This is a genomic window from Burkholderia sp. CpTa8-5, assembly GCF_017815045.1.
GTDB lineage: Bacteria > Pseudomonadota > Gammaproteobacteria > Burkholderiales > Burkholderiaceae > Burkholderia > Burkholderia sola.
On sequence record NZ_JAGIQD010000023.1, the window covers coordinates 57,012 to 101,666 of the forward strand.

The 44,655-nt window shown below is 67.5% G+C and carries 45 protein-coding genes and 1 pseudogene (1 of these 46 cut by a window edge); 13 read left to right on the forward strand and 33 right to left on the reverse strand.

Annotated elements, in window-relative coordinates; all coding sequences use genetic code 11:
* Positions 1 to 1,373, forward strand: partial view of a DNA mismatch repair protein MutS gene (gene mutS, locus J8I35_RS27085; protein ID WP_124631415.1) — the 3' portion only. 1,285 nt of this gene lie to the left of the window's left edge; 1,373 of the gene's 2,658 nt are visible here — the last part of the coding sequence; its start codon lies beyond the left edge, outside the window; its stop codon occupies positions 1,371 to 1,373.
* Positions 1,354 to 2,625 carry a hypothetical protein gene (locus J8I35_RS27090; RefSeq protein ID WP_089488586.1) on the forward strand — a complete coding sequence of 424 codons (1,272 nt, stop codon included), beginning with the start codon at positions 1,354 to 1,356 and terminating at the stop codon, positions 2,623 to 2,625. The genes mutS and J8I35_RS27090 overlap by 20 nt, the downstream gene beginning before the upstream one ends.
* On the opposite strand, the gene J8I35_RS27095 is transcribed toward J8I35_RS27090, so the two are convergent.
* A complete protein-coding gene (locus tag J8I35_RS27095; protein WP_011694320.1) occupies positions 2,605 to 3,147 on the reverse strand; it encodes a peptidylprolyl isomerase in 543 nt (180 codons plus the stop codon). The genes J8I35_RS27090 and J8I35_RS27095 overlap by 21 nt on opposite strands.
* Positions 3,148 to 3,179: 32 nt before the next feature.
* On the opposite strand from J8I35_RS27095, the gene J8I35_RS27100 reads away from it, so the two are divergent.
* Positions 3,180 to 4,400 (forward strand): cupin domain-containing protein, encoded by a 1,221-nt coding sequence (locus J8I35_RS27100; protein ID WP_050012981.1) that lies wholly within the window; start codon positions 3,180 to 3,182, stop codon positions 4,398 to 4,400.
* A 56-nt stretch (positions 4,401 to 4,456) separates the two neighbouring features.
* A pseudogene (locus tag J8I35_RS35000) lies at positions 4,457 to 4,703 on the forward strand (hypothetical protein).
* 20 nt (positions 4,704 to 4,723) lie between these two features.
* On the opposite strand, the gene J8I35_RS27105 reads toward J8I35_RS35000, so the two are convergent.
* From J8I35_RS27105 to J8I35_RS27155, 11 genes are all read right to left on the reverse strand, one after another.
* Positions 4,724 to 4,888, reverse strand: a complete 165-nt coding sequence (locus J8I35_RS27105) for a hypothetical protein (RefSeq protein ID WP_162838119.1) — start codon at positions 4,886 to 4,888, stop codon at positions 4,724 to 4,726.
* A gap of 121 nt (positions 4,889 to 5,009) precedes the next feature.
* Complete coding sequence (locus J8I35_RS27110) at positions 5,010 to 5,786, reverse strand: MBL fold metallo-hydrolase (protein ID WP_209927817.1); 777 nt, start codon at positions 5,784 to 5,786, stop codon at positions 5,010 to 5,012.
* A gap of 4 nt (positions 5,787 to 5,790) precedes the next feature.
* Positions 5,791 to 6,936 carry an outer membrane protein assembly factor BamC gene (gene bamC / locus J8I35_RS27115; protein ID WP_050012983.1) on the reverse strand — a complete coding sequence of 382 codons (1,146 nt, stop codon included), beginning with the start codon at positions 6,934 to 6,936 and terminating at the stop codon, positions 5,791 to 5,793.
* Positions 6,937 to 7,047: 111 nt separating this feature from the next.
* Positions 7,048 to 7,953, reverse strand: coding sequence for a 4-hydroxy-tetrahydrodipicolinate synthase (gene dapA / locus J8I35_RS27120; protein ID WP_050012984.1), 906 nt, complete (start codon positions 7,951 to 7,953; stop codon positions 7,048 to 7,050).
* A 46-nt stretch (positions 7,954 to 7,999) separates the two neighbouring features.
* Positions 8,000 to 8,602: a class I SAM-dependent methyltransferase gene (locus J8I35_RS27125; protein ID WP_209927821.1), complete on the reverse strand. Its 603-nt coding sequence runs from the start codon at positions 8,600 to 8,602 to the stop codon at positions 8,000 to 8,002.
* 8 nt (positions 8,603 to 8,610) lie between these two features.
* Positions 8,611 to 9,813 carry a tryptophan--tRNA ligase gene (locus J8I35_RS27130; RefSeq protein ID WP_050012986.1) on the reverse strand — a complete coding sequence of 401 codons (1,203 nt, stop codon included), beginning with the start codon at positions 9,811 to 9,813 and terminating at the stop codon, positions 8,611 to 8,613.
* An 8-nt stretch (positions 9,814 to 9,821) separates the two neighbouring features.
* The gene (locus J8I35_RS27135; RefSeq protein WP_011549479.1) at positions 9,822 to 10,484 is read right to left on the reverse strand and encodes a site-2 protease family protein; all 663 of its coding nucleotides are present in this window, start codon (positions 10,482 to 10,484) and stop codon (positions 9,822 to 9,824) included.
* A 47-nt stretch (positions 10,485 to 10,531) separates the two neighbouring features.
* Complete coding sequence (locus tag J8I35_RS27140; RefSeq protein ID WP_050012987.1) at positions 10,532 to 11,164, reverse strand: L-threonylcarbamoyladenylate synthase; 633 nt, start codon at positions 11,162 to 11,164, stop codon at positions 10,532 to 10,534.
* 72 nt (positions 11,165 to 11,236) lie between these two features.
* A complete protein-coding gene (locus J8I35_RS27145; RefSeq protein WP_034178618.1) occupies positions 11,237 to 12,067 on the reverse strand; it encodes a 3',5'-nucleoside bisphosphate phosphatase in 831 nt (276 codons plus the stop codon).
* A gap of 82 nt (positions 12,068 to 12,149) precedes the next feature.
* Entirely contained in the window at positions 12,150 to 13,040 is an 891-nt protein-coding gene (locus tag J8I35_RS27150; protein ID WP_124680001.1) for an alpha/beta fold hydrolase, read from the reverse strand.
* A gap of 175 nt (positions 13,041 to 13,215) precedes the next feature.
* Entirely contained in the window at positions 13,216 to 14,076 is an 861-nt protein-coding gene (locus J8I35_RS27155) for a ferritin-like domain-containing protein (RefSeq protein WP_209927822.1), read from the reverse strand.
* Between the two features lie 142 nt (positions 14,077 to 14,218).
* On the opposite strand from J8I35_RS27155, the gene J8I35_RS27160 reads away from it, so the two are divergent.
* The 3 genes from J8I35_RS27160 to J8I35_RS27170 all read left to right on the forward strand — a co-directional run bounded on the left by J8I35_RS27160 (position 14,219) and on the right by J8I35_RS27170 (position 16,230).
* Positions 14,219 to 14,743, forward strand: a complete 525-nt coding sequence (locus tag J8I35_RS27160; RefSeq protein WP_089488588.1) for a gamma carbonic anhydrase family protein — start codon at positions 14,219 to 14,221, stop codon at positions 14,741 to 14,743.
* 25 nt (positions 14,744 to 14,768) lie between these two features.
* Positions 14,769 to 15,719: an Hsp33 family molecular chaperone HslO gene (gene hslO / locus J8I35_RS27165; RefSeq protein ID WP_050012991.1), complete on the forward strand. Its 951-nt coding sequence runs from the start codon at positions 14,769 to 14,771 to the stop codon at positions 15,717 to 15,719.
* Positions 15,720 to 15,867: 148 nt separating this feature from the next.
* Positions 15,868 to 16,230, forward strand: a complete 363-nt coding sequence (locus J8I35_RS27170; RefSeq protein ID WP_089488589.1) for a hypothetical protein — start codon at positions 15,868 to 15,870, stop codon at positions 16,228 to 16,230.
* 89 nt (positions 16,231 to 16,319) lie between these two features.
* Here the strand turns inward: J8I35_RS27170 and ftsB are convergent, their stop codons facing one another.
* The 9 genes from ftsB to J8I35_RS27215 form a co-directional block, all read right to left on the reverse strand.
* Positions 16,320 to 16,745 carry a cell division protein FtsB gene (ftsB, locus tag J8I35_RS27175; RefSeq protein ID WP_011549473.1) on the reverse strand — a complete coding sequence of 142 codons (426 nt, stop codon included), beginning with the start codon at positions 16,743 to 16,745 and terminating at the stop codon, positions 16,320 to 16,322.
* Between the two features lie 81 nt (positions 16,746 to 16,826).
* Positions 16,827 to 18,110, reverse strand: a complete 1,284-nt coding sequence (gene eno / locus J8I35_RS27180) for a phosphopyruvate hydratase (protein WP_006478406.1) — start codon at positions 18,108 to 18,110, stop codon at positions 16,827 to 16,829.
* 106 nt (positions 18,111 to 18,216) lie between these two features.
* On the reverse strand, positions 18,217 to 19,071 hold the full coding sequence (gene kdsA / locus J8I35_RS27185) for a 3-deoxy-8-phosphooctulonate synthase (RefSeq protein WP_050012993.1): 855 nt from the start codon (positions 19,069 to 19,071) through the stop codon (positions 18,217 to 18,219).
* Entirely contained in the window at positions 19,068 to 20,726 is a 1,659-nt protein-coding gene (locus J8I35_RS27190; protein WP_209927824.1) for a CTP synthase, read from the reverse strand. The genes kdsA and J8I35_RS27190 overlap by 4 nt, the downstream gene beginning before the upstream one ends.
* A 190-nt stretch (positions 20,727 to 20,916) precedes the next feature.
* Positions 20,917 to 21,762, reverse strand: coding sequence for an alpha/beta hydrolase (locus J8I35_RS27195; protein WP_050012995.1), 846 nt, complete (start codon positions 21,760 to 21,762; stop codon positions 20,917 to 20,919).
* Positions 21,763 to 21,956: 194 nt separating this feature from the next.
* The gene (locus J8I35_RS27200; protein WP_209927826.1) at positions 21,957 to 24,443 is read right to left on the reverse strand and encodes a DNA internalization-related competence protein ComEC/Rec2; all 2,487 of its coding nucleotides are present in this window, start codon (positions 24,441 to 24,443) and stop codon (positions 21,957 to 21,959) included.
* A gap of 55 nt (positions 24,444 to 24,498) precedes the next feature.
* On the reverse strand, positions 24,499 to 25,287 hold the full coding sequence (locus tag J8I35_RS27205) for a TatD family hydrolase (RefSeq protein ID WP_089488592.1): 789 nt from the start codon (positions 25,285 to 25,287) through the stop codon (positions 24,499 to 24,501).
* A 66-nt stretch (positions 25,288 to 25,353) separates the two neighbouring features.
* Positions 25,354 to 26,115 carry a lipoprotein-releasing ABC transporter ATP-binding protein LolD gene (gene lolD / locus J8I35_RS27210; RefSeq protein ID WP_175806125.1) on the reverse strand — a complete coding sequence of 254 codons (762 nt, stop codon included), beginning with the start codon at positions 26,113 to 26,115 and terminating at the stop codon, positions 25,354 to 25,356.
* The gene (locus tag J8I35_RS27215) at positions 26,108 to 27,361 is read right to left on the reverse strand and encodes a lipoprotein-releasing ABC transporter permease subunit (RefSeq protein ID WP_006478398.1); all 1,254 of its coding nucleotides are present in this window, start codon (positions 27,359 to 27,361) and stop codon (positions 26,108 to 26,110) included. Before J8I35_RS27215 ends, lolD begins: the two co-directional genes overlap by 8 nt.
* Positions 27,362 to 27,523: 162 nt before the next feature.
* Here J8I35_RS27215 and J8I35_RS27220 point away from each other — a divergent pair, with 162 nt between their 5' ends.
* The 5 genes from J8I35_RS27220 (at position 27,524) to J8I35_RS27240 (ending at position 34,209) form a co-directional block, all read left to right on the forward strand.
* Positions 27,524 to 28,588, forward strand: a complete 1,065-nt coding sequence (locus tag J8I35_RS27220; RefSeq protein ID WP_245170444.1) for a regulator — start codon at positions 27,524 to 27,526, stop codon at positions 28,586 to 28,588.
* Between the two features lie 13 nt (positions 28,589 to 28,601).
* Positions 28,602 to 30,299 (forward strand): single-stranded-DNA-specific exonuclease RecJ, encoded by a 1,698-nt coding sequence (gene recJ / locus J8I35_RS27225; protein WP_050012999.1) that lies wholly within the window; start codon positions 28,602 to 28,604, stop codon positions 30,297 to 30,299.
* 129 nt (positions 30,300 to 30,428) lie between these two features.
* A protein-coding gene (prfB, locus tag J8I35_RS27230; protein ID WP_102961735.1) for a peptide chain release factor 2 occupies positions 30,429 to 31,533 on the forward strand; the annotation gives its coding sequence in 2 pieces (ribosomal slippage) (positions 30,429 to 30,509 and positions 30,511 to 31,533; 1,104 coding nt in all).
* 73 nt (positions 31,534 to 31,606) lie between these two features.
* Positions 31,607 to 33,133: a lysine--tRNA ligase gene (lysS, locus tag J8I35_RS27235; protein ID WP_050013000.1), complete on the forward strand. Its 1,527-nt coding sequence runs from the start codon at positions 31,607 to 31,609 to the stop codon at positions 33,131 to 33,133.
* Between the two features lie 347 nt (positions 33,134 to 33,480).
* A complete protein-coding gene (locus tag J8I35_RS27240) occupies positions 33,481 to 34,209 on the forward strand; it encodes a glycine zipper 2TM domain-containing protein (protein WP_124556715.1) in 729 nt (242 codons plus the stop codon).
* A 153-nt stretch (positions 34,210 to 34,362) separates the two neighbouring features.
* On the opposite strand, the gene iscX is transcribed toward J8I35_RS27240, so the two are convergent.
* From iscX to J8I35_RS27300, 12 genes are all read right to left on the reverse strand, one after another.
* Entirely contained in the window at positions 34,363 to 34,572 is a 210-nt protein-coding gene (gene iscX / locus J8I35_RS27245) for a Fe-S cluster assembly protein IscX (RefSeq protein WP_006478393.1), read from the reverse strand.
* Positions 34,573 to 34,591: 19 nt separating this feature from the next.
* Positions 34,592 to 34,933 carry an ISC system 2Fe-2S type ferredoxin gene (gene fdx, locus J8I35_RS27250; RefSeq protein ID WP_006478392.1) on the reverse strand — a complete coding sequence of 114 codons (342 nt, stop codon included), beginning with the start codon at positions 34,931 to 34,933 and terminating at the stop codon, positions 34,592 to 34,594.
* An 87-nt stretch (positions 34,934 to 35,020) separates the two neighbouring features.
* A complete protein-coding gene (gene hscA / locus J8I35_RS27255; RefSeq protein ID WP_050013002.1) occupies positions 35,021 to 36,889 on the reverse strand; it encodes a Fe-S protein assembly chaperone HscA in 1,869 nt (622 codons plus the stop codon).
* A 54-nt stretch (positions 36,890 to 36,943) separates the two neighbouring features.
* On the reverse strand, positions 36,944 to 37,471 hold the full coding sequence (hscB, locus tag J8I35_RS27260) for a Fe-S protein assembly co-chaperone HscB (protein WP_011549462.1): 528 nt from the start codon (positions 37,469 to 37,471) through the stop codon (positions 36,944 to 36,946).
* A 96-nt stretch (positions 37,472 to 37,567) separates the two neighbouring features.
* The gene (iscA, locus tag J8I35_RS27265; RefSeq protein ID WP_011885413.1) at positions 37,568 to 37,891 is read right to left on the reverse strand and encodes an iron-sulfur cluster assembly protein IscA; all 324 of its coding nucleotides are present in this window, start codon (positions 37,889 to 37,891) and stop codon (positions 37,568 to 37,570) included.
* Positions 37,892 to 37,956: 65 nt separating this feature from the next.
* Positions 37,957 to 38,364, reverse strand: coding sequence for a Fe-S cluster assembly scaffold IscU (gene iscU / locus J8I35_RS27270; RefSeq protein WP_006478389.1), 408 nt, complete (start codon positions 38,362 to 38,364; stop codon positions 37,957 to 37,959).
* A gap of 67 nt (positions 38,365 to 38,431) precedes the next feature.
* Positions 38,432 to 39,655, reverse strand: coding sequence for an IscS subfamily cysteine desulfurase (locus tag J8I35_RS27275; protein ID WP_069621823.1), 1,224 nt, complete (start codon positions 39,653 to 39,655; stop codon positions 38,432 to 38,434).
* A 65-nt stretch (positions 39,656 to 39,720) separates the two neighbouring features.
* Entirely contained in the window at positions 39,721 to 40,260 is a 540-nt protein-coding gene (gene iscR, locus J8I35_RS27280) for a Fe-S cluster assembly transcriptional regulator IscR (protein WP_006401955.1), read from the reverse strand.
* 114 nt (positions 40,261 to 40,374) lie between these two features.
* Positions 40,375 to 40,857, reverse strand: coding sequence for a low molecular weight protein-tyrosine-phosphatase (locus J8I35_RS27285; protein ID WP_050013004.1), 483 nt, complete (start codon positions 40,855 to 40,857; stop codon positions 40,375 to 40,377).
* A 101-nt stretch (positions 40,858 to 40,958) separates the two neighbouring features.
* Positions 40,959 to 41,186: a hypothetical protein gene (locus tag J8I35_RS27290; RefSeq protein ID WP_050013005.1), complete on the reverse strand. Its 228-nt coding sequence runs from the start codon at positions 41,184 to 41,186 to the stop codon at positions 40,959 to 40,961.
* Between the two features lie 128 nt (positions 41,187 to 41,314).
* Positions 41,315 to 42,727 carry a lactate utilization protein B gene (locus J8I35_RS27295; RefSeq protein WP_050013006.1) on the reverse strand — a complete coding sequence of 471 codons (1,413 nt, stop codon included), beginning with the start codon at positions 42,725 to 42,727 and terminating at the stop codon, positions 41,315 to 41,317.
* A 35-nt stretch (positions 42,728 to 42,762) separates the two neighbouring features.
* The gene (locus J8I35_RS27300) at positions 42,763 to 43,485 is read right to left on the reverse strand and encodes a (Fe-S)-binding protein (protein ID WP_209927831.1); all 723 of its coding nucleotides are present in this window, start codon (positions 43,483 to 43,485) and stop codon (positions 42,763 to 42,765) included.
* A 183-nt stretch (positions 43,486 to 43,668) separates the two neighbouring features.
* Between J8I35_RS27300 and J8I35_RS27305 the strand changes: the two genes are divergently transcribed.
* Positions 43,669 to 44,478, forward strand: a complete 810-nt coding sequence (locus J8I35_RS27305; RefSeq protein WP_050013008.1) for an IclR family transcriptional regulator — start codon at positions 43,669 to 43,671, stop codon at positions 44,476 to 44,478.
* Positions 44,479 to 44,655 lie beyond the last annotated feature (177 nt).

The following is a 44,655-nucleotide window of genomic DNA, read 5'->3' on the forward strand; positions in this document are numbered from 1 at the left end:
CCGCGATGGTGCGCGACGGCGGCGTGATCGCGCGCGGCTACGATGCCGAGCTCGACGAGTTGCGAGACATTTCGGAGAACTGCGGGCAGTTCCTGATCGATCTCGAAGCGCGCGAGCGCGCGCGCACCGGCATCGCGAACCTGCGCGTCGAATACAACAAGGTGCACGGGTTCTACATCGAGGTCACGCGCGGCCAGACCGACAAGGTGCCCGACGATTACCGCCGCCGCCAGACGCTGAAGAACGCCGAGCGCTACATCACGCCGGAACTGAAGACCTTCGAGGACAAGGCGCTGTCCGCGCAGGAACGCGCATTGGCGCGCGAGCGCGCGCTGTACGACTCGGTGCTGCAGGCGCTGCTGCCGTTCATCCCCGAATGCCAGCGCGTCGCGTCGGCCCTCGCCGAGCTCGACCTGCTGGCGGCCTTCGCCGAACGCGCACGCGCGCTCGACTGGGTCGCGCCGACCTTCACCGACGAGATCGGCATCGAAATCGAGCAGGGTCGCCATCCGGTCGTCGAAGCGCAGGTCGAGCAGTTCATCGCGAACGACTGCCGGTTCGGCGCCGAGCGCAAGCTGCTGCTGATCACCGGCCCGAACATGGGCGGTAAGTCGACGTTCATGCGACAGACCGCGCTGATTGCGCTGATGGCGTACGTCGGCAGCTACGTGCCGGCGAAGTCGGCGTGCTTCGGCCCGATCGACCGGATCTTCACGCGCATCGGCGCGGCCGACGATCTCGCGGGCGGCCGTTCGACCTTCATGGTCGAGATGACCGAAGCCGCGGCGATCCTCAACGACGCGACGCCGCAAAGCCTCGTGCTGATGGACGAGATCGGCCGCGGCACGTCGACCTTCGACGGCCTCGCGCTCGCGTGGGCCATCGCGCGCCACCTGCTCGCGCACAACGCGTGCTACACGCTGTTCGCGACGCACTACTTCGAACTGACGCAACTGCCGGCCGAATTCCCGCAAGCGGCCAACGTCCACCTGTCGGCCGTCGAGCACGGCCACGGGATCGTGTTCCTGCACGCGGTCAACGAAGGCCCGGCGAACCAGAGCTACGGCCTACAGGTCGCGCAGCTCGCGGGCGTTCCGGCGCCGGTGATCCGCGCCGCGCGCAAGCACCTCGCGTATCTCGAACAGCAGTCGGCATCCCAGCACACGCCGCAACTCGATCTTTTCAGCGCGCCGCCGGCGGCCGTAGACGATCTCGAATGCGCGGACGCGCCGGCGCTGCCCGACACGCCGCATCCGGCGCTCGAAAAACTGCGCGACATCGATCCCGACGATCTCAAGCCGCGCGAGGCGCTCGACCTGCTGTACGAACTGCGTACGCTGGTCCGGTCGCACGATGCCGACGGGCACGCGTAAGCGCGTTGCGCGCGGCCTGCCGGCCCGCGCCGCCGCCGCGCTGGTCGCGGCGGTCCTTGCGCTGGCGCAGGCCGCTGCGCTGGCCGCGCCGCCCAAGCGCAGCGCGGCGCCCTACTCGTTCGCGGTCGTGTCGGGCGTCATCAACGTCCCGGCGGACGAACCGGCCGCACAGCGGCTGCTCGATGCGATCGCACGCGAGCGCAACCTCGCGTTCGTCGTCTACGCAGGCGATCTCAAAGGCTCGAAGGAAGCATGCCGCGACACGCTGTATGCGCAGCGCGGCGCGATCCTGGATTCGGCGCGCGTGCCGCTCGTGTTCATTCCCGGCCACGACGACTGGATCGCGTGCAGCACCGCGGCCGGCGGCGGCTACGACCCGGTCGAGCGGCTCGATTTCCTGCGGCAGACGCTGCTCGCCGACGCGGCGCTGCCCGATCCCGGCGCGCTGCAGATTACGCGGGAGAGCGAAGTCGCACGGTTCCGGCCGTATCGCGAAAACGCACGCTGGATGCGCGACGACATCGTCTACGTCGCACTCAATGCGCCGGCGCCGAACAACCATTATTTGACGGCGGGCGGGCGCAACGGCGAATTCGAGGATCGCATCGTCGCGAACGGCTTCTGGATCGACCACGCGGCCGAATATGCGAAGCGGCGCGAAGCACGCGCGATGGTCGTGATTTTCGAAGGCGATCCGCAGTTCGAACGCTATGAACGCTCGGAGCGCTTCGCGTGGCTGCGTTTCAACCGGCCGCGCGTGCGCGACGGCTTCCGTGAGCTGAAACGAACGCTGGTGAAGGCGGCGGCGACGTTCCGCGGCCCGATCCTGGTGATGCACGCGAGCGGCGAACCGCTGGCGAACGGCTTTCTGATCGACCGTCCGCTGCATGGCGACGACGGTGAGCTGGTAGGAAACGTGACGCGCGTCGCGATCGGACCGCGCCATCCGGCGAATCAGTGGGTGAAGGTCAGCGTCTCGCCGGCGCGGCAGACGATCTTCAACGTGAGCCTGCAGGAGGTGCCGAAGAACCTGCCGGTGCCGCCCACGCTGCCGCTCGCGCCGCGCGACGACGTGCCGCTGCCGCAGATGCCGGAAATTCCCGCGCTGCCGGCGCTGCCCGACGCGTCGTCGGTCGCGCCGCCGCTGCAGGGCGACGGCGCCGCACCGGGCGGCGCGTCGTGGCCGGCACCATCCCCCGCATCGGGGCCGGCGCCGGGCCTGCCGGCAAGCTCAGTGCAGCGTACGCCCTGACGGCGCTTCGCCGTCTTCGTCGTCATCCTCGTCGACGATCTCGAGCCCTTCCGCGCCATGCGCGTGCTCGTGCTCGATTTCGTCTTCGGTGGCTTCGCGAACGTCCTTCACGGTCAGCGCGAAACGCAGCGCCATGCCCGCCAGCGGGTGATTGCCGTCGAGCACGACCTTGTCTTCGGCGATATCGGTGACCGTATAGATCAGCGAGTCGGCTTCCTCGTCACCGTCTTCCGGCGTGCCTTCGAACTGCATGCCCACTTCGAGCGGCTCGGGAAAACGGTCGCGCGGCTCGATCTTCACGAGTTCGGGATCGTAGTCGCCGAACGCATCTTCCGGCTCGAGCTGGATCTGCGCCTGGTAGCCCGCCTCGTGGCCGTCGAGCTGTTCCTCGATCTTGGGGAACGTGCCATCATAGCCGCCGTGCAGATAGACCATCGGCTCGTCGCTTTCCTCGATCAGATTGCCCTGTGCGTCCGACAGCTTGTAGGTGACCGACACGACGGTATTTTTTGCGATTTTCATCCAATTCTCCCAAATACAAAACTCATTATACGATGCGCAACCGGTCTCAAGCCGAACCGCGGGATGCCGCTGCCGCCCCGCTCGGCGCGCCGCCTTCCGATCTTCCCACGCCGCTGCTCGGCGGCCTGACGCCGGCGCAATTCATGCGCGGCTACTGGCAAAAGAAGCCGCTGCTGATCCGCCAGGCGATCCCCGGCGTCGCGTCGCCGGTCACGCGCGATGCATTGTTCGAACTCGCCGCCGACTATGACGCCGAATCGCGATTGATCACCCATTTTCGTAACAAGTGGCAACTGTCGCACGGTCCGTTCGAGCCCGACTCGCTGCCTGCCGTCACGCGCAAATCCTGGACCTTGCTCGTGCAGGGGCTCGACCTGCACGTCGACGCGGCCCGTGCGCTGCTCGACCGCTTCCGCTTCATCCCCGACGCGCGGCTGGACGACCTGATGATCTCGTATGCGACGGACGGCGGCGGCGTCGGCCCGCACTTCGATTCGTACGACGTCTTCCTGCTGCAGGTCGAAGGCCGGCGCCGCTGGCGGGTCGGCGCGCAGAAGGACCTGTCGCTGCAGCCGGACGTGCCGCTGAAGATCCTCGAGAACTTCGAGCCGAGCGACGAATGGGTGCTGGAACCCGGCGATATGCTGTACCTGCCGCCGCACATCGCGCACGACGGCGTCGCCGAAGGCGAGTGCATGACCTGCTCGATCGGCTTTCGGGCCCCGTCCGCCGGCGAGCTGGGCGCCCAGTTCCTGTATTACCTCGCGGAGCGCGGCGGCCTGCGCGACGCGGGCGGCGACGACCTCTACCGCGATCCGAAGCAGCCGGCCGTCGACGCGCCCGCGCAGTTGCCGCCGGCGATGGTCGACCGTGTCGCCGAGATCGTCGACGCGATCCGCTGGCGCAAGCGCGACGTCGCCGAATTCCTCGGCTGCTACCTGAGCGAGCCCAAATCGAACGTCGTTTTCGACCCGCCCGAGCGTCCGCTGTCCGAGGCCGCGTTCGTTACGCAGGCATCACGCCGTGGCGTGCGTCTCGACAGAAGGGCCGCATTGATGTATAACGCGCGCTCGTACTTCATTAATGGCGAGGAAGGTCCGCTCGAGCAAGCCGAGGAATGGCTGCCCGAACTGGCCAATCAACGCCAGATGGAGGCGAAACGGTTTGTAACACTATCCCGGGGTCCCTCGATGACAGCCTTGTTGCACGAGTGGTATCGTGCGGGCTGGATACGGGTCGGAAGCCGGAATTAGTGTGAGTCGCCCCGTATGCCCATGCAGATCAAATTCTGTATGGGAAAGACAACGTATTGACCCCGCATTTGTCGACGGTCGATAGGAAAGTGCATATAATTTCCGCCCAAGCCGTAGGGAAGATTCACGCTCTAAGAAGTGCATCTCCACCAGCGGCCCAGGTCGGTGTTGGAGCACATTACCGGTATTGTTTCGCGCTGTTGCTTACCTTTAACCATAAAAGGACGTGATCATGAAGAAATCCCTCCTCGTAGCTTCCCTGTTGGCTGCTGTTGCACTGGCTGCTTGCAACAAGAGCGCTGATCAAGCTGCTTCGTCGGCTGCTAGCGACGCATCGGCTGCTGCTTCGTCGGCTGCTTCGGCAGTTGCTGGTGCTGCGAGCGACGCTTCGGCTGCTGCTTCGTCGGCTTCGGCTGCTGCGAGCGACGCTGCTGCTGCAGTGGCGTCGGCTGCTTCGGCAGCGACGGCTGCTCCGGCTTCGGGCGCAAGCCAGTAAGCCTTCAGCATCAGCTGAAAAAAACCGGCCCGAGGGCCGGTTTTTTTACGTCTGCCGCTTTCGAATCGAGCGCCCGGCAGCCGCTTCGGGCCGCCGCAGCGGCCCTGCCCCGCTCATCCGAGCATCAGCCAGTCGAAGCCCGCGTCCTGCGAGGCCACGACCACGTCCTCCCCGTCCGTCCCGAGTACGCCGCCAAACGCCTGGCGGGCCAGTTCCGGCAGGTTGTTCTGCTGGCTCAGATGGGCCGCGACCAGATGCTGGAGACGGCTGCGTTCGAGCGACGCGAGGATGTCGGCCGCCGCGTCGTTGCTCAGGTGGCCGTGGTTGCCGCCGATCCGCGCCTTCAGCGACTGCGGATAGCGGCTCGCGGCCAGCATCGCGGTATCGTGGTTGGATTCAAGCACCAGCGCGTCACAGCCGCTCAGGACGGCCGTGATGTGCGGCGTAGCCATCCCGACGTCCGTCAGCACGCCGAGCCGGCGGTTTCCGTCCATGAACACGAACTGGAGCGGTTCCCGCGCATCGTGCGGGACCGTATAGGGCATCACGGCCAGATCGCGTATCGCGGCCGTCTCGTCGCCCCACAACACGTGGAGATCGATATCGGCCTCGTCCGCGCCGACCGCGCGCGCGGTGCCCCAGCTCATGTAGAGCGGCAGCGACGCGCGGCGCGCGAGCGTCAGCGCACTGCCGACGTGGTCGCTGTGTTCGTGGGTAATGAGGATCGCATCGAGATCGGCGATGCAGAGATTCAGTCGGCCGAGCCGGCGCTCGACCTCCTTGGCGGAAAAGCCGCAGTCGAGCAGCACGCGGGTGGTCGTCGTGCCGCTCGAGGCCTCGACGACCAGCGCGTTGCCTTCGCTGCCGCTTCCGAGGCTGGCGAATCGCACGCGCTCAGTTCAGTTGCGCGTGCAGCAGCGAAATGATCCGCTGCGCGTCCGACGAGTTGTCGACTTGGCCGTTCGCGCCGATCACCGCCACCTGCGTGCCGCTGGCGCCTGCCGCGCGCACGTTGATCAGGTATTCCTTGCCGGGCTTGGCTGCCGACGGGCCGCCGTAGAACAGCTTGCCGAACAGGCCGTCACGCTTGAGCTCTTCCATCGAATTCGCATAGCGTACGGTATAGACGCCCTTCTCGCGGTCGCGATTGTCGACCGTGAAGTTGGTCCGGTCGAGCGCCAGGCCCACGCGCAGCCACGCGCGATCGAACGACTCGGCCAGTTGCAGCGTCGCCGCGCCGCCGCTCGTGTCGCTGACCTGCGCCGGCGCCGTCGCCGGGCGCGCATCGGTCAGCAACTGCTTCGCCTGCGCGTCGGTCAGGCCGAACTTCTGCATCAGCTTCGACAGGAACACGGCTTCGAGCACCGGGTTGCGCGGACGCTCCTCCCAGCGCGACGACGTGCCGCCCTGCGGGCCGACCATCATTTCTTCCATCGCGCTATGCGTGATCGAGATGTCGGTGTTGCCGTCCGACGTCCGGTTCACAAGCGTGCGGAAGCGGTCGCGCGTGCCCGACGAGTACGCGAAATCGATGACCCGGCCGATCGTGCGGCGGAACCAGTCGTCCGGAATGTTCGCGCGGTTCTCGGCCCAGTCGGTGGCCATGATGCCCGTCGACGGCGCATCGGTCTTCAGCGAGAAGCCGTTCTCCTGCCAGAACTCCTTCAGGATCGGCCACAGCTGCTCGGGCGTGCGGCCGTCGACGACGAGCCAGCGGCGATCGCCGTCGCGCTCGATGTGCATGCCGAGCGGATCCTGCGCGCTCGGGATGCCGTCGGTCGCGTTGCCCGCTTGCGTCGTGGCCCGCGGCGGCAGCGTGCCGAGTCCTGCGTTGGTCGGTGGCGCGACGAACTGCTGCGTCGTCTGCACCGGCTTCAGGTCGCTCGGCACCGCGAGCGGCGGCGCCGAGCCGGTGTTCTTGTAGTTGACCCGGTCGGGGGCCAGGTAGTCGTTCAGCGTATCGCAGCCAGCGAGCGCGCCCAGCGCCAGCGCCACCACCGACAACTGGATGGCGCGAGAGGAAATGGCGAAACGTTTCATGAAATCCTTCGTCTTGCTAGAACGCTCGTCAGGAGCGGCGCCGGACGGAGCCGGCCGGTGCGGGTTGATCAGGGGTCGAGCCGGCGGCCGCAGGACGCGGCCGCGTCGGCATCAGGCGAGAACGCCGGCCTCGACGAGGGCCGAACGCACGGCATCGTGGCAGCGCTCGTCGAGCGCCGTGAGCGGCAGCCGGATGCCGCCCTGCATCTTGCCCATTGCCTGCAGCGCCCACTTCACCGGGATCGGGTTCGCTTCGATGAACAGATTCTTGTGCAGCGACAGCAGCTTCATGTGCAGTTCGCGCGCCGTTGCGACGTCGCCGGCCAACGCCGCGCGGCACAGCTCGCTCATCGCGCGCGGCGCGACGTTCGCGGTCACCGAGATGTTGCCGTGGCCGCCGAGCAGCATCAGCGCGATCGCGGTCGGATCGTCGCCGCTGTAGATCGCGAAATGCTTCGGCGCGGCCTTGATCAGGTGCGCGGCGCGATCGATGTTGCCGGTCGCTTCCTTCACGCCGATGATGCCCGGCACCTGCGCGAGGCGCAGCGTCGTCTCGTGCGCCATGTCCGCGACCGTGCGGCCCGGCACGTTGTACAGGATCACCGGCAGGTCGACCGCTTCGGCGATCGTCCGGAAGTGGCGGTACATGCCTTCCTGCGTCGGCTTGTTGTAGTACGGCACGACCTGCAGCGTCGCGTCCGCACCGACGGCCTTCGCGTGCTTCGTCAGCTCGATCGCCTCGGCGGTCGAATTGCCGCCGGCGCCCGCGATGATCGGGATGCGTTTCGCCGCATGCTCGACCGCCGTGCGGATCATCAGGATGTGCTCTTCGACGCTGAGCGTTGCCGACTCGCCGCTCGTACCGACGACGACCAGCGCATCGGTGCCTTCCGCGATGTGCCAGTCGACCAGTTTGCGAAACGCCGGCAGATCGAGACTGCCGTCTTCGAGCATCGGGGTGACGATCGCGGGGATGCTGCCGCGGATTTGAATGCCGTCTTGGGTGCCGTTAGCCATGAAACGCGATTGAGTATGTACCGGTAAACATTGAGATTGTAGCGGATTAGCCGGGCAGTTCGTAACGTGGAATTCCCGCCCCCGCCTTCGGGGTCGCGCCCTCGCGCACTGCGCTAAGACGCTGGACGAATGCCTCGCGCGGCGCGGCGATGAAACCGTCCTCGTACGCGACCACCCGCAGGCGGCCGTGCACGGCGTCCAGCAACTCGCCCGGGGCGAGCAGGAACGCGGGGTTGGACGGTTTTCCGACCGTTTCGTTTCCTTGCGCGAAGGTTTCGTAGATCAGCACGCCGCCCGGCGCCACCGCATCGAGCAGATGGGGCCAGAGCGGACGATGCAGGTAGTTCGTGATGATCACGGCCGCGTACTGCTCGCCGGCCGGCAGCGGCCACGGCGCGCCCTCGAGATCGGCCTCTCGGGCATCAACACCGGGAATCGCGCGCAATGCGGCCAGCGCGGCCGGATCGCGATCGAGCGCGACGACCGGATGCCCGCGCGACGCGAACCCGCGCGCATGGCGGCCGCCGCCCGCGGCGACGTCGAGCACCGCGCCGCCGGCCGGCACGAGCCGCGCCCATTGCGCGACCCAGCGCGACGGCTCGGCCTGGCCGACGTGGCCGCCCGCAGCGGCGATGACGGATTCGCTCATGCGCCGGATCAGTTGTACGACAGGCCCATCGCGTCGCGCACGTCGCGCATCGTTTCCGTCGCGTACTTGCGCGCCTTGTCGCAACCGTCCGCGACGATCGCACGCAGCAGCGACGGATCGTCCATGTACTTCTGCGCGCGCTCGAGCATCGGCTGCTGTTCGCGCAGGATGCCTTCGACGACCGGCTGCTTGCAGTCGAGGCAGCCGATACCCGCCGAACGGCAGCCCTTCTGCACCCACTCGTGCGTCGCTTCGTCCGTGTAGACCTGGTGAAGCTGCCACACCGGGCACTTGTCGGGATCGCCCGGATCGGTGCGGCGCACGCGGGCGGGATCGGTCGGCATCGTGCGGACCTTCTTCGTGATCGTGTCGGCGTCTTCACGCAGGCCGATCGTGTTGCCGTACGACTTGGACATCTTCTGCCCGTCGAGGCCCGGCATCCGCGACGCTTCGGTCAGCAGCGCCTGCGGCTCGACCAGGATGATCTTGCGCGCGCCTTCGAGATAGCCGAACAGGCGCTCGCGGTCGCTCATCGACAGGCTTTGCGATTCCTGCAGCATCGCGCGCGCCTGTTCGAGCGCCTCGTCGTCGCCTTCCTGCTGATACGCGTTGCGCAGCTCGTGATAGAGCTTCGCACGCTTGCCGCCGAGCTTCTTCGCGGCGTCGAGCGCCTTCTCCTCGAAACCGGGCTCGCGGCCGTACAGGTAGTTGAAGCGGCGCGCGATCTCGCGCGTCATCTCGACGTGCGGCACCTGGTCCTCGCCGACCGGCACGAGCGAGCCGCGATACAACAGGATGTCGGCCGCCATCAGCACCGGGTAGCCGAGGAAGCCGTAGGTGGACAGATCCTTGTCCTTCAGCTTCTCCATCTGCTCCTTGTAGGTCGGCACGCGTTCGAGCCAGCCGAGCGGCGTGCTCATGCCGAGCAGCAGCGCGAGTTCCGCATGCTCGGGCACCTTGCTCTGGATGAACAGTGTCGCCTGCGCGGGATCGATGCCGGACGCGAGCCAGTCGATCAGCACGTCCCACACGTTCTTCTCGATGACCTCGGGCGTCTCGTAGTGCGTCGTCAGCGCATGCCAGTCGACGACGCAGAAGAAGCACGGGTACTCGGACTGCAGCTTCACCCAGTTTTTCAGCACGCCGTGGTAATGACCGAGGTGCAGCGACCCGGTGGGTCGCATGCCGGAGAAAATACGTTCTGGGAACATGATTGTCGTTAGAAAAGCGAGGCGAAGGGGGACAGGATGGCGCTCAGGACGGCGTAGCCGACATTGACGAGCGGACGCAGCCAGAAATTCGTCAGCACGCCCGTCGTGACGAGCACGAGGACGATGATGAAACCGTACGGCTCGATGCGCGACAGCGCGATCGATTGCCTGGTCGGCAGCAGCGCCGCCAGGATGCGGCCGCCGTCGAGCGGCGGCAGCGGAAACAGGTTCAGCACGCCGAGCACGAGGTTCGCGCTGACGCCGGCGAACGCCATCCGCGTGAAGAACGGCTCGTCGACGCCGACGGCCGGCAGCACGAGCGTCAGCAGGCCCCAGACGAGCGCCTGCACGAAGTTGCAGGCCGGGCCCGCGAGCGCGACCCACAGGCTGCCCCAGCGCGGATTGCGCAGGTTGCCGAACGATACCGGCACCGGCTTCGCATAGCCGAACAGGAACGCGCCGCCGGTCAGGAAGTACATCGCGAGCGGAATGGCAATCGTGCCGAGCGGGTCGATGTGGCGCATCGGATTGAACGACACGCGCCCCATCGCGTACGCGGTGTTGTCGCCGAGCAGGCGTGCAGCGTAGCCATGCGCGGCCTCGTGCAGCGTGATCGCGAAGATCACGGGCAACGCGTAGACGGCGATGGTCTGTATCAGGGAAGCATCCATATCGCGTTATTGTAACAAGCGCACTCGCGCAAAAATGAACGGCGCGCTCATGCGGCCGAGAGGCCGAACGGTTCGAGCGCGCCGCGCCCCGCGCGGATGAGTTCGGGCGCGTCGCCGGTCAGGTCGATCACCGTCGACGGTTCGCGCGGGCACGCGCCGCCGTCGATCACGAGGTCGACCTGTTTCTCGAGGCGCGTGCGGATTTCCTCCGGATCGTTCAGCGGTTCGTCGTCCGGCGGCAGGATCAGCGTCGTGCCGAGCAGCGGCTGGCCGAGCGACTCCAGCAGCGCGAGCGTGATCGCATGATCGGGCACGCGCAGCCCGATCGTCTTGCGCGACGGGTGCGACAGCCGGCGCGGCACTTCCTTCGTCGCCTGCAGGATGAACACGTACGGGCCCGGCGTCACCGACTTGATCTGCCGGTACTGGCGGTTGTCGACCATCGCGAAGTTGGCGAGCTCCGACAGGTCGCGCACGAGCAGCGACAGGTGCTGCTTCTCGTCGAGGCCGCGAATCCGGCGCACGCGCTCGACCGCATCCTTGTCGTCGAGATGGCACGCGAGCGCATAGCTCGAATCGGTCGGCATCGCGATCACGCCGCCCTTGTTGACGATCTCCACCGCCTGCTTGATCAGGCGCGGCTGCGGATTATCCGGATGAATCCTGAAGAACTGGGACATGGGGACACGTAAAGAGGGAGAAGTCGGATGCACGTATCGGCGGCAACGCGGGCGGCCCGAAGCCGCCCGGCGTCAGAGCCAGCGCTCCCAGACCGGTGTCAGGTCGGGCGGCAACGGCGGCAGGCTGCCGAGCTCGATGCGGCCCTCGCCCGGCGCATGGAAATCCGAGCCGCGCGACACTTCGAAGCCGAAGCGGCGTGCAACGTCCGCGTATTCGCGGTACTGGTCGGGCGTGTGGCTGCCCGTGATGACCTCGATCGCGCGGCCGCCGAGATCGATGAACTCGCCGAAGAACGCGTCGAATTCGACCGGCGTATAGCGATAGCGGCCCGGATGCGCGACCACCGCTTCGCCGCCCGCCGCGCGGATCCAGCCGACCGCGTCGGACAGCGACGCCCAGCGATGCGGGACGAAGCCGGGCTTGCCGTCGCCGAGCAGGCGATCGAACACGTCCGACGTCGATTCGGCGTGGCCGTTTTCGACGAGAAAGCGCGCGAAGTGCGTGCGCGAGATCAGGTCCGGGTTCGACACGTATTTCAGCGCGCCTTCGTACGCGCCGGGAATGCCGAGCGTCGCGAGTTGCTCGGCGATCGCCAGCGCGCGCGCCGCGCGGCCGTGGCGCGTGCGGTACAGGCCGTCGACCAGCGCCGGATGGGCGGGATCGATGTGCAGACCGACGATGTGCACGGTGCGCGATGCCCACGTGACCGAAATCTCGACGCCGCTCAGGTAGCGCATGCCGAGCGCTTCCGCCTCGCTGCGCGCCGCCGCCTGGCCGCCGATCTCGTCGTGATCGGTCAGCGCCCACAGGGTCACGCCGCCCGCATGCGCGCGGCGCGCGACGTCGGCAGGCGACAGCAACCCGTCGGAAACATTGGAATGGCAGTGGAGATCGGCGTTCATTATCGGCATCGCAGGTAAGGCCTCATTCTACTGCAACGCCGCAATTGCGCCGCCCGGCCGCCGTGCCGCCCGCGCCACGCGCCTATGCGCAGAACGCCTCGATCAGCGCCGCGATCTGCTCGGGCTGGTCGTGGTGCACCATGTGCCCGGCATCCTCGATGAGCTTCTCGCGCCAGTCCGGGAATGCGTTGAAACGCGCCTTGAATTCGGGCAGCGGGATGTCGCCGGCGATGTAAGCGAGCGTCGGCGAATTGACGGCCTCGACGTGCAGCACCTTCGCGCGCACCTGTTTCCAGGTCGCCATCACTTCGTCGAGCCGGTACAGCAGCGGGCCGGGCATCTTGTGCGCCGCGTCGGCCAGCAGGTGGTAGAGGCCGTCGTCGCCGCGTTTCGACCAGTGCGCGGCGAGAAACGCGGCGCGGCGCGGGTCGAGCCGCGGATTGGTCTTGATCAGGCGCGCCGCCACGTCGTCGAGGGATGCGTACGGCCGCAGCGCGGGCGGCTGGCGCAACTCGTCGAGCCAGCCGCGCAGCCGGCGCGGCGCCTGTTCGGCGCGGGCCGGCGCGAGCCCGAACCCTTCGAGATCGACCACCCGCCGCACGCGCTCCGGCCGCGCGCCGGCATACAGGCACACGACGTTCGCGCCCATGCTGTGTCCGACCAGATTCACCTCGCCGGTCGGCGCATAGCGGTCGACGAGCGCATCGAGATCAGCCAGGTATTCGTGGAACCAATAGTGGCCGCCGCCCTGCCGCGCGACCGGCCAGTCGGACAGCCCGAAGCCGCGCGCATCGGGCGCGATCACCTGCCAGTCGCCCGCGAGCGCATCGACGACGAACTGGAACGACGCCGCGACGTCCATCCAGCCGTGCAGCATGAACAGCGTCGGCGCATCGGGCCGGCCCCAGCGTCGCACATGCAGCTGGACGCCGCGCACCGTGACGAAATCGGAAACAGAACTCGAGGCAGTCATTGCAGCCGCTCAAAAAAAGAATGGTCGTTCGATTATAGCGGCGCCCCGGCTCCGGCGGCCCGCGATCGAGGTACCGCTCTAGCGGCGAGGTCGTTCCGGCGCCGGCCGGCAGATGGCATCGATCCGGTGCGCGAGCCGGCCGGCGGCCGTCCGGACGCGGCCGAACGCGATCCGGCTAATGCGCGGGGCGTCCGTCCGCCGCGTCCTGCGCGGCCAGTTCGTCGAGTTCGGCCTGGTCGAAGCCGGCATCGCGCCGCGCATCGAAATTGAACGGGCCGCGCAGTCGCGGTGCGTGGTACTGCTCGGCGAGCTGCCGATAGGTCGGCACCGGATCGCGCCCGGCCGCGTCGCACAGATGACGGAACCAGCGGTTGCCGATCGCGACATGGCCGATTTCGTCGCGCAGGATCACGTCGAGGATCGCGGCCGACGCATCGTCGCCCGCCTGCACGAGCCGCGCGCGGATCGGCGGCGACGCGTCGAGCCCGCGGGCCTCGAGCGTCCGCGGCACGAGCGCCATGCGCGCGAGCACGTCGTCCCGGGTCCGCTCGCACATCTCCCACAGCCCGTTGTGCGCGGGAAAGTCGCCGTACGCATGCCCGAATCCGTCGGCGAGCCGGTCGGACAGCAGCGTGAAGTGATAGGCCTCCTCGGCCGCGACCTTCAGCCAGTCCGCGTAGAACGCGTCCGGCAGGCCCGCGAAGCGCCAGACCGCGTCAAGCGCCAGGTTGATCGCATTGAATTCGATATGGGCAAGCGCGTGCAACAGCACGGCACGCCCTTCCGGCGACCGCATGCTGCGCCGCTGCAGTTCGCGCGGCTCGACGAGCGGCGGCCGTGCCGGGCGCCCGGGCAGACCGGCCGGTTCGCGCAGTTCAAGCGCCGGCGCGATCGCGGCCTGCCCGGCCCGCAGCGCATCGTGCAGCACGCGCACCTGCGCGGCCTTGGCCGCCGGCTCGGCAATACGCAGCGCGTCGAGCGCCACGCTGCGCATACAGGCGGGCGCCGGGCCGAAAGAAGAAGACACGATGCTCATAAACGGGGACACCTTGCGTACGCATGCGGGAGCACAGGCACGCGACGGTTTACAATATGCGTTTGTTCCGCGGCGCCACGCGCCGGGCAAACCGGACGCGCCATTCTACCGGCGCCCATCATCGAAGAGACAAGGAGACCCCGTGACGATCTACAAGCTGGGCGATACGGCCCCGACGATCCACGAAAGCGTATTCGTCGCCGATACGGCAGCCATCATCGGCAAGGTCGTGCTCGAGGAAAACGCGAGCGTGTGGTTCGGCGCGACGATTCGCGGCGACAACGAGACGATTACGGTCGGCGCCGGCAGCAACGTCCAGGAAGGCGCGGTCCTGCATACCGACCCGGGCTTTCCGCTGACGATCGCCGACAACGTGACGATCGGGCACCAGGCGATGCTGCACGGCTGCACGATCGGCGAGGGTTCGCTGATCGGAATTCAGGCGGTGGTCTTGAATGGAGCGATCATCGGCCGCAACTGTCTGGTCGGTGCCGGCGCGGTCGTGACGGAAGGCAAGACGTTCCCGGACAACTCGCTGATTCTCGGCGCACCGGCGAAAGTCGTGCGCGAGCTGTCGGCCGAAGACGTCGCGCGGCTGCGCGCGAACGCGAAGACGTATGTCGAGCGACGCGCGCATTTCAAGGAGCAACTCGTGCGGATCGGGTGATCCGCACGGATTTCAAGGAAGAAGAGTGAGCGACCAGTTACAGAAATTCATGTTCAATGCGGCGCCCGTGCGCGGCGAGATCGTTTCGCTGCGCAACACGTGGCAGGAAGTACTCGCCCGCCGCGACTACCCCGCCCCCGTGCGCACGGTGCTCGGCGAGATGATGGCCGCGTGCGCGCTGCTGTCCGCGAACCTGAAATTTCACGGCACCCTGATCATGCAGATCTTCGGCGACGGGCCGGTCCAGATGCTGGTCGTCCAGTGCGGGTCCGACCTGTCGATGCGGGCCACCGCGAAGTTCGCCGGCGACGCCGCGCAGACGATCGGCGACGACACGCGCTTCGCGTCGCTCGTCAACGCGAGCGGCCACGGCCGCTGCGTGATCACGCTCGACCCGGCCGACAAGCTGCCGGGCCAGCAGCCGTACCAGGGCATCGTGCCGCTGAACGGCGTCGACGGCCCGCTCGAATCGGTGTCGCAGGTGCTCGAGCACTACATGCATCATTCGGAGCAGCTCGACACCCGGTTGTGGCTCGCGGCCGATCGCGACCGCGCGGTCGGGATGCTGCTGCAGAAGCTGCCGGGCGACGGCGGCATCGTGCCGCGCAACGCCGAAACCGATATCGACACGTGGGAGCGCGTGTGCACGCTCGGCGCCACGCTGTCCGCGAAGGAGCTGCTCGAGGTCGAACCGGAAGTGGTGTTCCGCCGGCTGTTCTGGCAGGAAAACGTGCAGCACTTCGAACCGGCCGGCACGCGCTTCCAGTGTTCGTGCTCGCGCGAGAAGGTCGGTGCGATGCTGCGCATGCTCGGTCGTGAGGAAGTCGACAGCGTGATCGTCGAGCGTGGCCATGTCGAGATCCACTGCGAGTTCTGCAACCAGCGCTACGAATTCGATCCGGTCGACGTCGCGCAACTGTTCGCGGCGCCCGGTGTCGAAACCGGCATCGCACCCGCGACCGACCAGCGTCACTGAGTCGCGCGTGAGCCGCATGCCCGTGCCCACCAGCGGCACGGCGCGGGCGCATAATGACGCACGAGCGCCGCACGCGCGGTTCGAGCGCCGGAGGCACGGCCTTCGGCGCCAGCCGCTTTCCACGGTCGGCGCGCCGCAGGAGAAACACATGAATCGCCGCCCCTTTTGCACCGTCCGCACCGTCGTCCTGACGAGTATGGCCGCCGGCACGCTCGCGCTTGCCGGCTGCGCGATGCCGCCGCCGACTGCCACGATCCTGAGCCGCCTGCCGGAACCGGGTGCGTCAGGCGGCCAGCCGCCCGTGCTGTCGAGCGCCGAACGCAAGCGCTACGACGAGATCGACCGGCAGGTGTTGCGCGAGCAGAACAGCGCGATGGCGGCCGAAGCGGCCGCGCGCGCGTGGGCCTATTACTCGCCGCCGCCGGTGACGGTCTACGGCGGCTACTACGGCGGATGGGGCAATCGCTGGGGCACGGGCGTCGGTTACGGCTACCCCGGCTGGTGGTGGTGAACGGGCGTCGCCCGATCGATTGACAACCGGCAGGAAATAAAAAAGCGCGGCATTTCCCGCGCTTTTTCAATGGATTCGACGTACCGCGCTCAGTGATGCGCCGGCTTGCCCTTGTCGCCGCCGTGATGCCGCGACGGCTTCGCGATCGACTGCGGATTCGGCACGACCCGCACCGGCGCCGCGGACACGGCGCCGCGCGTCGACGTATTCGACGGCGTGGTGTTCACCGGTCCTGCAGGTGCATTCGGCGACACGAACTGCACGAATACTTCGCCATCCTTCACCATGCCCATCTCGTAGCGCGCACGCTCCTCGATCGCCGCGGTGCCGCTCTGCAGATCCTGCACTTCGCCGGCGGTGCGCTCGTTGCGCAGCTTCTCGTCCGCGTTCTTCTGCAGTTGGTCGTCGAGTTGCTGACGCAATTCGTGCACCCGCAGCCAGCCGCCGTGTCCCCACCATAGGGGGTACTGAATGAGCGCCAGCAAGGCAATCAGGACGACAGTGACAAGCCGCATGTAAGAGACGCAGATATAAGAAGCGCCGCTCCGCGCACAGGCACAGAGCGGCGTCGAGATGACGAACCCGATAGTAGCGCGTTAGCGCAGGTTATAGAAAGCCGATTTGCCCGGGTAGCTCGCGATGTCGCCGAGATCTTCCTCGATACGCAGCAGCTGGTTGTACTTCGAGATGCGATCGCTGCGCGACAGCGAACCCGTCTTGATCTGACCGGCGTTCAGGCCGACCGCGATGTCCGCGATCGTCGAATCTTCCGTTTCGCCCGAGCGGTGCGAGATCACGGCCGTGTAACCCGCGCGCTTCGCCATTTCGATCGCCGCGAACGTTTCGGTCAGCGTACCAATCTGGTTGATCTTGATGAGGATCGAGTTCGCGATGCCCTTCTCGATGCCTTCCTTCAGGATGCGCGTGTTCGTGACGAACAGGTCGTCGCCGACCAGTTGCACCTTCTTGCCGAGGCGATCGGTCAGCAGCTTCCAGCCGTCCCAGTCGCTTTCGTGCATGCCGTCCTCGATCGACACGATCGGGAACTTGTCGGCGAGCGTCGCGAGGTAGTCGGTGAATTCGGCCGACGACAGTTGCAGGCCTTCGCCCGCGAGCTGGTACTTGCCGTCGTGGTAGAACTCGGATGCCGCGCAGTCGAGCGCGAGCAGCACGTCTTCGCCCGCACGGTAGCCGGCCTTCTCGATCGCCTGCAGGATCGTCGACAGGCACTCGTCGTTGCTGCCGAAGTTCGGTGCGAAGCCGCCTTCGTCGCCGACCGCCGTGCTCATGCCGCGGTCGCTCAGGATTTTCTTCAGCGCGTGGAACACTTCCGCGCCGCAACGCAGCGCTTCACGGAACGTCGGCTGGCTGACCGGGACGATCATGAATTCCTGGATGTCCAGGCTGTTGTTCGCGTGCGCGCCGCCGTTGACGATGTTCATCATCGGCACCGGCAGTTGCATCGCACCCGAGCCGCCGAAATAGCGGTACAGCGGCAGGCCGGCCTCTTCGGCGGCCGCCTTCGCGACGGCCATCGACACGGCCAGCATCGCGTTCGCGCCGAGGCGCGACTTGTTGTCGGTGCCGTCCAGCTCGAGCAGCGTCTTGTCGAGGAACGCCTGTTCCGACGCGTCGAGGCCCATGATGGCTTCGGAGATTTCGGTGTTGATGTGCTCGACCGCCTTCAGCACGCCCTTGCCGTTGTAGCGGCCGGCTTCGCCGTCGCGCAGTTCGATCGCTTCACGCGAGCCGGTGGACGCGCCCGACGGCACCGCCGCGCGGCCCATCGTGCCCGATTCGAGCAGCACGTCGCATTCGACGGTGGGGTTGCCGCGCGAATCCAGAATCTCGCGGCCGATGATATCTACGATTGCACTCATGGGTTTCCTCTGAGAATGACGATGGATTCTTCAAACTGCAACGGCGTGCGCGCCGGAACCGCTTTCGCTACAGACGCGCGAAGCCGTCGCAAGGTTCATTCGATCTTTAATTGAAATCGTTTTCCAGGAACGGATTGCGCTTCACCGCCTGGTCGAGCGTGACGAGGGTCTCCAGCAACGCGCCCATGCGGTTCAGCGGCACCGCGTTCGGGCCGTCCGACTTCGCCTCGGCCGGATTCGGATGCGTTTCCATGAAGAGGCCCGCGACGCCCGTCGCGACCGCCGCACGGGCGAGCACCGGCACGAATTCGCGCTGGCCGCCCGAGCTCGTGCCCTGCCCGCCCGGCAACTGCACCGAGTGGGTCGCATCGAACACGACCGGCGCGTTCGTCTCGCGCATGATCGCGAGCGAACGCATGTCCGACACGAGATTGTTGTAGCCGAACGAGACGCCGCGCTCGCACGCCATGAAGCGGTCTTCCGACAGACCGGCTTCACGCGCCGCGTCGCGCGCCTTGTCGATCACGTTCGTCATGTCGTGCGGCGCGAGGAACTGGCCCTTCTTGATGTTGACGGGCTTGCCCGAGCGCGCGCACGCATGGATGAAATCGGTCTGACGGCACAGGAACGCCGGCGTCTGCAGCACGTCGACGACCGACGCGACCTGCTCGATCTCGTCGATCGAATGCACGTCGGTCAGCACCGGCAGGCCGAGCTGACGCTTCACCTCGCCGAGGATCCGCAGGCCCTCGTCCATTCCGAGGCCGCGAAACGACTTGCCCGAACTGCGGTTCGCCTTGTCGTAGGACGACTTGTAGATGAACGGGACGTTCAGCTTCTCGCAGATCTCCTTCAGGCGACCGGCCGTGTCGATCGTCATTTGCTCCGATTCGACGACGCAGGTACCCGCGATCAGGAAGAAAGGCTGGTCGAGACCGACCTCGAAATCGCACAGCTTCATGCTTGCACTCCGCGCGCTTGCTTGTTGGCGAGCGCGGCTTCGACGAACGACTTGAACAGCGGATGACCGTCACGCGGCGTGGACGTGAATTCCGGGTGGAACTGGACGCCGACGAACCACGGGTGCATCGAACGCGGCAGTTCCATCATTTCCGGCAGATCCTCGCTCGGGGTACGGGCGCTGATGATAAGGCCGCCGGCTTCGAGCTGGGGCACGAAGCGGTTATTGACTTCATAACGGTGGCGATGGCGCTCGTTCACGTCCTTGCCGTAGATTTCTTCCGCCATCGTGCCCGGCTTGATCGGGCAGCGCTGCGAACCCAGGCGCATCGTGCCGCCGAGGTCGGATTCCTCGGTGCGCGTCTCGACCTTGCCTTCGCGGTCGTACCATTCGGTGATCAGCGCGACCACGCGCTCCGGCGTGTCCGGATCGAATTCCGTGCTGTTCGCCTGCTTCAGGCCGACGACGTCGCGCGCGAATTCGATCACCGCGAGCTGCATGCCGAGGCAGATGCCGAGATACGGCACCTTCGACTCGCGCGCGTAGCGAACCGCGGCGATCTTGCCTTCCGTGCCGCGACGGCCGAAACCGCCCGGCACCAGCACGGCGTCGAGATGCTTCAGGCTGTCGACGCCATTCGTCTCGAGCTCTTCCGAGTCGATGTACTCGATGTTGACCTTGGTCGACGTATGGATCGACGCATGACGCAGCGCCTCGATCAGCGACTTGTACGACTCGGTCAGGTCGACGTACTTGCCGACCATGCCGATCGTCACTTCGTGCTGCGGGTTCTCGAGCTTCTCGACGAGCGCCGACCACATGCTCAGGTCGGCATCCTTCGGCGACAGCTTCAGCTCTTCGCAGATGATCCGGTCGAGGCCCTGGTCGTGCAGCATCTGCGGAATCTTGTAGATGCTATCGGCGTCCCACACCGAGATCACCGCGTCTTCCGGCACGTTCGAGAACATCGAGATCTTCTTCGATTCGTCGTCGGGAATGCGGCGATCCGCGCGGCACAGCAGCACGTGCGGCAGGATGCCGATCTCGCGCAGCTTCTGCACGCTGTGCTGGGTCGGCTTCGTCTTCAGCTCGCCGGCGGTCGCGACGTACGGTACGAGCGTCAGGTGCACGAAGCACGCGCTGTTGCGACCGAGGCGCAGGCTCATCTGGCGTGCGGCCTCGAGGAACGGCAGCGACTCGATGTCGCCGACCGTGCCGCCGATCTCGACGATCGCGACGTCCGGCTCGCCGCAGGTGGCCGATGCCGCCCCGCGCTCGATGAACGCCTGGATTTCGTTCGTGATGTGCGGAATGACCTGCACGGTCTTGCCGAGATAGTCGCCGCGGCGTTCCTTGCGGATCACCGATTCGTAGATCTGGCCGGTCGTGAAGTTGTTGGCCTTGCGCATCTTCGTGCTGATGAAGCGCTCATAGTGGCCGAGGTCGAGGTCGGTCTCCGCTCCGTCTTCCGTCACGAACACTTCGCCGTGCTGAAACGGGCTCATCGTGCCGGGGTCGACGTTGATGTAGGGATCGAGTTTGAGGAGGGTGACTTTCAGACCGCGCGATTCGAGGATCGCGGCGAGAGAGGCGGCGGCAATACCCTTGCCGAGGGAAGAAACTACGCCGCCGGTGACGAAAACATATTTGGTCATCGCTGGATGCTCGCGGGAAAAACGGATTATACCGTAAAGCCCGCCCTTCTCTCAGCAATTGGCGTGATGATCGCGCCCTTTCGTGCCGGCCCGCGCGGACCCGCGCCGATCGCGCGCGCCGGCGCGAACCGGCCGGCCGGTCGGCGCGCCGCGCATGCGCCGGCGGGCATTCCGGCCGCCCGGCGAAACGTCAGGCACGCTTCGCGAGCGGCGCGCCGGCCTGCGAAACGCCGCCCTCCTCCGTCTTCAGCGAATTCAGCATCCGCTGCAATGCGCGAGCAGTCTCGATCGGCCGTTCCATCGGGAACAGGTGGCTCCCCTCGAGCCATTCGATGCGCCCGCGCGTCGCGCGGCGCGTCGCATCGAGCCCGACCTGCCGCACCTCGCGCGAGCGCGTGCCGGCGAGGAAGCCGAGCGGCACCGGCGCGCCGTGCGCGAGCCGCGGGCCGAGCGTGTGCGGCAGCGTCCGGTAGATCAGGTATTCGACCTGCCGGTCGAACGCCAGCGCGCGCTCGCCGTCGGCGCCGGCCTGCGGGATGCCGTGGTCGATATAGTCGGCGAGCATCCGCTCGTCCCAGCGCGCGAACGCGGGCTTCTCGCGGAAGTGCCGCCACACTTCGTCGCGGCTCATCCAGCGCGTGCGCCGGTTGCGCGTCGCCGCGGCCGGCGACAGCCGCTCGTCGAGCCCCGCCCACTGGCTCGCGCGCAGCGCGCCGGCGCGCCAGCCCGCGATGATCGGAGAATCGATCATCACGACGCCGCGCACCCACTGCGGCTTCTTCAACGCGGCCATCAGCGACAGGTAGCCGCCGAGCGAATGGCCGACGAGCCAGACCGGGCGCTCGTAGCGGCTGCCGATATCGTCGAGCAGTTGTTCGACGAGATGCGGCCAGTCGCGCGTCACCGGGTAGCGGCGATCGTGGCCGATCCGTTCGATGTAGCGCAGCTCGTAGTCGTCGGCCAGTTCGGCGAAGATCGTCCGGTACGTCGACGCCGGAAAGCCATTCGCATGCGAGAAGTGGAGGATGTCCTTCAAACGACGATGTCTCCTTTGTCGACGAGAGTTAGCGCTTTAGCGCTTACTCTCGTCCCATGCTTCGCGGTCGGCGGGAGTTAACGCTTCAGCGCTTACGCCAGCCCCATCCTTCATATTTATGTATGTCGGAACCGTGCTTCGGCACGGTACGCCGGCCCCGGATTTTCCGTCCGATACACCAGCCTTCGCCGCGCTCACCGGTCCATCCAGTACCGGCGCTGTTCGTCGCGATAGCGCGCAAATGCGAACCCGCCGGCCGGCGCGACGTCGAACCGCACGGCACCGTCGCGATCGGTGCGCGGCAGCGGAATCCCGCGCGCCTCGTAGCGGGCGAGGACCGTCCGGTGCGGATGCCCGAAGCGATTGCGATAGCCTACAGGAAAAGCCGCGACGCGCGGCCCGACCGAATCGAGGAAAGGCTCGATCGACGACGTACGGCTGCCGTGGTGCGGAACGACCAGGATCTGCGCGGCCAGCGCGTCGCGCGCATCGGCCACCAGCCGGCGCTCGGCGGCGGCCTCGATGTCGCCCGTCAGCAGTGCCGACGTGCCGCCCGCATCGATGCGCAGCACGCACGATTGTCCGTTCGACGAACCCGTGCCCACCCCGCCGGGTGGCCACAGCATCGTGAAGACGACACCGTCCCAGGTCCACCGCTGCCCCGCCGCGCATGGCAGCCGATCAGCCACGCCGGCCGCCTGCGCATCGCGCCACAGCCGGTGGCGCGGCGCAATACCGGCCAGCAGCTGGCGCACGTCGGCGGCCGCATAGACGGCCGGCGCGCCGCCCGCATGATCGGCATCCGCATGACTGAGCACGAGCGAGTCGATCGTCGCGATGCCGCGCGCGCGCAACGCCGGCGCGACGATCCGCGTACCGGCGTGGGACGACTCCGCGCCCGGCCCCGCATCGAACAGCAACGTCCGGCGCGCGGTTTCGACCAGCACCGCCGCGCCTTGCCCGACGTCGAGCACGGTCAGCCGAAAGCCGCCCGGCGGCGGCGCATCGGGCGCCGGCGCGACGAGCGGCAGCCACGTCAGCGGCGCCGCCCAGCGCAACGGCCAGCCGCGCGGCATCAGCGCCCACGCGACCCCCACGCAGGCGAGTGCCAGCACCGGCCAGTCGGGCATGCGCAGCCAGAACACGCCGGCCGGCCAGTCCGCCAGATGACCGAGCAGCGTCATCATCGGCGCGAGCGCCGCATGCGCAAGCCGAAAGGCCGCCGCATCGAGCGGCGACGGCAACGCGATGCCGGCCAGCACGACCGGCGTCACGACCGAGCTGACCCACGGAATCGCGAACGCATTGCCGAACGGACCCGACAGGGAGACCTGCGCGAACCAGGCGGCGGTGAGCGGCGCGAGACCGATCGTCACCGCGTACTGCACGCGCGTCGCCTCGGCGATGCGGCGCCGGCAGCGCGTCGCCCACCCGCGCAACCTCCTCCGCAAGCCGGCCGTGCGGCTTTCCGCGCCCGCTTCATCCACATCGTCGAGCTCGCGCACCGCGCGCCAGCCGGCGACGGCCAGCAGGATCACGGCGACCGCGCCGAACGACAGCCAGAATCCGGCCGACAGTACGGCCCACGGATCGGCGAGCAGCACGCCGCCGAGCGCCGCGCACAGCACCGCGGACGTCGGCACGCTGCGGCCGGCCAGATACGCGACGCCGCCGCCCGCGATCATCCACCACGCGCGCTGTGCCGGCACGTTGAAGCCGGCGAGCGCGGCGTAGCCCGCGGCAGCAATCAGCGCGGCAAGCGCGGCCGCGTACGGCGCCGGCAACACGAGCGTCGCGGCCCGCGTGCGCCAGCGCACGCGGCGCCACACCATCGACACGAGCCAGCCGGCGATCGCGCCGACCAGCCCGACATGGAGACCGGAAATCGCGACCAGGTGGCTCGTGCCCGTGGTGCGCAGGACGCGCCAGTCGTCGTCGCCAATGCCCGACTGGTCGCCGATCGCCAGCGCCGCGACGATGCCGCGGTGCGCCGCATCGGCACCGAGCACCGCGCCGATGCGTGCGCGCAGCGTGTCGCGCACCCGGTCGATCGATGCGCGCCATCCCGATGCGCGCGCATCGAGCAATACCGCCCGACGCGGCGCACTGACATAGCCGATCGCACGAATGCCGGCGGCCAGCCACGCCGCCTCGCTGTCGCGCACGCCGGGATTGGCCTCGGCGTGCGGACGCTTGAGACGCACGACGAAACGCCAGCGCTGGGCCGCACGCAAATCGGGCAGCGCTTCGCGTGTCGCGGATGCGCCATACGCGCGCCACGACAGCCGGATCAATGGCGGGAAACGGGTGAGCCCCGCATCGTTCGACTCGACCGCCAACAGCAGCCGCGCGCCTGTTTCGTCAACAACGGGCAACCCACGGATCACGCCCGTGACGACGATGTCGCGCCCTTCCCATTCGACAGGCAGGCTGTCGCGCAGCCGCCATTCGGCGCGCGCGGCCGCATAGCCGAACCCCGCGACGCAGGTCGCGACCGCGCACAGCATCCATCCACATACCAGGACCGCGCGCGTGCGCCGTCGACGCGCGCACCATGCGCCCAGCGCCGCGCAGCCCGCGAGCACGGCTGCTCCGATCGTCCATGCGATCGCCCCGGGCAACGCCGCCTGCCGCTGCAGCACGACGACGCCGAGTGCGAACGCGATCCACCCCACGCGCATTCCGCCTCCTCGTCGACCCGGCGCCCCCTGCCAATGCGGCGCCTTCCGGCAACGATTATGCGGACGAAAGGGCGAGTCGCGGCAGCGCGGCGAGCGCGTTAGCCGAAGTGCATACGGCCAGTTCGCCAGTATCCAGCCCGCGCAATTCGGCGAGCACGCCGCCGATGCGCGGCACCTGGTCGGGCGTGTTGCGGGATTTGTATGCCCATTCGGGCGCGATGTCGGGCGCGTCGGTTTCGACGACGAGCGCGTCGAGCGGCAACTCGGTGGCGAGCCGGCGGATCTGTCGCGCGCGCGTGAAGGTCACGTTGCCGCCGAAGCCGAGATGCAGCCCCTGCGCCAGATACGCTTCGGCCTGCTGAAAACTGCCGTTGAACGCATGCGCGATGCCGCGCCGCACGCCGAAACGGCGCAGCCCGGCCAGCACGCGGTCCTGCGACTTGCGCACGTGGCACAGCACCGGCAGGTCGAATTCCCGCGCCAACTGAAGCTGGCCCTGGTAGAAGAACTGCTGCCGGTCTTCGTCGAGCCCCGGCACGAAATAGTCGAGCCCGATCTCGCCGATCGCGACGAAACGCGGATCGTCGAGGCTCGCCTCGATCTCCATGCGCAGCCGGTCGAGATCGGCGTCGCGCGCCTGCGGCGTATACATCGGATGGATGCCGAGCGCATAGGCCGCGCCCGGCGTGCGCTGCGCGAGTTCGCGCACCGTCGTGAAGTTGTCGCGCCCGATGCTCGGGATCACGATGCGCGACACGCCGGCCGCGCGCGCAACCTGCGCGACCGCGTCGCGGTCGGCGTCGAACTCGGCGGCATCGAGATGGCAGTGCGTGTCGATCCACATGTCAGCGGTCCTGCGCCGTTGCGCCGTGCCGCGACGAACCGGCGGCCGGCCAACGGCGTGGCTTTTTTACACCGGCAGCGCCGGCTCCTCGTGCAGCACCCCGTCGCGCAGCCGCATGATGCGGTCGCAGCGCGCGGCGAGATCGGGGTCGTGCGTAACAATCACGAAACTCGTTTCGAGCGTCTCGGACAGTTCGAGCATCAGGTTGAACACTGTGTCGGCCGTCGTGCCGTCGAGGTTGCCGGTCGGCTCGTCGGCGAGCACGCACGCGGGCTTCGTGACCAGCGCGCGCGCGATCGCGACGCGCTGCCGTTCGCCGCCCGACAGTTCGCCCGGCCGGTGCTTCGCACGCGGGCCGAGACCGACGCGTTCGAGCATCGCCTGTGCCTGCGCGCGCGCGTCCTCGGTCGTCATCCGGCGGATGCGCAGCGGCATCGCGACGTTGTCGAGCGCCGTAAACTCGGGCAGCAGGTGGTGGAACTGGTAGACGAAGCCGAGCGCGCGGTTGCGCAGCTCGTTGCGCTCGCGCTCGGCGAGTTGCGTAAACGGCTTGCCGAGCAGCGACACTTCGCCGGCGCTCGGTTCGTCGAGCCCGCCCAGCACGTGCAGCAGCGTGCTCTTGCCGGAGCCCGACGCGCCGACGACCGCGAGCTTCTCGCCGCGCCGCACCGTCAGCTCGGTGTTGTTGAGCACCTGCACGTTGAAGCCGCCCTGCACGAACGCCTTCGTGATCCCGCGCGCCTGAAGCACGTATTCCTGCATACCTGCCGAATCCTGTCTGTTGTGTTGTTGTCGTGAATCCGCGAATGCGGCCGCGCGGTCATTCATAGCGGAGCGCCTCCGCCGGCTTCACCTTCGCGCCGCGCCAGCTTGGATAGAGCGTCGCGACGGCCGACAGCGCGAATGCGATCAGCCCGATCCGGATCACGTCGCTCGCGACCAGTTCGGACGGCAGCTCGCTGATGAAGTACACCGACGGCGGCAGGAACTGCACGCCGAACAGGTGCTCGATCATCGGGATCAGCCACGGGATGCTCCACGCGATCAGGCAGCCGAGCGCGACGCCGGACGCGGTGCCGACGAAGCCGATCGTCACGCCCTGCACGACGAAGATCTTCATGATCGACCCCGGCTGCGCGCCGAGCGTGCGCAGGATCGCGATGTCGGCCTGCTTGTTGGTCACCGTCATCACGAGCGACGACACGAGGTTGAACGCGGCCACCGCGATGATCAGCGTGAGGATGATGAACATCATCCGCTTCTCGATCTGCACGGCCGAGAACCACGTCTTGTTCTGCTGGGTCCAGTCGCGGATGTACAGGCTGCCCGACAGCGTATGCGACAGCTCGACCGCGACCTGCGGCGCCTTCTGCATGTCGGTGAGCCGCAGCCGCACGCCGGTCGGCGCGTTCATCCGGAACAGCGCCTCGGCGTCGCGGATGTTGATCATCGCGAGCGTGCTGTCGTATTCGTAGTGGCCCGATTCGAACACGCCGACCACGGTGAACTGCTTCAGGCGCGGCATCATGCCGGCCGGCGTGATCGAGCCTTCGGGCGCGACGAGCGTGACCTTGTCGCCGACCGTCACGCCGAGATTGCCGGCGAGCGCGTCGCCGAGCACGATGCCGAACTGGCCCGGCACCAGCGCGCCGAGCTGCCCGGCCTTCATGTCCTTGCCGATGTCGGACACCTGCGGCTCGAGCGACGGCTCGACGCCGCGCAGCATCACGCCGCTCACCGCGTCCTGGCGCGTGAGCAGCGCCTGCGCGTCGACGTACGGCGCGGCGCCGATCACTGACGGATTGCGGCGCGCTTCCTGCGCGGTCAGTTGCCAGTCGGGCATCGATCCCGTCGGCGAGAACACCTCGACGTGCGCGAGCACCGACAGCATGCGGTCGCGTACTTCCTTCTGGAAGCCGTTCATCACCGACAGCACGACGATCAGCGCCGCGACGCCGAGCGCGATCCCGAGCATCGATACGAGCGCGATGAAGGAAATGAAGCCGTTGCCGGTCGTGCGTTTGCCGGCGCGCGTGTAGCGCCAGCCGATCTGCCATTCGTACGGAAGTTTCAAGCGAATCCTTTCTGCTGGTTACGGCGGGAGGCACGCCGCGGCCGGACCGCCGCCGGGTGGCGGCCGGCAGCCCGGGCACGGTCGAAAAAACGGCCGCCGGACGCGAACGGGCCGTCAACCGGCCCGATCACGCGCGCAGTTTGCCATACAATGCGCACCATCATGCACGACCGACGCCTCCATTTTCTCGTTCCGTTCGCGCTGCCGTCGGCGGCCGACGCGGCCTCGTCCCTGCACACGCTGGACAGCCCCGCGCTCCAAAAGTTGCTCGCCCGCGCGACTCTCGTCGAGCGTGTGGCCGGCGAGGACTTCCAGCGCACGCTGCCGCACGAGCGCTGGCTGGCAAGCCGCTTCGGCGCCACGCAGGGCAACGCCGCCGACGAGGCGCCGCTCGCGCCCTACATGCTGCTGGCCGACGGCGGCGATCCCGGCACCCAGGCATGGGCGTGCGTCGAGCCCGTGCACGTCGAAATCGCGCACGATCACCTGGTACTCGTCGATCCGGCTTCGCTGGCGCTCGACGACGGCGACGCGGCCGCGCTGCTCGCGGTCGCGCGGCCGCTGATCGAGGAGCTCGGCGTGCGGCTCGAAGCGCCGAACCCGGCGCGCTGGTACCTGTCGAGCGACCAGCTCGCGCGCCTTGCCGGCGCCGCGCCGCTGCGCGCCAGCGGCCGCAACATCGAGATCTGGCTGCCGCACGAGGCGCATACGGGCGAGCGCTCGCGGATGTGGATGAAACTGCAGAACGAAGTGCAGATGGCGTGGTTCCAGCACCCGGTGAACGAAGCCCGCGAGGCGCGTGGGCTGCCCGCCGTCAATTCGGTCTGGTTCCATGCGCAGGGCACGCTGAAGCCGGTCGGCAAGCCGTTCGCGCGCGTGCTGTCCGCGTCGCCGGCCGCGCTCGGCCTCGCACGCGCCGCGCACGCCGAAGCCGGCGGCCTGCCCGCGACGTTCGGCGCGCTGCCCGCCGCCGATGGCGCGACGCTCGTCGAGCTGCCGACGCTGACCACGCCGTTCATCGAGCAGGACTGGGCGCGCTGGCACGACGGCCTCGCCGCGCTGGAGCGCGACTGGTTCGCGCCCGCGCTCGCCGCGCTGCGGAACGGCGAGCTGGCGAGCGTCGACGTCACGCTGTGCGGCGACACGGGCTCCGTGACGCTGCACGCGACGCGCGGCGACCTGCGCAAGTTCTGGCGCCGCCGCGCGCTTGCCTCCCTGTTCGAATAACAAGCCAACCCGAATGACCCGGATCGTTACCCGCCCCGTCGCGCCCGCCGACGCCGAAGCGCTCGCGCGCCACGGACTGCACCCCGTCCTCGCGCGCCTGTACGCGTCGCGCGGCGTGCAGTCGCCCGTCGACATCGAGACCGCGCTCGCGCGCCTCGTTCCGCCCACCGAGCTGAAAGGCTGCGCCGATGCGGCGGTGCTGCTCGCCGACGCGATCGCCGACCAGCGACGCCTGCTCGTCGTCGCCGACTACGACTGCGACGGCGCGACCGCCTGCGCGGTCGCGGTGCGCGGCCTGCGGATGTTCGGCGCGCAGATCGACTACCTGGTGCCGAACCGCTTCGAATACGGCTACGGCCTCACGCCCGAGATCGTCGAGCTCGCGGCTGCGCGCAAGCCCGACCTGCTGATCACCGTCGACAACGGGATCGCGAGCGTCGCCGGCGTCGAAGCCGCGAACGCGCGCGGCATCGACGTGCTCGTGACCGACCACCACCTGCCCGGCGACGCGCTTCCCGCCGCGCGCGCGATCGTCAACCCGAACCAGCCCGGCTGCGCGTTCCCGAGCAAGCACCTCGCCGGCGTCGGCGTGATGTTCTACGTGTTGCTCGCGCTGCGCGCCGAGCTGCGTCGCCGCGGCGCGTTCGCGAGCAAGGAAGCCGAGCCGCGGCTCGACGGCCTGCTCGACCTCGTCGCGCTCGGCACCGTCGCCGACGTCGTACGGCTCGACGGCAACAACCGCGTGCTCGTCGCGCAGGGGCTGCAGCGCATCCGCAACGGCCGCATGCAGCCGGGCATCGCCGCGCTGTTCCGCGCCGCCGCGCGCGAAGCGCGCACCGCGTCGGGCTTCGACCTCGGCTTCGGCCTCGGCCCGCGCCTGAACGCGGCCGGGCGGCTATCCGACATGTCGCTCGGCATCGAATGCCTGATCACCGACGACATCGGCCGCGCGTGGGATCTCGCGCAGCAACTCGACGTGATGAACCGCGAACGCCGCGAAATCGAAGCCGGCATGCAGCAGCAGGCGCTCGCCGATCTCGCCGACGTCGATCCGGCCGATGCGTGCACGATCACGCTGTTCAATCCCGAGTGGCACCAGGGCGTGATCGGCATCGTCGCCGGCCGGCTCAAGGAAAAGTTCCACCGCCCGTCGTTCACGTTCGCGCACGCCGACGACGAAGGCAAACGGGTCAAGGGATCGGGCCGGTCGATCGCCGGCTTCCATCTGCGCGACGCGCTCGACCTCGTGTCGAAACGCGAACCGGACCTGATCGTCGCGTTCGGCGGCCACGCGATGGCGGCCGGCCTCACGCTCGACACCGATAACGTGCCGCGCTTCGCGGCCGCGTTCGAGGCCGTCGCGCGCGAATGGCTGTCCGACGACGCACTCGCCCGCGTGATCGAGACCGACGGCGAGCTTGAGGACGCGTACTTCACGCCGCAGTTCGTCGGCCTGCTCGACGAGGCCGTGTGGGGGCAAGGGTTTCCGGCCCCGCTTTTCTCGGGCGAATTCGACGTCGTGTCGCAGTCGCTCGTGAAGGAAAAGCACCTGAAGCTGCAGCTGGCGCGCGGCCGCCAGCGCTTCAACGCGATCTGGTTCAACCACACCGAGCCGCTGCCGGCGAGTGCGCTGGTCGCGTACCGGCTCGTCGCCGATACGTGGAACGGCGTCACGCGCGTCCAGCTGATCGTCGAACACGCGGCCGGCTGAGCATCGCACCCGGCCCGCGACGCGCCGGATGGGCCGTCAACACGCGTGCTGGCACCGTTTGCGTCACCGGGCAAGCCCGCCGATCGGCTATAATTCCGCTTTTTTACGAAGCAAGAATAGCGAACGATCATGGAAGCGGAACGTCTCAACGCGATCGAAAGCTCCCTGCTCGACCTGCGCAACCGCGCGGGCGAGCTTCGGGGGTATCTTTGACTACGACGCCAAAGCTGCGCGTCTGACCGAAGTCAACAAGGAACTCGAAGACCCGAACGTCTGGAACGACTCGAAGAACGCCCAGGCGCTCGGTCGCGAGAAAAAGCTGCTCGAAGGCGTCGTCACGACGCTCACCGCGCTCGATAGCGACCTGCGCGATGCGCTCGACCTGTTCGAGCTGGCGCGCGAGGAAGGCGACGAGGACACCCTTCTCGCGTCCGAAGACGACGCCGCGAAGCTCGAGGCGCGCGTTGGCGACATCGAGTTCCGCCGGATGTTCTCGAACCCGGCCGATCCGAACAACTGCTTCATCGACATCCAGGCCGGCGCCGGCGGCACCGAGGCATGCGACTGGGCGTCGATGCTGCTGCGCCAGTACCTGCGCTACTGCGAACGCAAGGGCTTCAAGGCCGAGGTGCTCGAAGAGTCCGACGGCGACGTCGCCGGCATCAAGAACGCGACGGTCAAGGTCACGGGCGAATACGCATACGGCTTCCTGCGCACCGAAACGGGCATCCACCGTCTCGTGCGCAAGTCGCCGTTCGACTCGTCGGGCGGTCGCCATACGTCGTTCTCGTCGGTGTTCGTCTATCCGGAAATCGACGATTCGATCGAAGTCGAGATCAACCCGGCCGACCTGCGCATCGACACGTACCGCGCGTCGGGCGCGGGCGGTCAGCACATCAACAAGACCGACTCCGCGGTACGGATCACGCACATGCCGACCGGCATCGTCGTGCAGTGCCAGAACGACCGCTCGCAGCACCGCAACCGCGCCGAAGCGATGGCGATGCTGAAGTCGCGCCTGTACGAAGTCGAAATGCGCAAGCGCCAGGCCGAGCAGGACAAGCTCGAATCGAGCAAGACCGATGTGGGCTGGGGCCACCAGATCCGCTCGTACGTGCTCGACCAGAGCCGCGTGAAGGACCTGCGCACGAACGTCGAAATGAGCAACACGCGGGCGGTGCTCGACGGCGACCTCGACGACTTCATCAGCGCGAGCCTCAAACAGGGCGTGTAAGCGCCGCGGCGCGGCCGGCCCGCGCCGCCCTTCCCGTTTGCGTTGCCGCACCCCACTCCGAATTCCGACCATCATGACCGAACCGACCCAAACGCAGCCCGCCGTCACGGCGGACGACAACCAGATCATCGCCGAGCGCCGCGAGAAGCTGCGCGCGTTGCGCGAGCAAGGCGTCGCCTATCCGAACGATTTCCGGCCCGAGCACCACGCAGCCGACCTGCAGGCCAAATTCGCCGATTCGGACAAGGCCGCGCTCGAAGCGAACCCGGTCGAGGTGTCGGTGGCCGGCCGCATGATGCTCAAGCGCGTGATGGGCAAGGCGAGCTTCGCGACGGTGCAGGACGGATCGGGCCAGATCCAGTTCTTCGTGACGCCGAACGACGTCGGCGCCGACACCTACGACGCGTTCAAGAAGTGGGACCTCGGCGACATCGTCGCCGCGCGCGGCGTGCTGTTCCGCACCAACAAGGGCGAGCTGTCGGTCCAGTGCAAGGAGCTGCGCCTGCTGTCGAAGGCGCTGCGTCCGCTGCCGGACAAGTTCCACGGCCTGTCCGACCAGGAAATGCGCTACCGCCAGCGCTACGTCGACCTGATCGTCACGCCGGAAACGCGCGACACGTTCCGCGCCCGCACGAAGACGATCGCGTCGATCCGCAAGTTCATGGACAACGCCGAGTTCATGGAAGTCGAGACGCCGATGCTGCACCCGATCCCGGGCGGCGCGGCCGCGAAGCCGTTCGTCACGCATCACAATGCGCTCGACATGCAGATGTTCCTGCGCATCGCGCCGGAGCTGTACCTGAAGCGCCTGATCGTCGGCGGCTTCGAGCGCGTGTTCGAGATCAACCGTAACTTCCGGAACGAAGGCGTGTCGCCGCGTCACAACCCGGAATTCACGATGATGGAGTTCTACGCCGCGTACACCGACTACCGCTGGCTGATGGACTTCACCGAGCAGTTGATCCGCCAGGCGGCGATCGATGCGCTCGGCACCGCGACGATCCAGTACCAGGGCCGCGAGCTCGACCTCGCGAAGCCGTTCCATCGCCTGACGATCACGCAGGCGATCCAGAAGTACGCACCGGACTACACCGACGGCCAGCTGTCGGACGACGCGTTCCTGCGCACCGAACTGAAGCGCCTCGGCGTCGACGTGTCGCAGCCGGCGTTCCTGAACGCAGGCATCGGCGCGCTGCAGCTCGCGCTGTTCGAGGAAACCGCGGAATCGCAGCTGTGGGAGCCGACCTACATCATCGACTACCCGGTCGAGGTGTCGCCGCTCGCACGCGCATCGGATACGGTGCCGGGCATCACCGAGCGTTTCGAGCTGTTCATGACCGGCCGCGAAATCGCGAACGGCTTCTCGGAGCTGAACGATCCGGAAGACCAGGCCGCGCGCTTCAAGAAGCAGGTCGAGCAGAAGGATGCGGGCGACGAGGAAGCGATGTTCTTCGACGCCGACTACATCCGCGCGCTCGAATACGGGATGCCGCCGACCGGCGGTTGCGGGATCGGTATCGACCGTCTGGTGATGCTGCTGACCGACAGCCCGACGATCCGCGACGTGCTGCTGTTCCCGCACCTGCGCCGCGAAGACTGACGCCTGCCACCGCGTGTGCGCCGCGTCCCGTGGCGCGCACGCGTCGGCTTTGTAACGACGCGTAAATCCCGCCAGCCGGCGTCCGCCGGCCTTCGATCCTCCCCCGTTTTATTCCCTCGTCGCGACGCGCTTCTCCGGGTTTTCCCGGAAACGGCCGTGAATGCCCCGCTGCAATTCGTTACACCTTGATACGGCGCGCCGCTGGGCCGTGGACGACACTCCTGTTGCGTCACCACGCATGACCACGGGACCAGAACGAGGCGCCGGAACGCCGAGTCTGCTCGCTCCCGAGCGTGGGATCCTGCTCCGGCGCAGCGCGCCGATCCGGATCGACCTTGGAGAACAAAATGGACAACCAGAATCAGACCACGCCGCAAAAGCAACGCCTTCACCCGCTGATCGCCACCGCAGCGGGAGCCGTCATCGTCGCCAGCCTCGCGGCGACGGCAGCGATCACGGGCGTCTTCCCGAAAGCCACCAGCAGCAACGAACAGAACGGCCAGACCCAGGCCGCGCTGATCGCGTCGCAGCCGGCCGTCGATACGGCCGCGGCCGCCAGCGCCGCGCTGGCCGCGCAAGCGCAGCGGCAGGCCGCGGAACAGGCCGCCGCGCAGCAGAAGGCCGCCGTCGCGCAGGCCGAGCCGAAGCCCGCGCCGCGCCCGGCCGCGCCGCACCGCCGTCACACGACCGCACCGCAGCCGCCGCAATACGCGCAGCAGCCGTCGGCGCCCGCGCAAGCCTACTGCCAGAGTTGCGGCACGGTCGTCGCGATCACGCAGACGCGCACGCCGGGTCAGAGCTCGGGGATCGGCGCCGTGGGCGGCGCGGCGGCCGGTGGCTTGCTCGGCAACCAGTTCGGCCACGGCAACGGCCGCACCGCAATGACGATCATCGGCGCGCTGGGCGGCGGGCTCGCCGGCAACCAGGTCGAGAAGCAGGTTCGCGCGGAAACCGACTATCAGGTGCAAGTGCAGATGGAAAGCGGCGCGACGCGCACGTTCACTTACCACAACCCGCCGCCGTTCGGCCAGGGCCAGCGCGTGCGGATCGAGAACGGCACGCTGGTCGGCGCTTAAAGCTGATCGCGTAATCGCAGGCGTCCCCTGCCCGCGCAACGTGCGCGGGCAGCGCGCCCAAAACGAAAACGGCTCGCGAGCAAATGCTCACGAGCCGTTTTTCATTGGCGCGGCGTGCACCGTTGCAGCGCACGCCGTGACCGGTCGGGTCCGTCAGTCCTCGTCGTCGAAATCCGATTCGTCGATCCAGTGTGCCTGGATCGCCTCAAGGATCTTCTCGCCCGAGTGCGTCGGATCGTCGTCGAAGCCGTCGAGCTCGAGCACCCACTGGCGCAGGTCGACGAAGTTGATCCGCTGCGGGTCGATGTCCGGGTGCTTGTCCGCCAGCGCAATGGCTATTTCACGCGAATCGGTCCATTTCATCGCCTGCCTCCGGTTCCTGTCAGTGATTTTCCTTCGCGTGGTTGATCGAGTACTTCGGGATCTCGACCACCAGGTCCGAATCTTCCTTCACGATCGCCTGGCACGACAGGCGCGACGTCGGCTCGAGGCCCCACGCCTTGTCCAGCAGATCATCCTCGTCCTCCTCGGACGGCGTCAGATCGTTGAAGCCTTCGCGGATCACCACGTGGCACGTCGTGCATGCGCACGACTTCTCGCATGCATGCTCGATCTCGATCCCGTGATCGAGCAGGTTGTCGCAGATACTCTTGCCGGGCGTCGCGTCGATCACCGCACCGTCCGGGCACAGTTCGACGTGAGGCAGCACCACCAGTTGAGGCATGTTCGTTCCGTCAGTCAGGGTGCGGCGCCGCGCGCCGCACGTTCATCGTCGCGCGGGCCGTTGCCGGCCGATGCGCGGTTCGTGGGTTCAGATCTCGTCGAGCCGGCGGCCCGACAGCGCGCGCTTGATGCTCTTGTCCATCCGGCGCGCCGCGAATTCGTCGGTACCGTCGGCCAGCGCCTTGGTCGCCGCTTCGATCGCGTTCGTATCGTCGCCCTGCGCGACCGCGCGCAACGCCGCGGTCAGCGCGTCGACCTGCGCGCGCTCGTCGGCCTCGAGCAATTCGCCGTCGGCCGCCAGCGCGGCCTGCGTCGCCTCGAGCATCCGCTCGGCCTCGACCTGCGCTTCGCGCAGCGCACGGGCGCGCATGTCGATTTCGGCGGTCTTGAAGCTGTCTTCCAGCATCTTCGCGATGTCGTCGTCGGCGAGGCCGTACGACGGCTTCACGACGACCGACGCCTCGACGCCCGACAACTGCTCGCGGGCGAACACCGACAGGAGGCCGTCCGCATCGACCTGATAGGTCACGCGAATGCGGGCCGCGCCCGCCGTCATCGGCGGAATGCCGCGCAGCTCGAAGCGCGCGAGCGACCGGCAGTCGGCGACGAGCTCGCGCTCGCCCTGCACGACGTGGATCGCCATCGCGGTCTGGCCGTCCTTGAAGGTCGTGAATTCCTGCGCACGCGCGATCGGAATCGTCGAGTTGCGCGGAATGATCTTCTCGACGAGACCGCCCATCGTCTCGACACCGAGCGACAGCGGAATCACGTCGAGCAGCAGCCAGTCGTCGCCGGTGCCGCGGTTGCCCGCGAGCAGATCGGCCTGGATCGCCGCGCCGAGCGCGACGACCTGGTCCGGATCGAGGTTCACGAGCGGCGGCTGGCCGAAATACTTCGCGACCGCGTCGCGGATCACCGGCATGCGCGTCGCGCCGCCGACGAGCACGACGCCCTTGATGTCGGCCGGCGTGACCTGCGCATCGCGCAGCGCCTTGCGGGTCGGCGTGAGCGTGCGCTGCACGAGCGGCTCGACGAGCGACGCGAACGTGTCGTGCGAAATCGTCTGCACGAGGTGCGCGCCGCTCGACAGCGTCACGTCGAGCGCCGCTTCGGGCGCCGACGACAGCGCTTCCTTCAGCACGCGCACGCGATCGAGCAGCAGGCGCACGTCCTCGGGCGCGAGCGTCTTCGCGTCGATACCGGCCTGCGCGAGCACGTGACCGAACAGCGCGTGGTCGAAATCGTCGCCGCCGAGCGCGGAATCGCCGCCCGCGGCCAGCACCTCGAACACGCCCTTCGTCAGCTTCAGGATCGACAGGTCGAACGTGCCGCCGCCGAGGTCGTACACCGCATAAAGGCCTTCGGCCGCGTTGTCGAGACCATAGGCGATCGCCGCGGCGGTCGGTTCGTTCAGCAGGCGCAGCACGTTGAGGCCCGCGAGGCGCGCGGCATCCTTGGTCGCCTGGCGCTGTGCGTCGTCGAAGTACGCGGGCACCGTGATCACCGCGCCGACCAGATCGTCGCCGAGCGAATCCTCGGCGCGATAACGCAGCGTCGCGAGAATCTCGGCCGACACTTCGACCGGGCTCTTCACGCCGTCGATCGTGCGGATCTGCACCATGCCCGGCGCGTCGACGAATTCGTACGGCGCGTTCGCCGCGCCTTCGACCTCGGCCTTGCCGCGGCCCATGAAGCGCTTGACCGACACGATCGTGTTGCGCGGATCGGTCGCGGCCTGCGCCTTCGCTTCGTGGCCGATGCGGCGGCCGCCCTTCTCGAGGTAACGGACCACCGACGGCAGCAGCACGCGGCCCGCTTCGTCCGGCAGGACTTCGGGCACGCTGTTGCGCACGGCGGCGACGAGCGAGTTCGTCGTGCCGAGATCGATCCCGACGGCGAGTCGCCGCTGGTGCGGCGCCGGCGCCATGCCCGGTTCGGAAATTTGCAGTAAAGCCATCTTGGTTCGTTCGGGCGCTCGGCCCGTTTGCTGCGCGTGCCGCCAGGCACGCGGTTAAGTTTCGAGGCGCTCGATCTGCGCGCCCACTTCCGACGCGACCCGTTCGATGAACATCAGCTGACGCACGGCTTCCGCGGCTGCCTGGTCGGCGCCGCTGTCGAGCAGCGTGCCGAGGCGCTCGACGCGCACGCGCTTCTCGTCGCGCAACTCGGCGAGCAATGCATCGAGCGCGTCGACGTTGCGGGCGGCCGCGGCGTCCTCGATGCCCTCGCGCCATTCCATCTGCTGCATCAGGAAGGCGGGCTCCATCGCCGTGTTGTTTTCCGCGCCGATGTCGACGCCGCGCAGCGACAGCAGATAGGACGCGCGCTTCAGCGGATCGCGCAGCGTGCGGTACGCCTCGTTCGCGCGCGTCGCCCATTGCATCGCGATGCGTTTTTGCGCATCGCCGGCCGCTGCGAAGCGGTCCGGATGCACCTGCGTCTGCACCGTCCGATAGGCGGCGTCGAGCGCCGCCTCGTCGAGCGCGAATTGCGCCGGCAGGTGAAACAGGTCGAAATGGCTGTCTTTGAGCGAAACCATCGTCGCGTTCAATTCCGGTTCGTCGCGCGGCAAACGCCGCACATTAAAAAGGCGGCCCGTGCCGCCTGTTGCCCGCGTCGCGCGGAGGGAGCCGCGTCACACGCGGAACGATTCCCCGCACCCGCACTCGTCCTTCACGTTCGGGTTGTTGAACTTGAACCCTTCGTTCAGGCCTTCACGGGCGAAGTCGAGCTCGGTGCCGTCGATATAGGCGAGGCTCTTCGGATCGACGACGACCTTCACGCCATGGCTCTCGAACACCTGATCCTCGGGAGCCAGCTCGTCGACATACTCGAGCTTGTACGCGAGCCCCGAGCACCCGGTCGTGCGAACGCCAAGCCGCAGGCCCACACCCTTGCCGCGACGGACGAGGTATTTCTGCACGTGCTGTGCTGCTTTTTCGGTCAGTGTAATTGCCATGATGTCCTTGCCGCGGCGCGCCGCCGGGGCCCGCCGCGTTCCCTTCCCTAGCCGCTCGATGCCGTTCAGGCTGCTGCCTGATCGCTTTCCTTGGTGTCGTGGCGCTTCTTGTAGTCGGCCACGGCTGCCTTGATCGCGTCTTCCGCGAGGATCGAGCAGTGAATCTTCACCGGCGGCAGCGCGAGTTCCTCGGCGATCTGCGTGTTCTTGATCGACAGTGCCTCGTCGAGCGTCTTGCCCTTCACCCATTCGGTGACGAGCGAGCTCGATGCGATCGCAGAACCGCAACCGTAGGTCTTGAACTTCGCGTCTTCGATCACGCCGTCCGCGCCGACGCGGATCTGCAGCTTCATCACGTCGCCGCATGCCGGCGCGCCGACCATGCCCGTGCCGACCGTGTCGTCGTCCTTCGCGAACGAACCGACGTTGCGCGGGTTTTCGTAGTGATCCAGAACCTTGTTGCTGTAAGACATGACTCAGACTCCTTGACTCGTTACGTCTGCGTGCGTCAATCCGCCCGCGGTTGCATTCAATGCGGTATCAGTGCGCGGCCCATTCGATCGTCGACAGATCGATGCCTTCCTGGTGCATTTCCCAGAGCGGCGACAGTTCGCGCAGCTTCGCGATCTTGCTGTTCAGCAGATCGACCACGAAGTCGACTTCCTGCTCCGTCGTGAAGCGGCCGACCGTGAAGCGGATCGAGCTGTGCGCGAGTTCGTCGTTGCGGCCGAGCGCACGCAGCACGTACGACGGCTCCAGCGACGCGGACGTGCATGCGGAGCCCGACGACACCGCAACGTCCTTGATCGCCATGATCAGCGACTCGCCTTCGACGAAGTTGAAGCTGATGTTCAGGTTGTGCGGGACACGGCGATCCATGTCGCCGTTCACGTAGGTTTCCTCGATCTGCGACAGGCCGCGCAGCAGCTTGTCCCGCAGCATGCGGATGCGCTCGTTCTCGGTCGCCATTTCCTCGCGCGCGATGCGGAACGCCTCGCCCATGCCGACGATCTGGTGCGTCGCCAACGTGCCCGACCGCATCCCGCGCTCGTGACCGCCGCCGTGCATCTGCGCTTCGATGCGCACGCGCGGCTTGCGGCGCACATACAGCGCGCCGATGCCCTTCGGGCCGTAGGTCTTGTGCGCCGAGAACGACATCAGGTCGACCTTCAGCTTCGCGAGGTCGATCGCGACCTTGCCGGTCGACTGCGCGGCATCGACGTGGAACACGATGCCCTTCTCGCGGCAGATTTCACCGATCGTCTCGATGTCCTGGATCACGCCGATCTCGTTGTTCACGTGCATCACCGACACGAGGATCGTGTCCGGGCGCAGCGCGGCCTTGAACACGTCGAGGTCGATCAGGCCGTCGTCCTTCACGTCGAGGTAGGTGACTTCGAAACCGTCGCGCTCGAGCTCGCGGCACGTGTCGAGCACGGCCTTGTGCTCGGTCTTCACCGTGATGATGTGCTTGCCCTTGCCCTTGTAGAAGTTCGCGGCGCCCTTGATCGCGAGGTTGTCCGACTCGGTGGCGCCCGACGTCCAGATGATCTCGCGCGGATCGGCGTTCACGAGTGCGGCCACCTGTTCGCGCGCTTCCTCGACCGCACGCTCCGCGTCCCAGCCGTAAGCGTGGCTGCGCGACGCCGGGTTGCCGAACTGCTCGCGCAGGTACGGCACCATCTTGTCGACCACGCGCGGATCGACGGGCGTCGTCGCGCTGTAATCCATATAGATGGGCAGGTGGAGAGTCTCTTGGGTCATCTGTCGCTCCGGGTATTCTGTGCAGGGACTATGTGCGTTATGGGGGTTGGCGGGCGCCTTCGCGCTCACGAACTCGCGATGTTGAACACCGAATTGGGGCCGAGCGGCATCGTGCGCACGGGCTCGGCCGGTGCGGCGACGGGCTCCGGCGCGCGACGGTCGCGCAGCACCGCAGGGGCGCCCTCGCGTGCGCGCTGCTGATCGACGAGATCCTGCAGCGACACCGAATCGAGGTATTCGACCATCTTCTGGTTCAGCGTCGACCACAGCTCGTGCGTCATGCAATGGCCGTCGGGCTGCTTCGAGCCGTCGCACGTGCCTTTGCCGCCGCACTGCGTGGCGTCGAGCGGTTCATCGACCGCGATGATGATGTCGGCGACGGTGACGTCCTGCGCGCGACGCGCGAGGTTGTAGCCGCCGCCCGGGCCGCGCACGGATTCGACGATTTCATGCCTGCGCAGCTTGCCGAACAGCTGTTCGAGATACGAGAGCGAAATCCGCTGGCGCTGGCTGATGCCTGCAAGCGTCACCGGGCCCTGCTCCTGGCGCAGTGCCAAGTCAATCATCGCCGTGACGGCGAAACGGCCTTTGGTGGTGAGTCTCATGGTGTCTAGGGGACTGCAATCTTGACGATTTTGGTCAAGTATAAATATTTGACGTTTTTAGTCAAGTATCCATGTCTGTGAAAGGGTATTCGCAGACCGCTGAATATCGCGCGGTCAGTGCGCCGTGCGTGCGCGGAGCGTCTCCAGCAGGCCCGCGCACGCGCGCTCGACCTGGTCGAGCACCTGCTCGAAGCCCTGCGCGCCGCCGAAATACGGATCGGCCACTTCGGTCTCGGTCGCGCCCGGCGCGAATTCCATCAGCAGGCGCACCTTGTCGCGATGCTGCGGCGGACAGCGACGGCGCAGCTCGGCGAGATTCGCTTCGTCCATCGCGAGCAGCAGATCGAACCGCTCGAAATCCGCCGCGCTCACCTGCCGCGCGCGCAGCGCCGACAGATCGTAGCCGCGGCTGCGGGCTGCCGCCTGCGCACGCGTATCGGGCGGCTCGCCGACGTGCCAGTCGCCAGTGCCGGCCGAATCGATCGCGATCCGGTCGGCCAGCGCGGCCGCATCGACCTGGTGGCGCATCACGCCCTCCGCGGTGGGCGAACGGCAGATGTTGCCGAGACAGACGAAACAGATCGCAACGCGGGTCATCGCACTATCGAAAAGCCGCGGCGCACCGCGTGGGAGAAGAACACGCCATTATACAAAGGCGGCCGACATCACGCCGCCGCGCGAAGCGACGGCGTCATGCGTTACAACGCCTTCGGCGCAGCGAGCGCCATGTCGCCGGATGCCGCGGGCAGCGGCTGCGCCGCGTCGCCGACCAGCCCGAACGACACCGCGCGCGCCAGTTCGGCGGACGCCTGGTGAACCGCGAGCGGGCCGCGCGACGGCGCATCGGCCATCGCATGCAGATAGGCAACCGCTGCCAGCGGAACCACGATTGCCAGCGGCCAGTACATCGATATTGTCTTTTTCATGATGCGGACCTCGTTGACCTCGTACCCCGAAACCCGATTCCGGGGACTACAGACGAGATTCTATAGATCGCATCTATCAAGATAAATATGCAAATAGCGAACGCACTGTTGCCGCTCGCTGAACAGTGTCAGCCGAGGTGACTTTGCGACGCCGCGTACAGCTCGCGGAACGTGCGCCCGGTCGGCGTCGGAAGGTCGCGCGTATCCATCCAGCCGCCCATCATCGGCAGGCGCCGCAGCATGCCGCCGTCGCCGCCCAGCCGTTCGAGGACGCGCACCGCGAGCTTGGTCGTCAGCGCATACAGCATCGGGCGTCGGGCGAAGAACCCCCACGCGGCGAGCGCCGCGCGTTCGCGCCACGGTCGCAGGTGGCGCTCGACCTGCTTCTCGCGCAACGTGCGCAACAGGTGCGACAACGGAATCCCGGCCGGGCACACGCTGTCGCATTCGCCGCACAGCGTCGCCGCCTGCGGCAGGTCGAGCGTGCGGTCGAGCCCGACGTAGCTCGGCGTCAGCACCGATCCCATCGGCCCCGGATAGACCCAACCGTACGCATGACCGCCGACCTTCTGGTACACCGGGCAATGGTTCATGCACGCGCCGCAGCGGATGCAGCGCAGCATCTCCTGGAATTCGCCGCCGATCAGGCCCGTGCGGCCGCCGTCCACGAGCACCACGTAGTTGTGCTCGGGGCCGTCCTCGTCGCCGGGCCCGCGCGGCCCGGTCAGCAGCGAGAAATAGTTCGACGTCTTCTGCCCGGTCGCGGAACGCGGCAGCAGCCGCATCGCGGTCGCGAGATCCTCGAGGGTCGGCAACACCTTCTCGATGCCCGTCACCGCGACATGCACGCGCGGCATCACCGTGCACATGCCCTCGTTCCCTTCGTTCGTCACGATCGCGACCGAACCCGTTTCCGCGATCACGAAGTTGCCGCCCGTCACGCCCATGTCGGCCGACATGAAATGCGGGCGCAGCACCTCGCGCGCCTCGCGCGTCATGTCCGGGATCTCGGTGAGCCGCTCGCGCCCATGCGTGCGCGCGAACAGGTCGGCGATCTCGTCCTTGTCCTTGTGCACGACGGGCGCAATGATGTGGCTCGGCGGCTCGTTGTCGTTGATCTGCAGGATGTATTCGCCGAGATCGGTCTCGATCGACTGCACGCCCATCTCGGCGAGCACCGCGTTCAGGCGCATTTCCTCGGACACCATCGACTTGGTCTTGATGACCTTCTTCACGTCGTGCCGGCGCGCGATGTCGGCCACGAGCCGCGCGGCGTCCGCAGTCGTTTCGGCGAAGAGCACCGTCGTGCCGCGCCGCGTCGCCTCGCGCTCGAACGCCTCGAGCCACACATCGAGATTCTCGAGCGCGCGGTTGCGGCGCGCCTTCAGCGCGGCGCGCGTGGCCGGAAAGTCGATCAGGGTCATCGCGTCGGCGCGCGCGGACACGAACTTCGTCGACAGCTTCTTCAGGTTCTGCTGCAGGCGCTGGTCGGCCAGCTTCTGGCCGGCGCGCGCCTTGAAATGCATCGATTGGACTTGCATCGCGGTATCGGGGAAAAAGTGAGCGGAACCGGGCGTCAGACGTCGCCCGCCAGCACTTGCGCGACGTGCAGCACGCGCGTGTCGCGGTCGCCGGTGCGGCGCAACCGCCCTTCGATGTTCAGCATGCAGCCGAGATCGCCGAGCACCACCGTGCCCGCGCCCGACGCGCGCACGTTCGCGCATTTTTCGTCCGCGATGGCCGCCGAGATGTCGCCGTATTTCACCGAGAAGGTGCCGCCGAAGCCGCAACAGTGCTCGCAGTCCTTCATCTCGGCGACGGCCACGCCGCGCTGTGCGAGCAGCGCGCGCGGCTGCTCCTTCACGCCGAGCTCGCGCAGGCCCGAGCACGAATCGTGATAGGTGACCGGCCCGGCGAATTCGCCCGGCGCGAGCGACACCTTCGCGACGTTCGCGAGGAAATCGGTCAGTTCGTAAACTTCCTGCTGGAACCGCGTGTAGCGCCCCATCAGCTCGGGATCGTCGCGGAACAGGTCGCCGTAGTGCGCGCGGATCATCCCGCCACACGAACCGGACGGCGCGACGACGTAATCGAATGACTCGAACTCGCGCAGCGTCTTTTCCGCGAGGTCGCGTGCGAGCGCGCGGTCGCCCGAGTTGTAGGCGGGCTGGCCGCAGCAGGTCTGCGTAGGCGGCACGATCACCTCGTAGCCGGCGTCGCGAATCAGCTTGAGCGCCGAAAAACCGATTTCGGGGCGCATCAGGTCGACCAGGCAGGTGACGAACAAACCGACTCGCATACGTGCTCCTTCGAGAAAACGGCTCTCATTATCCGACGTTTGTCCGGCAAGACCAACGCCGGCCCGCGCGCAAGCCCGCGGTGCGCGAAACGAGGACTTCCTCGAACGGCGTTCGCTTTTTTCACGATACGAGATACAATCGATCCAACACCGCTTGACGCGTCAACCGATTCCTCCCCCGACATGAGCCAACCCACCCCGGATTCAAAAACGTCGATCCAGGTGATCGAACGCATGATGCGGTTGCTGGACGCGCTCGCCGCGCACAGCGACCCCGTCAGCCTGAAGGAACTTGCGCAGCGCACGGAGTTGCACCCGTCGACCGCGCACCGCATCCTCAACGACATGGTGACCTGCCGCCTCGTCGACCGCTCCGATCCCGGCACCTACCGCCTCGGCATGCGGTTGCTCGAGCTCGGCAATCTCGTGAAGGCGCGCCTGTCTGTGCGCGACGCGGCGCTGATGCCGATGCGCGAGCTGCACCGCCTCACCGGGCAGACCGTGAACCTGTCGGTGCGCCAGGGCGACGAGATCGTCTATATCGAGCGCGCGTATTCGGAGCGCTCGGGAATGCAGGTCGTCCGCGCGATCGGCGGCCGCGCGCCGCTGCACCTCACGTCGGTCGGCAAGCTGTTCCTCGCGGCCGACGAAACGTCGCGCGTGCGTGCGTATGCGACGCGCACGGGACTGTCCGGCCATACGCAGAACAGCATCACCGATATCGCGAAGCTCGAGCGCGAGCTGACGATCGTCCGCCAGCAATCGTGCGCGCGCGACAATGAAGAACTCGAACTCGGCGTGCGCTGCATCGCGGCCGGCATCTACGACGATTCGGGCAAGCTCGTCGCGGGGCTGTCGCTGTCGGCGCCGGCCGACCGGCTGCAGGACGCGTGGCTCGGCCAGTTGAGCCGGACGGCGCTCACCATCTCGGAATCGCTCGGCTACCGGCCGGCGCCCGCGAAGGACGTGGACGGGCTGCAGCGGCAGGCGTAAGCCGCGCCGGCGGCCAGGTTCCTTCCGGCGCCGGCGCCGGTTTCGCCAGACAAAAAAAGCCCCGCGATTGCGGTAATGCCGTTCAGTTAAGCGACCGAACGGCATTTTTGTTTTGTGGAAGGAGTGGTTGTAAACGTTGCGCTGAGATGTTAACTTTTCGGCGCGATGCTGACCGAC

Bases quoted from the DNA above. Each gene is read 5' to 3' on its own strand.
- J8I35_RS27090 (WP_089488586.1), top strand. From the start codon at position 1,354: ATGCCGACGGGCACGCGTAAGCGCGTTGCGCGCGGCCTGCCGGCCCGC.
- J8I35_RS27190 (WP_209927824.1), bottom strand. From the start codon at position 20,726: ATGACCAAATATGTTTTCGTCACCGGCGGCGTAGTTTCTTCCCTCGGC.
- J8I35_RS27205 (WP_089488592.1), bottom strand. From the start codon at position 25,287: ATGTGGATCGACACGCACTGCCATCTCGATGCCGCCGAGTTCGACGCC.
- J8I35_RS27295 (WP_050013006.1), bottom strand. From the start codon at position 42,727: ATGCAAGTCCAATCGATGCATTTCAAGGCGCGCGCCGGCCAGAAGCTG.
- J8I35_RS27200 (WP_209927826.1), bottom strand. From the start codon at position 24,443: ATGCGCGTGGGGTGGATCGCGTTCGCACTCGGCGTCGTCGTGCTGCAG.
- fdx (WP_006478392.1), bottom strand. From the start codon at position 34,933: ATGCCTCAACTGGTGGTGCTGCCTCACGTCGAACTGTGCCCGGACGGT.
- J8I35_RS27095 (WP_011694320.1), bottom strand. From the start codon at position 3,147: ATGAAAATCGCAAAAAATACCGTCGTGTCGGTCACCTACAAGCTGTCG.
- J8I35_RS27100 (WP_050012981.1), top strand. From the start codon at position 3,180: ATGCGCAACCGGTCTCAAGCCGAACCGCGGGATGCCGCTGCCGCCCCG.
- J8I35_RS27290 (WP_050013005.1), bottom strand. From the start codon at position 41,186: ATGAAAAAGACAATATCGATGTACTGGCCGCTGGCAATCGTGGTTCCG.
- J8I35_RS27140 (WP_050012987.1), bottom strand. From the start codon at position 11,164: ATGTCCCAGTTCTTCAGGATTCATCCGGATAATCCGCAGCCGCGCCTG.
- lolD (WP_175806125.1), bottom strand. From the start codon at position 26,115: ATGAATGACCGCGCGGCCGCATTCGCGGATTCACGACAACAACACAAC.
- J8I35_RS27170 (WP_089488589.1), top strand. From the start codon at position 15,868: ATGAATCGCCGCCCCTTTTGCACCGTCCGCACCGTCGTCCTGACGAGT.
- J8I35_RS27305 (WP_050013008.1), top strand. From the start codon at position 43,669: ATGAGCCAACCCACCCCGGATTCAAAAACGTCGATCCAGGTGATCGAA.
- recJ (WP_050012999.1), top strand. From the start codon at position 28,602: ATGACCCGGATCGTTACCCGCCCCGTCGCGCCCGCCGACGCCGAAGCG.
- J8I35_RS27145 (WP_034178618.1), bottom strand. From the start codon at position 12,067: ATGAACGCCGATCTCCACTGCCATTCCAATGTTTCCGACGGGTTGCTG.
- J8I35_RS27130 (WP_050012986.1), bottom strand. From the start codon at position 9,813: ATGTTCCCAGAACGTATTTTCTCCGGCATGCGACCCACCGGGTCGCTG.
- hscB (WP_011549462.1), bottom strand. From the start codon at position 37,471: ATGGTTTCGCTCAAAGACAGCCATTTCGACCTGTTTCACCTGCCGGCG.
- J8I35_RS27150 (WP_124680001.1), bottom strand. From the start codon at position 13,040: ATGACTGCCTCGAGTTCTGTTTCCGATTTCGTCACGGTGCGCGGCGTC.
- J8I35_RS27155 (WP_209927822.1), bottom strand. From the start codon at position 14,076: ATGAGCATCGTGTCTTCTTCTTTCGGCCCGGCGCCCGCCTGTATGCGC.
- lysS (WP_050013000.1), top strand. From the start codon at position 31,607: ATGACCGAACCGACCCAAACGCAGCCCGCCGTCACGGCGGACGACAAC.
- J8I35_RS27285 (WP_050013004.1), bottom strand. From the start codon at position 40,857: ATGACCCGCGTTGCGATCTGTTTCGTCTGTCTCGGCAACATCTGCCGT.
- iscR (WP_006401955.1), bottom strand. From the start codon at position 40,260: ATGAGACTCACCACCAAAGGCCGTTTCGCCGTCACGGCGATGATTGAC.
- dapA (WP_050012984.1), bottom strand. From the start codon at position 7,953: ATGGCTAACGGCACCCAAGACGGCATTCAAATCCGCGGCAGCATCCCC.
- iscA (WP_011885413.1), bottom strand. From the start codon at position 37,891: ATGGCAATTACACTGACCGAAAAAGCAGCACAGCACGTGCAGAAATAC.
- J8I35_RS27220 (WP_245170444.1), top strand. From the start codon at position 27,524: ATGCACGACCGACGCCTCCATTTTCTCGTTCCGTTCGCGCTGCCGTCG.
- ftsB (WP_011549473.1), bottom strand. From the start codon at position 16,745: ATGCGGCTTGTCACTGTCGTCCTGATTGCCTTGCTGGCGCTCATTCAG.
- hscA (WP_050013002.1), bottom strand. From the start codon at position 36,889: ATGGCTTTACTGCAAATTTCCGAACCGGGCATGGCGCCGGCGCCGCAC.
- J8I35_RS27275 (WP_069621823.1), bottom strand. From the start codon at position 39,655: ATGACCCAAGAGACTCTCCACCTGCCCATCTATATGGATTACAGCGCG.
- iscX (WP_006478393.1), bottom strand. From the start codon at position 34,572: ATGAAATGGACCGATTCGCGTGAAATAGCCATTGCGCTGGCGGACAAG.
- J8I35_RS27125 (WP_209927821.1), bottom strand. From the start codon at position 8,602: ATGAGCGAATCCGTCATCGCCGCTGCGGGCGGCCACGTCGGCCAGGCC.
- eno (WP_006478406.1), bottom strand. From the start codon at position 18,110: ATGAGTGCAATCGTAGATATCATCGGCCGCGAGATTCTGGATTCGCGC.
- iscU (WP_006478389.1), bottom strand. From the start codon at position 38,364: ATGTCTTACAGCAACAAGGTTCTGGATCACTACGAAAACCCGCGCAAC.
- kdsA (WP_050012993.1), bottom strand. From the start codon at position 19,071: ATGAAGCTGTGCGATTTCGAGGTCGGTCTCGACCAGCCTTTCTTCCTG.
- J8I35_RS27135 (WP_011549479.1), bottom strand. From the start codon at position 10,484: ATGGATGCTTCCCTGATACAGACCATCGCCGTCTACGCGTTGCCCGTG.
- J8I35_RS27240 (WP_124556715.1), top strand. From the start codon at position 33,481: ATGGACAACCAGAATCAGACCACGCCGCAAAAGCAACGCCTTCACCCG.
- J8I35_RS27300 (WP_209927831.1), bottom strand. From the start codon at position 43,485: ATGCGAGTCGGTTTGTTCGTCACCTGCCTGGTCGACCTGATGCGCCCC.
- bamC (WP_050012983.1), bottom strand. From the start codon at position 6,936: ATGAAACGTTTCGCCATTTCCTCTCGCGCCATCCAGTTGTCGGTGGTG.